The organism is Serratia sp. AS12 (genome assembly GCF_000214195.1).
Classification (GTDB): domain Bacteria; phylum Pseudomonadota; class Gammaproteobacteria; order Enterobacterales; family Enterobacteriaceae; genus Serratia; species Serratia plymuthica.
Genome location: NC_015566.1, coordinates 2,918,368 through 2,975,495, shown reverse-complemented (window position 1 = coordinate 2,975,495; position 57,128 = coordinate 2,918,368). Strand labels below are relative to the sequence as shown.

General features: G+C 53.1%; 52 protein-coding genes, 2 tRNA genes, 2 other RNA genes and 1 pseudogene (1 of these 57 running past the window's edge). 28 read left to right on the top strand and 29 right to left on the bottom strand.

Translation table 11 applies throughout. The features are described from left to right. The 3 genes in view from SERAS12_RS13860 to SERAS12_RS13850 are tightly spaced (at most 24 nt apart) and all read right to left on the bottom strand, a layout consistent with a single transcriptional unit that may run on beyond the window. On the bottom strand, nt 1-1,175 hold the 5' portion of the coding sequence (locus tag SERAS12_RS13860) for an ABC transporter substrate-binding protein (protein ID WP_013813242.1). 334 nt of this gene lie to the left of the window's left edge; 1,175 of the gene's 1,509 nt are visible here — the first part of the coding sequence; its start codon is at nt 1,173-1,175; its stop codon lies beyond the left edge, outside the window. Between the two features lie 24 nt (nt 1,176-1,199). Further along, nucleotides 1,200-1,982 (bottom strand): ABC transporter ATP-binding protein, encoded by a 783-nt coding sequence (locus tag SERAS12_RS13855; protein ID WP_013813241.1) that lies wholly within the window; start codon nt 1,980-1,982, stop codon nt 1,200-1,202. 3 nt (nt 1,983-1,985) lie between these two features. Next, a complete protein-coding gene (locus SERAS12_RS13850) occupies nt 1,986-2,795 on the bottom strand; it encodes an ABC transporter ATP-binding protein (protein WP_013813240.1) in 810 nt (269 codons plus the stop codon). 152 nt (nt 2,796-2,947) lie between these two features. Here SERAS12_RS13850 and SERAS12_RS26465 point away from each other — a divergent pair, with 152 nt between their 5' ends. Beyond that, nucleotides 2,948-3,103, top strand: a complete 156-nt coding sequence (locus SERAS12_RS26465; protein ID WP_013813239.1) for a hypothetical protein — start codon at nt 2,948-2,950, stop codon at nt 3,101-3,103. Between the two features lie 10 nt (nt 3,104-3,113). Here SERAS12_RS26465 and SERAS12_RS13845 read toward each other — a convergent pair whose 3' ends face one another. Further along, nucleotides 3,114-3,446 (bottom strand): hypothetical protein, encoded by a 333-nt coding sequence (locus tag SERAS12_RS13845; RefSeq protein WP_239440933.1) that lies wholly within the window; start codon nt 3,444-3,446, stop codon nt 3,114-3,116. Between the two features lie 1,052 nt (nt 3,447-4,498). On the opposite strand from SERAS12_RS13845, the gene SERAS12_RS13840 reads away from it, so the two are divergent. Continuing rightward, nucleotides 4,499-6,616, top strand: a complete 2,118-nt coding sequence (locus SERAS12_RS13840; protein ID WP_013813237.1) for a TonB-dependent siderophore receptor — start codon at nt 4,499-4,501, stop codon at nt 6,614-6,616. 52 nt (nt 6,617-6,668) lie between these two features. Here the strand turns inward: SERAS12_RS13840 and SERAS12_RS25650 are convergent, their stop codons facing one another. Next, on the bottom strand, nt 6,669-6,845 hold the full coding sequence (locus tag SERAS12_RS25650) for a GhoT/OrtT family toxin (protein ID WP_004945419.1): 177 nt from the start codon (nt 6,843-6,845) through the stop codon (nt 6,669-6,671). Between the two features lie 355 nt (nt 6,846-7,200). Here SERAS12_RS25650 and SERAS12_RS25645 point away from each other — a divergent pair, with 355 nt between their 5' ends. Both SERAS12_RS25645 and SERAS12_RS13825 read left to right on the top strand, forming a co-directional pair. Next, a complete protein-coding gene (locus SERAS12_RS25645) occupies nt 7,201-7,359 on the top strand; it encodes a YqaE/Pmp3 family membrane protein (RefSeq protein ID WP_004945416.1) in 159 nt (52 codons plus the stop codon). 571 nt (nt 7,360-7,930) lie between these two features. Further along, nucleotides 7,931-8,149 (top strand): annotated as a pseudogene (locus tag SERAS12_RS13825) (alpha/beta fold hydrolase); the annotation flags it as partial. 48 nt (nt 8,150-8,197) lie between these two features. On the opposite strand, the gene SERAS12_RS13820 reads toward SERAS12_RS13825, so the two are convergent. Continuing rightward, nucleotides 8,198-8,770, bottom strand: a complete 573-nt coding sequence (locus SERAS12_RS13820) for a type 1 glutamine amidotransferase family protein (protein WP_013813236.1) — start codon at nt 8,768-8,770, stop codon at nt 8,198-8,200. Between the two features lie 612 nt (nt 8,771-9,382). Here SERAS12_RS13820 and SERAS12_RS13815 point away from each other — a divergent pair. Beyond that, nucleotides 9,383-9,814 carry a GNAT family N-acetyltransferase gene (locus tag SERAS12_RS13815; RefSeq protein WP_013813235.1) on the top strand — a complete coding sequence of 144 codons (432 nt, stop codon included), beginning with the start codon at nt 9,383-9,385 and terminating at the stop codon, nt 9,812-9,814. A 28-nt stretch (nt 9,815-9,842) separates the two neighbouring features. Here SERAS12_RS13815 and SERAS12_RS13810 read toward each other — a convergent pair whose 3' ends face one another. Together SERAS12_RS13810 and yeaG are read right to left on the bottom strand one after the other, a co-directional pair. Then, on the bottom strand, nt 9,843-11,114 hold the full coding sequence (locus SERAS12_RS13810) for a YeaH/YhbH family protein (RefSeq protein ID WP_013813234.1): 1,272 nt from the start codon (nt 11,112-11,114) through the stop codon (nt 9,843-9,845). A gap of 64 nt (nt 11,115-11,178) precedes the next feature. Beyond that, nucleotides 11,179-13,113 (bottom strand): protein kinase YeaG, encoded by a 1,935-nt coding sequence (yeaG, locus tag SERAS12_RS13805; RefSeq protein WP_006325823.1) that lies wholly within the window; start codon nt 13,111-13,113, stop codon nt 11,179-11,181. A 428-nt stretch (nt 13,114-13,541) separates the two neighbouring features. On the opposite strand from yeaG, the gene SERAS12_RS13795 reads away from it, so the two are divergent. Beyond that, complete coding sequence (locus SERAS12_RS13795) at nt 13,542-14,306, top strand: MipA/OmpV family protein (protein ID WP_013813232.1); 765 nt, start codon at nt 13,542-13,544, stop codon at nt 14,304-14,306. Nucleotides 14,307-14,491: 185 nt separating this feature from the next. Here SERAS12_RS13795 and SERAS12_RS13790 read toward each other — a convergent pair whose 3' ends face one another. Together SERAS12_RS13790 and gapA are read right to left on the bottom strand one after the other, a co-directional pair. Next, nucleotides 14,492-15,367: a D-hexose-6-phosphate mutarotase gene (locus SERAS12_RS13790; RefSeq protein ID WP_013813231.1), complete on the bottom strand. Its 876-nt coding sequence runs from the start codon at nt 15,365-15,367 to the stop codon at nt 14,492-14,494. A 79-nt stretch (nt 15,368-15,446) separates the two neighbouring features. Next, nucleotides 15,447-16,442 (bottom strand): glyceraldehyde-3-phosphate dehydrogenase, encoded by a 996-nt coding sequence (gapA, locus tag SERAS12_RS13785; protein ID WP_013813230.1) that lies wholly within the window; start codon nt 16,440-16,442, stop codon nt 15,447-15,449. Nucleotides 16,443-16,790: 348 nt separating this feature from the next. Between gapA and msrB the strand changes: the two genes are divergently transcribed. Then, nucleotides 16,791-17,204: a peptide-methionine (R)-S-oxide reductase MsrB gene (gene msrB, locus SERAS12_RS13780; protein ID WP_013813229.1), complete on the top strand. Its 414-nt coding sequence runs from the start codon at nt 16,791-16,793 to the stop codon at nt 17,202-17,204. 63 nt (nt 17,205-17,267) lie between these two features. Then, nucleotides 17,268-17,540 (top strand): YeaC family protein, encoded by a 273-nt coding sequence (locus SERAS12_RS13775; RefSeq protein WP_013813228.1) that lies wholly within the window; start codon nt 17,268-17,270, stop codon nt 17,538-17,540. A gap of 37 nt (nt 17,541-17,577) precedes the next feature. Here SERAS12_RS13775 and SERAS12_RS13770 read toward each other — a convergent pair whose 3' ends face one another. The 4 genes from SERAS12_RS13770 to sppA all read right to left on the bottom strand — a co-directional run bounded on the left by SERAS12_RS13770 (nt 17,578) and on the right by sppA (nt 22,713). Beyond that, a complete protein-coding gene (locus SERAS12_RS13770) occupies nt 17,578-18,858 on the bottom strand; it encodes a glycoside hydrolase family 18 protein (protein ID WP_013813227.1) in 1,281 nt (426 codons plus the stop codon). 230 nt (nt 18,859-19,088) lie between these two features. Next, on the bottom strand, nt 19,089-19,721 hold the full coding sequence (gene pncA, locus SERAS12_RS13765) for a bifunctional nicotinamidase/pyrazinamidase (protein ID WP_013813226.1): 633 nt from the start codon (nt 19,719-19,721) through the stop codon (nt 19,089-19,091). Between the two features lie 24 nt (nt 19,722-19,745). Beyond that, nucleotides 19,746-20,762, bottom strand: coding sequence for an asparaginase (gene ansA / locus SERAS12_RS13760; protein ID WP_013813225.1), 1,017 nt, complete (start codon nt 20,760-20,762; stop codon nt 19,746-19,748). Between the two features lie 94 nt (nt 20,763-20,856). Then, the gene (gene sppA, locus SERAS12_RS13755; protein WP_013813224.1) at nt 20,857-22,713 is read right to left on the bottom strand and encodes a signal peptide peptidase SppA; all 1,857 of its coding nucleotides are present in this window, start codon (nt 22,711-22,713) and stop codon (nt 20,857-20,859) included. Nucleotides 22,714-22,873: 160 nt separating this feature from the next. Here sppA and SERAS12_RS13750 point away from each other — a divergent pair, with 160 nt between their 5' ends. The 5 genes from SERAS12_RS13750 (at nt 22,874) to SERAS12_RS13730 (ending at nt 27,956) form a co-directional block, all read left to right on the top strand. Further along, a complete protein-coding gene (locus tag SERAS12_RS13750; protein ID WP_013813223.1) occupies nt 22,874-23,425 on the top strand; it encodes an NAD(P)H nitroreductase in 552 nt (183 codons plus the stop codon). A gap of 154 nt (nt 23,426-23,579) precedes the next feature. Then, the gene (selD, locus tag SERAS12_RS13745; RefSeq protein WP_013813222.1) at nt 23,580-24,623 is read left to right on the top strand and encodes a selenide, water dikinase SelD; all 1,044 of its coding nucleotides are present in this window, start codon (nt 23,580-23,582) and stop codon (nt 24,621-24,623) included. Nucleotides 24,624-24,631: 8 nt separating this feature from the next. Next, nucleotides 24,632-25,741 (top strand): tRNA 2-selenouridine(34) synthase MnmH, encoded by a 1,110-nt coding sequence (gene mnmH / locus SERAS12_RS13740; protein ID WP_041416151.1) that lies wholly within the window; start codon nt 24,632-24,634, stop codon nt 25,739-25,741. Next, nucleotides 25,741-27,666 (top strand): DNA topoisomerase III, encoded by a 1,926-nt coding sequence (locus SERAS12_RS13735; RefSeq protein WP_013813220.1) that lies wholly within the window; start codon nt 25,741-25,743, stop codon nt 27,664-27,666. The genes mnmH and SERAS12_RS13735 overlap by 1 nt, the downstream gene beginning before the upstream one ends. Beyond that, nucleotides 27,663-27,956: a DUF1496 domain-containing protein gene (locus SERAS12_RS13730; RefSeq protein WP_013813219.1), complete on the top strand. Its 294-nt coding sequence runs from the start codon at nt 27,663-27,665 to the stop codon at nt 27,954-27,956. The genes SERAS12_RS13735 and SERAS12_RS13730 overlap by 4 nt, the downstream gene beginning before the upstream one ends. 17 nt (nt 27,957-27,973) lie before the next feature. On the opposite strand, the gene SERAS12_RS13725 is transcribed toward SERAS12_RS13730, so the two are convergent. From SERAS12_RS13725 to SERAS12_RS13695, 9 genes are all read right to left on the bottom strand, one after another. Continuing rightward, nucleotides 27,974-28,375, bottom strand: coding sequence for a pyrimidine (deoxy)nucleoside triphosphate diphosphatase (locus SERAS12_RS13725; protein ID WP_013813218.1), 402 nt, complete (start codon nt 28,373-28,375; stop codon nt 27,974-27,976). A 45-nt stretch (nt 28,376-28,420) separates the two neighbouring features. Further along, nucleotides 28,421-29,227, bottom strand: a complete 807-nt coding sequence (xthA, locus tag SERAS12_RS13720) for an exodeoxyribonuclease III (RefSeq protein WP_013813217.1) — start codon at nt 29,225-29,227, stop codon at nt 28,421-28,423. Between the two features lie 100 nt (nt 29,228-29,327). After that, nucleotides 29,328-29,900, bottom strand: coding sequence for a TIGR00730 family Rossman fold protein (locus tag SERAS12_RS13715; RefSeq protein WP_013813216.1), 573 nt, complete (start codon nt 29,898-29,900; stop codon nt 29,328-29,330). A 180-nt stretch (nt 29,901-30,080) separates the two neighbouring features. Next, a non-coding RNA gene (locus tag SERAS12_RS25635) (RtT sRNA) lies at nt 30,081-30,207 on the bottom strand. A 47-nt stretch (nt 30,208-30,254) separates the two neighbouring features. Beyond that, nucleotides 30,255-30,339, bottom strand: a tRNA-Tyr gene (locus SERAS12_RS13710). Between the two features lie 96 nt (nt 30,340-30,435). Further along, a non-coding RNA gene (locus SERAS12_RS25630) (RtT sRNA) lies at nt 30,436-30,562 on the bottom strand. Nucleotides 30,563-30,603: 41 nt separating this feature from the next. Beyond that, nucleotides 30,604-30,688 (bottom strand) — tRNA-Tyr (locus tag SERAS12_RS13705). A 279-nt stretch (nt 30,689-30,967) separates the two neighbouring features. After that, nucleotides 30,968-31,816, bottom strand: coding sequence for a formyltetrahydrofolate deformylase (gene purU, locus SERAS12_RS13700; RefSeq protein ID WP_004945352.1), 849 nt, complete (start codon nt 31,814-31,816; stop codon nt 30,968-30,970). Between the two features lie 126 nt (nt 31,817-31,942). Then, the gene (locus SERAS12_RS13695; RefSeq protein ID WP_013813215.1) at nt 31,943-32,407 is read right to left on the bottom strand and encodes a YchJ family protein; all 465 of its coding nucleotides are present in this window, start codon (nt 32,405-32,407) and stop codon (nt 31,943-31,945) included. A 146-nt stretch (nt 32,408-32,553) separates the two neighbouring features. Here SERAS12_RS13695 and rssA point away from each other — a divergent pair, with 146 nt between their 5' ends. From rssA to SERAS12_RS13670, 5 genes are all read left to right on the top strand, one after another. After that, on the top strand, nt 32,554-33,456 hold the full coding sequence (gene rssA / locus SERAS12_RS13690) for a patatin-like phospholipase RssA (RefSeq protein WP_013813214.1): 903 nt from the start codon (nt 32,554-32,556) through the stop codon (nt 33,454-33,456). 106 nt (nt 33,457-33,562) lie between these two features. Then, a complete protein-coding gene (rssB, locus tag SERAS12_RS13685; protein WP_013813213.1) occupies nt 33,563-34,576 on the top strand; it encodes a two-component system response regulator RssB in 1,014 nt (337 codons plus the stop codon). Between the two features lie 208 nt (nt 34,577-34,784). Then, on the top strand, nt 34,785-35,702 hold the full coding sequence (gene galU, locus SERAS12_RS13680; protein WP_013813212.1) for a UTP--glucose-1-phosphate uridylyltransferase GalU: 918 nt from the start codon (nt 34,785-34,787) through the stop codon (nt 35,700-35,702). A gap of 39 nt (nt 35,703-35,741) precedes the next feature. Then, the gene (locus SERAS12_RS13675; RefSeq protein WP_013813211.1) at nt 35,742-37,085 is read left to right on the top strand and encodes a UDP-glucose/GDP-mannose dehydrogenase family protein; all 1,344 of its coding nucleotides are present in this window, start codon (nt 35,742-35,744) and stop codon (nt 37,083-37,085) included. Between the two features lie 9 nt (nt 37,086-37,094). After that, on the top strand, nt 37,095-38,105 hold the full coding sequence (locus tag SERAS12_RS13670) for an NAD-dependent epimerase (protein ID WP_013813210.1): 1,011 nt from the start codon (nt 37,095-37,097) through the stop codon (nt 38,103-38,105). A gap of 207 nt (nt 38,106-38,312) precedes the next feature. On the opposite strand, the gene hns is transcribed toward SERAS12_RS13670, so the two are convergent. Next, complete coding sequence (gene hns, locus SERAS12_RS13665) at nt 38,313-38,720, bottom strand: histone-like nucleoid-structuring protein H-NS (RefSeq protein WP_004945327.1); 408 nt, start codon at nt 38,718-38,720, stop codon at nt 38,313-38,315. 700 nt (nt 38,721-39,420) lie between these two features. On the opposite strand from hns, the gene SERAS12_RS13660 reads away from it, so the two are divergent. Further along, nucleotides 39,421-40,005, top strand: a complete 585-nt coding sequence (locus SERAS12_RS13660; RefSeq protein ID WP_013813208.1) for a thymidine kinase — start codon at nt 39,421-39,423, stop codon at nt 40,003-40,005. A 125-nt stretch (nt 40,006-40,130) separates the two neighbouring features. On the opposite strand, the gene adhE is transcribed toward SERAS12_RS13660, so the two are convergent. Continuing rightward, nucleotides 40,131-42,803 (bottom strand): bifunctional acetaldehyde-CoA/alcohol dehydrogenase, encoded by a 2,673-nt coding sequence (gene adhE / locus SERAS12_RS13655; RefSeq protein WP_013813207.1) that lies wholly within the window; start codon nt 42,801-42,803, stop codon nt 40,131-40,133. Nucleotides 42,804-43,323: 520 nt separating this feature from the next. Here adhE and SERAS12_RS13650 point away from each other — a divergent pair. The 7 genes from SERAS12_RS13650 (at nt 43,324) to oppF (ending at nt 52,083) form a co-directional block, all read left to right on the top strand. Next, on the top strand, nt 43,324-43,968 hold the full coding sequence (locus SERAS12_RS13650; protein ID WP_004945318.1) for a YchE family NAAT transporter: 645 nt from the start codon (nt 43,324-43,326) through the stop codon (nt 43,966-43,968). A gap of 690 nt (nt 43,969-44,658) precedes the next feature. Further along, nucleotides 44,659-46,296, top strand: a complete 1,638-nt coding sequence (locus SERAS12_RS13645) for an ABC transporter substrate-binding protein (protein WP_013813206.1) — start codon at nt 44,659-44,661, stop codon at nt 46,294-46,296. Between the two features lie 150 nt (nt 46,297-46,446). Further along, nucleotides 46,447-48,084: an oligopeptide ABC transporter substrate-binding protein OppA gene (gene oppA / locus SERAS12_RS13640; protein WP_013813205.1), complete on the top strand. Its 1,638-nt coding sequence runs from the start codon at nt 46,447-46,449 to the stop codon at nt 48,082-48,084. A gap of 129 nt (nt 48,085-48,213) precedes the next feature. Further along, the gene (gene oppB / locus SERAS12_RS13635) at nt 48,214-49,134 is read left to right on the top strand and encodes an oligopeptide ABC transporter permease OppB (protein ID WP_013813204.1); all 921 of its coding nucleotides are present in this window, start codon (nt 48,214-48,216) and stop codon (nt 49,132-49,134) included. 14 nt (nt 49,135-49,148) lie between these two features. Continuing rightward, complete coding sequence (gene oppC, locus SERAS12_RS13630) at nt 49,149-50,057, top strand: oligopeptide ABC transporter permease OppC (RefSeq protein WP_006321181.1); 909 nt, start codon at nt 49,149-49,151, stop codon at nt 50,055-50,057. An 11-nt stretch (nt 50,058-50,068) separates the two neighbouring features. Next, entirely contained in the window at nt 50,069-51,085 is a 1,017-nt protein-coding gene (locus tag SERAS12_RS13625) for an ABC transporter ATP-binding protein (protein ID WP_013813203.1), read from the top strand. Beyond that, the gene (gene oppF, locus SERAS12_RS13620; RefSeq protein ID WP_004945302.1) at nt 51,082-52,083 is read left to right on the top strand and encodes a murein tripeptide/oligopeptide ABC transporter ATP binding protein OppF; all 1,002 of its coding nucleotides are present in this window, start codon (nt 51,082-51,084) and stop codon (nt 52,081-52,083) included. The genes SERAS12_RS13625 and oppF overlap by 4 nt, the downstream gene beginning before the upstream one ends. A 93-nt stretch (nt 52,084-52,176) precedes the next feature. Here the strand turns inward: oppF and SERAS12_RS13615 are convergent, their stop codons facing one another. Continuing rightward, nucleotides 52,177-52,500 (bottom strand): HI1450 family dsDNA-mimic protein, encoded by a 324-nt coding sequence (locus tag SERAS12_RS13615; protein ID WP_004945300.1) that lies wholly within the window; start codon nt 52,498-52,500, stop codon nt 52,177-52,179. A gap of 56 nt (nt 52,501-52,556) precedes the next feature. Beyond that, nucleotides 52,557-54,017 carry a cardiolipin synthase gene (cls, locus tag SERAS12_RS13610; protein WP_013813202.1) on the bottom strand — a complete coding sequence of 487 codons (1,461 nt, stop codon included), beginning with the start codon at nt 54,015-54,017 and terminating at the stop codon, nt 52,557-52,559. Between the two features lie 253 nt (nt 54,018-54,270). On the opposite strand from cls, the gene SERAS12_RS13605 reads away from it, so the two are divergent. Next, nucleotides 54,271-54,447 (top strand): YciY family protein, encoded by a 177-nt coding sequence (locus tag SERAS12_RS13605; RefSeq protein WP_004945296.1) that lies wholly within the window; start codon nt 54,271-54,273, stop codon nt 54,445-54,447. Between the two features lie 123 nt (nt 54,448-54,570). On the opposite strand, the gene SERAS12_RS13600 is transcribed toward SERAS12_RS13605, so the two are convergent. Next, complete coding sequence (locus tag SERAS12_RS13600; protein ID WP_013813201.1) at nt 54,571-56,046, bottom strand: MFS transporter; 1,476 nt, start codon at nt 56,044-56,046, stop codon at nt 54,571-54,573. A 124-nt stretch (nt 56,047-56,170) separates the two neighbouring features. On the opposite strand from SERAS12_RS13600, the gene SERAS12_RS13595 reads away from it, so the two are divergent. Beyond that, nucleotides 56,171-56,746: a TetR/AcrR family transcriptional regulator gene (locus tag SERAS12_RS13595; protein ID WP_013813200.1), complete on the top strand. Its 576-nt coding sequence runs from the start codon at nt 56,171-56,173 to the stop codon at nt 56,744-56,746. A 65-nt stretch (nt 56,747-56,811) separates the two neighbouring features. On the opposite strand, the gene SERAS12_RS25625 is transcribed toward SERAS12_RS13595, so the two are convergent. Beyond that, on the bottom strand, nt 56,812-57,024 hold the full coding sequence (locus tag SERAS12_RS25625) for a KTSC domain-containing protein (RefSeq protein WP_013813199.1): 213 nt from the start codon (nt 57,022-57,024) through the stop codon (nt 56,812-56,814). Between the last annotated feature and the right edge of the window lie 104 nt (nt 57,025-57,128).

The window sequence follows — 57,128 nt, the reverse complement described above, 5'->3', positions numbered from 1 at the left end:
AACGCATCGAATTTGCCCGCCAACGCATCGGCTTCAATATGGGCGTATTCCCGAACCTCCTGCTTCACTGTAAAACCGGCTGCGCTGAGCTGTTGCGCCAGATAAACCGCGACTTCGGGCAGCTCTGCCCGATCGCTGAAGGTCGCCAGGGTAATGGTTTGGCCTTTTACATCCGCTGGCGGGATAGTCGGTTGCGGTTGCCGTAATGAGGCGGCCCAGGGCAATGCAGGGCCAAGCAACCCGGTGGCAATATCGGCACGACCTTCGTAGACGTTGTCCACTAACTGTTGGCGTTGAACCGCCGCCGCCGCCGCTGCGCGCACCGCCGGATCGCGGAAAGCGCCGAGGCGAGTATTCAGATACAGCGTATTGGTGCGCGGCATCGGGACTTCGTGGATCAGCCCCGCTTCAATAAGCGGCAACTGCGATACCGGCAAAGCTTCAACCAGATCGGCGCTGCCGGTACGCAGGGCGGCGGCACGCGCATTGCTGTCCGGCACAAAACTGACGTCGATCCCCGGTGCGGCGGCTTTCTCGCCCCAGTAACCGTCAAAGCGATTTAGCCGTGCGCTGCTGGTGCCGTTGATTTCTGTTAATACAAAAGCGCCGGTTCCGGCCTGCAGCGGATTGACCACGCCGTTGGCGGTGTAGGCCCGTTCAGCGAGGATCGCCAGTTGCGGGCTGGACAGCCGTTGCGGAATTAAAGGATCGGGGCGGGCTGTAGCGATCAGCACGGCATTATCGCCTTCGGCGGTGACCGACAGCTCAACGCCGTCCAGAATGCGTGGTTTTGGCGCGGCATTTATCGCTGCTGAAAGTGAGCGCACTACGCTTTGCGCCGTCATTAGGCTGCCGTCGTGGAAACTGACCCCCTGACGCAGCACAAAGCGCCAGCGGCGTTGATCTATTTGCTGCCATTCAGTCGCCAGTGCCGGCTCGGCATCGCCATTGGCGTTCAGCACCACCAGGGTTTCGGCATTGCTCCAGCGCGAGAGTTTAAAAGCATCGTCGCTCAACGGCGTTAACCCGGAGCGGGGCGGCTGTAACATGGCCAGCCGGATACGTTTTTCTTCGGTGACACTTTCTTTTGGTTTTGCAGGTTCAAAGCAGCCAGCAAGCAGCAAGCTGCCGGCTAGCAGGCAACCGGTCGGGCCAATAAAACGCGGATTCAACATGCAAAATTCCTCAGGATCTCAGGGCTAAAAGGGGGGCAATGATGGGATTGCGGCGATCAACGCACGGGTAGCGACATGCCGGGGCGATTGCAGCAGATCGTGAGTTGGGCGATCTTCCACGATGGCGCCATGGTCCATCACCAGCGTGCGGTGGCACAAGGCGGCCACCAACGAAATATCATGAGAGACCAGCAACATGCCCATCCGTTGCTGACGGGCAATACGATCGAGCAGGTTGATGATCTGCCCGCGCAAGGGCAGATCCAGACCGCTGACCGGTTCATCGGCCAGTAAAAAACGGGGTTGCAGCGCGATGGCGCGTGCCAGCGCCACCCTCTGTGCCTGCCCGCCGGAAAGCTGGTCTGGCCTGACGTACAGCAGGTGGTCATCCAGTTCGACCTGACGCAGAGCACGCTCTGCAGTGATACCCAGATCCTGCGGCAGACCGAGTTGGCGCAGCGGGGCGATAATCAGTTCGGCGACCGTATGACGTGGATTGAGCGAGGCGTGGGCGTCTTGCGGGACATACTGCACCAAACGTCGGTACCAACGCAGCTGATGAACGGGCGCTGGGCGAATCGCGGTACCCTGGCAGAAGATATGGCCGAAATCCGGCGCCTCTAGCGCTAACAACAGTTTAAGCAAGGTGGATTTGCCTGCGCCGGAACAGCCAACCAGCCCGATGCGTTCTTCGGCATGCAAATTCAGATCGGTAGGGCTAAGGCCACCAGATGCCGACGTATATTGCCGACAGACATTCTGCAGGCTGATAAAAGGCAGTGTGGCGCTGACCGGTAGGTGACTCAAGGGTTATCCCGCCATACTCATAGAGGGGGCATGACCGAATGTCGGGCGCAGTGCCGTGGCAACCAGCCGCTGAGTGTAAGGATGTACAGGCTGGCGCAACAGCTGCGCGACAGACCCGTGTTCGGCTATCGTGCCGTTCGCCAGCACGATGGCCCGTTGGCACAGGCTGGCGGCGACGGCAAGGTCGTGGGTGATAAACAGCAACGCCGGCGCTGCGGGGCGCTCGGTGTAGCGCTTCAGGATATCGATTAACTGATGCTGGCTGACCATGTCCAGCGCGGTGGTGGGTTCATCCGCTATCAGCAGGCTTTTCTCGCCGCTCAGCGCCAGCGCCGCGCAGACTCGTTGGCATTGGCCGCCGGACAATTGCCCGGGGTAGCGCATCATGATGATCTCCGGCGGCAGGCCCAGCGCAGTCAAGAGTTCTGTAGCGCAGCGTTGGGCGTGTTCTTTGCTCATGCCGCTCCGGCCACGCAGAGCCATGATCAGTTGCTTACCCACGGTGGTCAGAGGGTTGAGGCTGGTAAAAGGATCTTGAAAAATGGCCGCCAGCGAGAGGGACTTGCGCTGTTGCAAACGTTGGCCGCTGATTTCTTGCCCGAGTAGCCGTATCGATCCGCTGAGTTCGGCACCGTTCGGCAGCGTGCCCAAAATGGCGGCGGCGGTAAGTGACTTGCCTGAGCCGGATGCGCCAAGCAGGCACAGCCGCTCGCCGGCATGTAGGGTGAAGTTCAGATCGCTGATTTTGACTTCCCCGTTAATCGACAGTGTCAATTGTTCTACAGTGAGTAACGGCGGGTTTTGGTTTTCCATTAGCGTGTCTGTATGAGGTGGTTATGATATGTAATAACATAACATTCGTTGGCGAGAAATGACCAGCAGATTTCTGAAATACTTTGAAATAGTCTAAAGCAGGAAAATCAAGGTATGATGCTCAAGGTATTGTTGTCAGGTTGGTTCTATCGGTGAGAACGTTTATTTTTATTCTGTGCATGGCCGGCTATGTGCTGGTGCTGGGTTATCTTGGTGTTTACGTCACCGATAAGTTGTGCGAACAATCCAGTAACTACACCAAGCTGTGCCGTATGGTGGATATCTCCGAGCCGCATATCCCAAAATAAACGACTGCCGTCAACCCAGATAATCGGTAGTGATCATCGGCGTCAGTACCCCGGACAAGCCGGCCAACGTAGCCCATTGCCGCCAGCCCAAGCGCGCCAGCCAATCCTGACGCAACCGCGGTGTCGCGAGTTGCCCCAGTGCAACCGTGCCGGTGAGCAAGACCGTCAGAATCACGAAAACCAACCCGCGGCTCCAGGAATTAAATTCGATATGCAACACGTTAGCGTAATACAGCCGCATCAGAATAAAATAGGCCAGCATCAGCCAGGCAAAATGCGTTCGTTTTTTCAGCAAATGGTAGAGCATAAAAGCGATGAACAGGCTGTGAAACCATGAGATCATTGGCGATTCAATAGGATGCCTGACGCAGACGTTATACACTGCCAGGTAGATATTAAAGATCAACAGCGTATAGACGGCATATATATACCAACCATAGATGACTTTGAGTTTTTGGGTGTTCGGTGAGATAGGGCAATAGTCCGGTATCATTGGGGCCTCCTGAGCTGAATAGCGTTATAACACCGAATAGCTAAATGAAAATTAAACGCCAAACGGGCTTTATTTTACCCCAAAATGGGAACTAACTGGCCCTTGCCGGGTCTGTTCAAACAATAACGGCCAGGGCGTTTTCAGCGAAAGAGTAATGGCAGATAGTGAGATGAAGAACTATAAAAACAGTCGTTCGACAGTATGTTTACTGGTTGCCACGTTGGGACTTTATTTTTTCCTGCCACCGACGCTCATGGCCTTGTTCTGCCAATGGTTTAATTTGAATCCCTTCTTTCTTATCAGGTCCTGGCATCTTAATCCCTTCTCTGCTGCCAGGGGTATTCCGCTCTATCAAACCGTTGTGCCCATATTAGTAGTATGGTTTTCAATCAATGCCCTGGTGGCGGCCACTTTTTTTGCGATATTGGGTTTATATCGTTGGCTTGGCAGAACAAAGCATTGATGCCCCACCGTTGTGCGCTGACAAAAAGGGGTAGATAAAAAGCACTTTACAACAGATAATGATATTCGTTATCATTTGATGGTCGGTAAGGGGTAGAAGGATTGTCTCCTTATGTGCCACCCAAGCCGGCACGACATTGCTCACATTGCTTCCAATATTTGTTGCCAGCCTCGCGCTGGCATTTTTTTACTTCTTTTATTTCAGATTGCTGACTCAGGTCACTCCCTTGGCTTTTCAGCGACGATGAAACATTTTCCCGGCTCATAGAAAGCGACATCATGCTTGAAATTTTTTATCGATAAAGATAATAATTATCATTAATATTATCTTTTTGTTGCATTCAGTGCGCCGATAGATCCGCTGCGGACGTTGTCAGCCAGCGCTGCTGACAGAGAAGCTTATTCGGCGTGATTTTGGGTATTTACCAGGGGTTACAGAGATGTCGATGCATTTTCCGGTCAAACGATCGCGTATGTTCTGCGCGCTAGCCATGTTCCTGCCGCTAACATCGTTAGCTGAGGATACTTTGGTTGTCACTGCCAAATCTGCCGATACGGCGGAGGCGGCGACGCAGGGCTATCAGGCTACGACCAGCCAGGGCGCGACGAAAACCGACAGACCGTTAGTCCTGACGGCCCAGTCGATCTCGGTAGTGACTCGGCAGCAGATGACCGACCAGAATGCCCAGACGGTTAACGATACGCTGAAATATGCTCCGGGCGTCTTCACCAATTTTTCCGGTGGGGCCACTCGCTATGACACCATTGCATTGCGCGGCTTTCATGGCGGTGACGTCAATAACACTTTCCTCGATGGCCTGCGTCTGTTGAGTGACGGTGGTACCTATAACGCCTTGCAGGTTGATCCCTGGTTCCTGGAACGTGTCGACGTCATCAAAGGCCCTTCTTCGGTGATGTACGGGCAAAGCATTCCGGGTGGATTGGTCGCGCTGACGTCCAAGCGGCCTCAGTTCGCCACGGAAGGGCACGTTAACCTGATGGCTGGCAACAATAGTACTCAGGGCGGCGCCTTCGATGTGACCGGGCCACTGTCTGAACAGTGGGCTTACAGGCTGACCGGCATGACGCGCAGCAGCGAAACCATGTACGACCATCAGCGTGAAGAGCGCTATGCCGTCGCCCCCTCATTGCTGTGGCAGCCGGATGAAAATACCTCGCTGTTGCTCAAAGCCTACCTGCAGAAGGATCCTTCCGGCGGTTACCACAGCGCCGTGCCGGCCGATGGCAGCCTCTATTCCAGTTCGGGCGATAAACTGGGGCGCGGATTCTTTGACGGTGAGAGCAGCCGGAATGTGTTCAAGCGCTGGGAGCAGATCTACAGCTATGCTTTCTCCCACAGTTTTAACGACGTCTGGTCTTTCCGTCAGAATGCCAGTTACACCCATTCCAATGTTGAGTTGCAACAGGTGTATCAGATTGGCTGGAATGACGATCACCGTCTGCTGAACCGTTATTACAGCGGTTCTGCCACGTCGCTGGACGCCTTTGCCGTCGATAACCAACTGGAAGCCGATTTTACCACCGGGGCGCTGGATCATAAGGTCATGCTGGGGCTGGATTACCAGCGCTTTCGCAATAATTTGTGGGAAGAGTCTGCCGCGGCATCGCAATTGAATCCTTATACCGGTGTGTCCGGCGGGGCGGCGTTAACCGGCCTGACGCATACCGACTCCAGGCGCCACTACGAGCAGAGCGGCGTTTATCTACAGGATGAAATCAGCTTACAGAACTGGTATCTGAACCTGTCCGGCCGCTTCGATCGCATCGAGTCTAAAAATACGACGCTCAACACCGGCACCAGCGATGCACGCAGCGATGATAACTTCAGCGGCCGTGCTTCCCTGTTGTATCACTTTGATAACGGTCTTTCACCTTACGCCAGCTACAGTACGGCGGTAACGCCTGAGGCGCTGCCCGATCAAAACGGACACATGCTGAAACCGAGCACTAGTGAACAGTATGAGGTGGGGTTGAAATATCAGCCGCCAGGCAGTTCATCGATTTACAGCGTGGCATTGTACGATTTGACGCAAAAAGATGTCGCCAACCGGGTGGTACAGCAAAGTTATTATCTGCCGGCTGGTAAAGTGCATTCGCAGGGGATTGAACTGGAAGCGCGCAGCAAGATCACCGAACGTTTCGATCTGATTGCCGGCTACAGCTACAACAAAGTGAAGTTTAAAGACGCGATCGATGGCAACAACGGCAATACGCCGTATCTGGCCCCCGACCAAATGGCTTCTCTATGGGGCAAATACGCGGCTGGATTAGGCGTGGATCTTGGCGCTGGTGTGCGTTATATCGGCAAGCAGTGGGCAGACAATGAAAATACGCTGCGCATTCCTTCGGTGACGCTGGTGGATGCTTCGGTGAGGATGAATCTGGGCAGCGTGAACCCATCAATGAAAGGCGCCTACGTTCAGTTGAACGTCAATAATCTGACCGACAGGAAATACGTCGCGGCCTGTTATGGCACCGGTTATTGCTATTGGGGGGCGGAACGTTCTGTGGTGGCGACTCTGGGGTACGATTTCTGAGGAAAGGGGCAGTATCGCCCCGTCGCTTTGCCGACGGGGTGGTCTTACATCGCTAGAACAGGGAGAAAAGCAACACCACCGGCAGGCTTAGCGGCCAGGTCAAACCAATCGTCAACGCGCTGATAAAACGAATTTTGATGGTATCCCGGCTGACTAAATAGGTAAAAACCATAGAAACTAAAAGGCCTATTAAATAGAAATATTGCGTTGCAACCCACAGCGGTGACATGAAACCTATCCCAGTTGTATTTTTAAGCCGCGAATTTTAGGGGCTTAATTCCACATAATCAATGCTTATTAGTTGTTTATTTAGTTTATTATTCATAACCACATTATTAATGTTGTTATGAGGCTTCGCTGCGCACGGGGCGGCTCCTGTTGGCGATAAGGGGAGATATCAGGACATAGGTTTACCCACAAGGGATACTCAGGAATCTTTGGTAGAGGAAATTGTTCGGCTGCCGTATTGGCGAAGCGGAAGAACATAATTACCCACCGCTCGCGGTTACCCAATTAATCGGATATTTGAAAGTGTTTAGCAGATATAATATGTTGGTAGACCTTGGAGAAAATGAGGAGAGAGTATGAGCTTTTGGAGAATCGTATTTACCATTATTCTACCGCCGCTGGGTGTGTTGCTTGATAAAGGTATCGGCGGGGCTTTTATCCTCAACATTATCCTGACTGTGTTAGGCTATTTCCCTGGTTTGATTCATGCCTTCTGGATCCAGACTAAACAGTAGTGGTGCCATCATCTGGCCCAGCCGTTTTGCACTGGGGGACATGTTCATGTAGTCCGAGACTCTCAACCCTGGTATGCGTTCGCATGCCGGGGTTTTTTACGTCGCTCAGCCGTCTAATAAATGTTGAGGCCGTAGACAAACAACCATGAAAAAAGCATCGCCAACAGGCTTACGATGAAAAGGATGGAGATCATTTCCTTCACGTGAAAATTCCCTTTTGATATTTTGTTGTTTTGCTTGCTATTGTTTTTTCATGGGATTTTATATCTTAATGGGTAAAAATCCTAGTTTTAAAGTGGTTTTTATGCTGATTTGCAACTGCGTTTAGACTTGGTTATGGGAAGTGTCTGCGCGGGCATGTCATCAGAAATCCGGGAAATGACTCGGGGCGAATGGAACGTCATGAGGAGGGGGCCAGCCGCGTTAACTATTCGGAATCTGCTGTGGTGAACTATATATCATAGGTCTAAACGGCGTTTGACCTTGCACAGGTGGGCAGGCGTAACGCCGTCTTCCTAAAAAAGGAATCAGGCATGAGTCCAAAACCTACAGGAGTCCTGGTGCATGGATTACTGTAGGTAACGTTATCAATGAGCCTGCGTGGAAGCACAAACCTTCCTGGTACCAAATGTCCAGCGATGACCGGATGATTTCGCCTGAGAATCAGCAGCGCATGTCGGCCCGGCTGAACGCTAAAAAAGTGATTACGTTGAATGCCAGCCATGCGTCGCTTGCCTCACACCCACAAGAAGTGGTCGCTTTGATTGATGAGGCGGCGGGCACCTCATGAAATATCCTTGCCAAAGCCTTGCGACAGCGTTTTTTTGCCGCAGGCCGGTTAAACCGGCTTGCTGTGTTCGGCCGCGTGCATCGCCAAATAGGCTTTAAGATTCTCGTCGTTGAAACCAAAGACTCCAAGGATCTCGGCCATAAAGCTGACAGGGGCGGTGCCGGGCGCGGTGACGACGCGTTGATCGGCAACGGCATAAGGCACATCCTGATAGTACGCGGCTCCCGCATAGTTCAGTTGCGACAGATTTTCCGCTGAATTGGAAGTATGGCGAAGATTATCGAGCACGCCCGACTGTGCCAATACGCGAGTTCCATCGCAAATACCGGCGACGACGATGCTTTTTTGGTGAGCCTCGGCGACCAACGCTGTGATGTCTGGCGCCTGTCCACTTTGCCATGCCGTGCCGCCGCAGACGATCAACAGGTCTACCTCGTCGAGGTTGATGGCTTCAATTGATAACTGTGGGGTAATTAGCATCCCCCCAGAGGAAACGATGGGGGTGGCTTTAGGCGAAGCAAAACGGGTATCGAAACCGTAATAGCCTCGACAAGTGGAGTTGATCAGAGCGGTTTCCCAATCGGAGAAATTATCGGTAAGAAGAGTTATGGTACGTGTCATTGGCGTGTATTTCCCTATGATGCTGAAAATGGCCCGCGGAATTGTTTGCCGCAGGATCCCAAGCTTAATGGGCGCTACTGTCAATTTCTGGCAGGGGTGATTTTTCCTGGCGTTAAAAAGATCCCGCACGACGGCGGGATTAAGGGATGATAGCTAGCTATTGGATTTTATTCTGGTTATGAGGTGATGTGAGCCTTCAGAAGGTGACAGTAACCCACGGAAATTTTATGGACAAGTGAAAGGTTCAACGCGCTGTATGTATCAGAATATCCTCAAAGAGGGGGGTTACGCGGTGGTGGGGCAGCTTGTAAGCGTTACTGTGAGACCACTTCCTTGTGGATAGTCGTCCTAACGTCGTTTCCGCTTGGTGTTGAAAGTACTTGTTCTTCTTTGCCGCCAATAGAGGACAAAGGAAAATACGACAACTGCCATCAAAACGACGATGATTGCGATTGGAAGTAGTTCCATAGCACTCACCTGAGATTGCAATTTGGCAACCCATTAAATAGGAATATTCCCAATCCAAGCAATGAACAACGCGTAAAGATAACGTAATTAGGAATTACCTCAGCGGTGACTGCGCTAATGGAAAGAAAGAAGAGGATTGGAAAAATGATTTTTCGCCTTGCAACAATGCAGGATATTAATGTGTTGATCGGTTTTGATACCCTCGCATCGCATGATCTGCACCGTCACACCGAGATCCGTGAGTGGTGCGAGGCCGGTGTCTGCCATGTTGCAGAACTTGCTGGCGAAATAGTGGCTTATGGTGTGCTGCACTATCACTTTTACGGTTATGGGTTTATCGAAATTCTTATGGTCGATGAGCGGTTCCGGCGCAGAGGCGTGGGGCGAAAGTTACTCGAACAATTAAAATCGCTTTGTGAACGCCCCAAGCTTTTTACCTCAACTAACGGTTCGAACTTACCCATGAAGACGCTGTTACTGGAAGCCGGCTTTACCGAGAGCGGTTGTATTGAAAACCTGGATGAAAACGATCCTGAGAGGGTGTTCTTTTTTCCTGTAAAAGGAACAGCCAGCTAACAAGATTAGCTGGCTGTTTTAATAAATATTATGCCGTTTGCTTATGGAAAAGCTCGCGGAATACCGGATAAATATCGTCCGGCTCACGGATATGCTGCATGGCAAAGTTATCGAATTTGGCCTGCAGGTCTTCATATTCACGCCACAGCGTTTGGTGAGCGCGACGGGTGATTTCAATGTAGCTGTAATAGCGCACCATCGGCAGCAGTTTTTTCGCCAACAGTTCGTGGCACAGCGGTGAATCATCGGCCCAGTTATCGCCATCCGAGGCTTGTGCGGCATAAATGTTCCATTGAGCCGGGTCGTAACGCTCTTCAACCACTTCATTCATCAGTTTTAGCGCGCTGGAAACGATAGTGCCGCCGGTTTCCTGCGAGTAGAAGAACTCCTGTTCATCCACTTCCTTCGCCTGGGTGTGGTGGCGGATATACACCACGTCGACGTTTTTATAGGTTCTGCTCAGGAACAGATAGAGCAGGATATAGAAACGTTTGGCCATGTCCTTGGTTGCCTGATCCATCGAGCCGGAAACGTCCATCAGGCAGAACATTACCGCCTGGCTGGAAGGTTCAGGACGACGTTCATAGTTCTTGTAACGTAAATCAAAAGTATCGATAAAGGGCACGCTTTCGATTTTTTTGCGCAGTTCGGCAATTTCTTTGCGCAGCCGCTCCTCTTCCAGCAATTGTACCGGTTCGGTGTTTTCCAACTGGGTGAGCTCGTCTTCCAGCTCATGCAAGGCACGCCGCTTTCCGGCGGTCATGGCGGTACGTCGCGCCAGTGAGTTTTGCAGCGAACGCACCACGCTGATATTGGCCGGCACGCCGTTGGCGGTGTAACCGGCCCGATGAGTTTTGTACTCGGTAAGCTGCTTATACTGATTTTTTTTCAGGTTCGGCAGCGCCAAATCTTCAAACAGCAGATCAAGGTATTCGTCTTTGGATATCTGAAAAACGAATTCATCCTCGCCTTCGCCATCCTGGCTGGCGTTCCCCTGACCGCCGCCACCGCCACTGCCGCCGCCCTGAGGGCGCTCGACACGGTCATTCTGCACAAAATGGTCGTTACCTGGATGAACGCGGTGGCGAGTGCCACCGCGGCCTTGATGAAACATAGGCTCGTTGATATCGCCATTGGGGATTGAAACCGACTCCCCGCTGTCCACGTCGGTGACCGAACGCTTGTTGATGGCTTCGGCAATCGACTGTTTGATTTGCGACTTGTAGCGGCGCAAGAAGCGCTGGCGGTTCACCATGCTCTTGTTTTTGCCGTTAAGCCGTCGGTCAATAAAATACGCCATACTTCCCCCAAACGACGTTGCCAACTTTCTACGCCATCTCCATGACGCTAATTCTCATTAGCCGTTATGAAGACTTTCTGACCCGCAGATACCATTCACACAGCAGGCGAACCTGTTTGCGGGTGTAGCCTTTTTCCATCATACGGTCGACGAAGTCGTCATGTTTCTTCTGCTCATCCGTTGAGGTTTTAGCGTTAAACGAAATCACCGGCAGCAACTCTTCGGTGTTCGAGAACATTTTCTTCTCGATCACGGTACGCAGCTTCTCATAGCTGGTCCAGTTAGGGTTACGGCCACTATGATTAGCACGGGCACGCAGCACGAAGTTGACTATTTCGTTGCGGAAATCTTTCGGATTGCTGATGCCGGCCGGTTTTTCGATTTTCTCCAGTTCAGCGTTCAGGGATTCGCGATCGAACAGCTGGCCGGTATCCGGATCACGGTACTCTTGATCCTGGATCCAGAAGTCTGCATAGGTCACGTAGCGGTCAAAAATGTTTTGACCGTATTCCGAATAGGATTCCAGATAGGCGGTCTGGATCTCTTTACCGATAAATTCGGCGTATTTCGGGATCAGATAGCCTTTCAGGTGTTCCAGATATTTTTCTGACTGATCCTGCGGGAACTGTTCACGCTCGATCTGCTGTTCCAGTACGTAGAACAGGTGCACCGGGTTAGCGGCTACCTCGGCGTGATCGAAGTTGAATACCCGCGACAGGATTTTGAACGCGAAACGGGTGGACAGGCCATTCATGCCCTCATCGACCCCGGCGTAGTCGCGGTATTCCTGGTACGACTTGGCTTTTGGATCGGTGTCCTTCAGGCTTTCACCGTCATAGACGCGCATCTTCGAGTAAATGCTCGAGTTTTCTGGCTCTTTCAGGCGAGAGAGCACGGTAAAGCGTGCCAGCGTCTCCAGCGTACCGGGGGCGCAAGGCGCATGGGTCAGTTCGCTGTGATCCAGAAGTTTGTCGTAGATTTTCATCTCTTCCGACACCCGTAGGCAGTATGGCACCTTGACGATATAAACACGGTCAAGGAAGGCCTCGTTGTTTTTGTTGTTGCGGAAAGTCACCCACTCGGATTCGTTGGAGTGAGCCAGAATAATTCCGCTGAACGGCAGGGCAGAGATACCTTCGGTACCGTTATAGTTACCTTCCTGGGTAGCCGTAAGGAGAGGATGCAGCACCTTGATCGGCGCTTTGAACATCTCTACGAACTCCATAATCCCCTGGTTGGCGCGGCACAGGGCGCCGGAATAGCCGTAGGCATCCGGATCGTTCTGGGCGTGGTTCTCCAGTTTACGGATGTCCACTTTACCGACCAACGCAGAGATGTCCTGGTTATTCTCATCACCCGGTTCCGTTTTGGCGATGGCTATCTGTTCCAGAATGGAAGGGCGCACTTTCACTACTTTGAATTTGGTGATGTCGCCACCAAATTCATGCAGGCGTTTTGCGGCCCACGGCGACATGATAGTGCCGAGGTAGCGGTTCGGGATGTTGTATTCTTTTTCGAGAATATTGGCGTCTTCCTGCGGGTTAAACAGGCACAGCGGATGGTCGTTGACCGGGCTGCGTTCGCCGTTGGCGCTCAGAGTGTAAATCGGCACGCGTTGCATCAGCGCTTTCAGGCGTTCTGCCAGCGATGATTTCCCGCCGCCCACCGGGCCCAACAGGTAAAGAATTTGTTTCTTCTCTTCGAGCCCCTGCGCGGCGTGTTTCAGGTAAGAAACTATTTGTTCGATAGCTTCTTCCATACCGTAGAACTCTTCGAAAGCCGGATAGCGTGCGATCACGCGGTTGGAGAACAGGCGTGACATGCGTGACTCAAGTGCGGTGTCGACCATAACAGGTTCACCGATAGCCATTAGCAGACGTTCGGCCGCATTGGCATACGCACTGCGATCTTGCCGGCAAATGGTAAGAAATTCCTGCAGTGTGAACTCTTCGTCCTTGGCAGCTTCATAGCGCTGGCGATAGTGGTCAAATATGTTCATGATGCCCGTCCTTTTCGTTATTAGCACAGGTTAAAGGGAGCTGGTGATAGTCTTTTGGCTCCCGAAAGAAGAAGTTATTACCTGAGTACAGCAACCCGTATGCCAACTTGATACGCTTATTATCGCGAGTTGCGTTGTATTGCCACTGGGCCCAGGATAAATTCGCCTTCTGATTAAGCTTAGTTGGCATACCGGAAAATTTCCTGCGCCATAAAAAGCTTTTTTTAAGTCATATCAATGACTCAGTTGTGACAGGGATGAGCAAACGCCTTGTCTGGCGCGGCTTGCGGCAAAAAACGTCATTGTTCCGCCATGATTAATTCATATTTCTGATCTAACTTATTCGATCTTGGTTGTTTTCTATTGTAAAGATTAGGCGCGTAACGGCATTTTCACATAAACTAAGTCGGCAATTAACTCTGTTATTTATGGAAAAAGAACCAGTGAAAAATTTTCAACTCAAAACGTTAGCAATTGTCGCTTCCGCAATGGTTTTTGCGCAAAGTGCTCAGGCAGGAACCTGGTCGCTCGGTGCTGCAGCGCTGGTTAGCCCTGACGCGTACCGTGGTTATAAGACTCGCGTCTATCCGATGCCTGTTATTAACTATGAAGGCGATGACTTCTACTTCCGTACGCTGACAGCCGGTTATTACCTGTGGAAAGATCAGGAAAACCAACTGAGCGTAATGGGTTATTACTCGCCGTTTGGTTTTCGTCCCGGCGACAGCGATGACGACCGCATGAAGCGTCTGGATAAACGACGCGGCACGCTGATGGCTGGCCTGGCTTATACCCATAATGCCGATTGGGGCTCGATCCGCTCCACCTTTACCGGTGATACTCTGGACAACAGCAACGGTCTGGAAGCGGATGTCGCTTATCTCTACAAATTCGATTTAGACGCCTTGACCCTGATTCCTGGTGTGGGCGTGATGTGGAACAGCAAAAACCAGAACAAATACTACTACGGTGTCAGCGATAACGAATCTCGCCGCAGTGGTCTGGACAGCTACAAACCGGGCGACAGCTGGGCACCTTACGTTGAACTGAGCGCCAATTATCAGATCAACAAGGAGTGGGATGCTTTCTTCACCGGGCGTTACATCCAACTGTCTAATGAAGTAAAAGACAGCCCAATGGTGGATAAATCTTACACCGGGTTGCTGATGGCGGGTGTGAGCTACAGCTTCTAAAAGAAAATTGCACGAATATCGTGCAATGACTGCATCATAAAGGGGCGCTTGCGCTCCTTTTGCATATCTATAGTGCGTGTGCAGTGTGTGTTTAGTGCGGGCATAACGCGGGTATCGTGCGATATATCGTTCGAGGGGCAGTAAAGGGGGATTAAAAAGGGCGACAGACTCGCCGCCCTATAGCGTCAAACCTTTTTACGGCTGCGGAAGGTTACCGCCAGCCGGGCTGGTTGTTCGCCTGCGGCCACCAGCGGTTTACTGACACGGCCGGTTTCCACGCAAACCATGGTTTTATAACCGTCATTCGCCATGTCTGCCATGCTGCAGGACAGCTCCACGCCCGGGTTCCAGGCAATCACATCGCTCATATGATGGTGATGAACCTCAATGGTGCGTTGCAGTGAAGGATCTTTGATCAGGCTGAAAGTGTCCGGTTGGGTATAAACCCGATCGGTTTGACCAACAAATGCCAGGTCCCCGGTCTGGCGAGCTTCTGCTCCACCGGCCACTTTGTCGATATAAGGTTCGCCGAGGCCCGCCACTTTTACTTGTTCAATATCCCCAATCTGGAAATAAGTATGCAGCGCTGCGGTAGCCTGATAGTCGCCGTGTGACTCCAGCTCAATCTCGCATTCTTCACCCAGTTTGAAACGGGCAATCAGCGTAAAGGCATGCGGCCACAGCTTGCGGGTTTGCTCATTGTCTTTCAGGGTAAAGGTCAGAATGACACCGTTGTCGTCTTCATCGTGCGCGGTCAGGCTCCAGGGCTGATTGCGGGCGAAACCGTGCGAGGGTTGTGCTACCGGGCCAAACCAGGGCCAGCAAATAGGCACGCCGCCGCGAATGGCGCTGCCTTTTTTAAAGGGGGTGTTGTTGCTCAGCCAGATAACCGGCTTATCACCGGCAGGTTGCCAGGCCAGCAGGTGTGCGCCTTGCAGCGCAACAGCGGCGCGAACTTTCGGGTGGGAAACGACCACGACCGGCAGTTCTTCGAGTTGACGTTGACTGATGTAAGGTGAAATTTGTTCGGTAACGGGCAGGGTGAAAATTTTTTCGTTCATTAGGTTGCCTTTGGTTCGCCGCAGAAACAAAAAAGGGCGACAAAAATGTCGCCCTCATTATCAGCTTTCCATCATTCCATTATTTGGAGATGTGAGCGATCAGATCCAGAACCTTGTGGGAGTAGCCAGTTTCGTTGTCGTACCAGGAAACCAGTTTCACAAAGTTGTCGTTCAGTGCGATACCCGCTTTGGCATCAAACACGGAAGTCAGGATTTCGCCGTTGAAGTCAGTGGAAACCACTTCGTCTTCAACATAGCCCAGAACGCCTTTCATAGAGCCTTCAGAAGCTGCTTTGATGACTTTCTTGATTTCTTCGTAGGTCGCTGCTTTTTCCAGACGAACGGTCAGGTCAACTACAGACACGTTTGGAGTTGGAACGCGGAACGCCATACCGGTCAGTTTGCCTTTCAGTTCTGGCAGAACGATGCCAACTGCTTTAGCTGCGCCGGTAGAAGAAGGGATGATGTTCTGGGATGCGCCGCGGCCGCCGCGCCAGTCTTTATGAGACGGGCCATCAACGGTTTTTTGAGTAGCGGTAGTCGCGTGAACGGTAGTCATCAGACCTTCGACGATGCCGAAGTTGTCGTTGATAACTTTAGCCAGCGGAGCCAGGCAGTTGGTGGTGCAAGATGCGTTGGAAACGATATCCTGGCCAGCATATTTTTCAAAGTTTGCGCCACGTACGAACATTGGGGTCGCATCTTTTGAAGGGCCGGTCAGAACAACTTTCTTAGCGCCTGCAGTGATGTGTTTACGTGCAGTTTCGTCGGTCAGGAAGATACCGGTCGCTTCTGCAACAACGTCAACACCCACTTCGTTCCACTTCAGGTTAGCCGGGTCTTTCTCTGCGGTAACACGGATGGTTTTGCCGTTAACAACCAGATGGCCGTCTTTGACTTCTACCGTGCCGTTGAAACGGCCGTGAGTAGAGTCATATTTCAGCATGTAAGCCATGTACTCTGCGTCCAACAGGTCGTTGATTGCAACGATCTCGATGTCAGAACGTTCTTGAGCAGCACGGAAAACAATGCGACCGATACGGCCAAAACCGTTGATACCTACTTTGATAGTCATATATTCCACCAGCTATTTGTTAGTGAATAAAAGGTTGGTTGTAAAATTACAAAAACCTTACCAAGCGTCAAGCGGAATCGTGTCAATTCTTGCTGCAAATCAAATCTCGGGGCTTGATCTGCATGCTTATTGCACATTCCGTTTGCGTTCGGCCTCATCCGTTATATGGGGTCAAACCGCCAAGTATAAAGTCACCCTGCTTAATATATGTGATCGGTATCACATAATGTCGCGGCGTGACCTTTATGCGCTACAGTTTAGGCCAAAAAGCACTGCAATGTTGTTAATTTTTTGTTATTATTACTCATTGTTTTCGTTGACATTATCCACATTCAGAGAATCACGCAAATGGCTAAAGACACAACCCCTGACCATCCGGCCACGGAACTGAATGAAATCCAACGTTATGTGACCCAGGAACGGGGCACTGAAGCGCCGTACTCCGGTAAATTGCTGCACAATAAGCGCGAGGGTGTATACCATTGCCTGTGTTGCAACCATCCGCTGTTCTATTCCGACAGCAAGTATGACTCCGGCTGCGGCTGGCCAAGCTTCTATGAGCCGGTATCCGACGATGCGATTCGTTATATTGATGATAATTCGCACAATATGCATCGAATCGAGATTCGATGCGGCCACTGTGACGCTCATCTGGGGCACGTATTTCCCGACGGCCCGCAGCCTACCGGTGAACGCTTCTGCGTTAACTCGGCTTCGCTGAGTTTTACCGACGCTGAGAACGGCGAAAAAACCGCCGGCTGAGGATTATTCAGCCAGAAAAATCGATTCAGCTAATTATTCTTCCACGAGTGAGGAAATGCTCTGATGGACGTGAAAGACCTGATTGCCGCAATGACCCCGGAAATCTATCAGCGCCTGGCGCAGGCGGTAGAACTGGGTAAATGGCCAGACGGCGTTGCGCTGACGCCGGAACAGAAAGAAAACAGTCTGCAGGCGGTGATGTTGTGGCAATCGTTGAACAATGCCGATCCGCAGCATATGACTATTGGCACCGACGGTCAGATAGTGATGAAGAGCAAGCAGGAACTGAAACAGCAGTTCGTTGCCGAACCGCTGGTTAAGTTGAAGCCGCAATAAATCTGACAGCAGGGCGATGGAAGCATCGCCCTGTGGTTTAGCGTTTCCCGTCGTTTATCCCCAATGATTCCGCCAACTGGTGTGCCAGTCGGTTGTTGTCGTCTGCGCCATACTCCCAGAACATGGCGCCGCCCAGCCCCTTGCTTTTAATGTAGTCAGCCTTGAGCGCGACCGAACGCGGGTTCTCATACGAAATAGCAAACAACGGTTTGCCCTCGGCGGATTGCAGGGTCAGGTAGGGGACCTTGGCGTCGCTGTCCCAATGGGCGCTGAAGCGCCGTTGCGGGTCGTTCAGCAGTTTGCTGACGATATCGTTGTACTTGAAATAACTGTCTTTGGTCAGATCCAGCCCCAGCGATTTGAACACGGCGGTTTCACGTGCGGTGAAATAGGGTTGGGTAACCGGATTTTTAGCCGCATCCGGTTTATCCCAATCGATGCCCGGCTCCGTAGCCCGTTTAGGTACCCGGCCATAAAAGCCGATGCCCAGATTCAACTGTGCGGGTTTCAGACCGGCTGCCAGGTAGTTATCCACCACGAAATTGGCGCTGTAACGATCGGCGGCGGCGACGGTTGGCCACTGTTTAGAATCATACAGGTTGGAATTGAAATACTGGGTGCCATACGCCATGTCGTAGGTCATCAGGTTGATGTAATCGAGATAGGGCGCAATGCCTTTCACGTCTACCCATTCCTGCGGACTTTTTGCGTTGGCGCCGACGGCGATGGTCAGCAATTTGCCTTGATCCAGTGCTTTATGCAGTTCCCCCAGCAGCAGGGTGAAGTTGGCGCGGTCCGTCGGTTGGCTTTCGACCAGGCCCCAGGCGCCGTTGACCGGATATTCCCAGTCGAGATCGATGCCGTCGAGGTGAAATTGTTTAATCACCTGTTGTACCGAACGGATAAAGATCGCCCGGCTTGCCGGTGTGGCGGCGGCGCCGGAAAAACCGCGTGCTCCCCAACCGCCAACGGAAAGCAGAACCTTCAGCTCTGGGTTTTGCTTACGCAATACTGGCAACAGTTTCAGATCGGCCTCAACCTTCGGCGATAAATAGATTTGATGCAGACGTGCCGGGTCTTTCAGCGCCGGATTGTTTTCCTCTTTCTCGTTGTTGTAAATCAGGCCGAAAGAGTAGTTGAGGTGGGTGATTTGGGTGACATCCAGCTTGTTGATATCGCCACCGGGGCCGGCAGTGACGTCACCGCCACCGTTAAAATAACCGACGGACAGGTAAGAGGCCGCGTGAGCCATGCCGGCTCCGGCCATACCTAACTGCACCGCTACCAGCAAAGGCAGCAGTTTACGGGGTAATGCCATGTTATCTCCTTTGGTCGACAAGGCCGACCGAAACCGCCTCAGGCGGTAACATAAAGCCGGGCTCAAAGGGGCCCCGGATGCGTATAACCGATTGATGCGAAGGCATCAGCGGCCATAACAGCAAAAGCGACGTCCAGGAACAAGATGTAATCACGGGAGAATGGTTGGAATGTGAGCGATGTCGAGATTTGCGCGGGGAGAGGAAGCGGGCGCGTGGGCGCCCAATGGAATCAATGTGCGATGAATTGTGACAGGGTAACGAGTTGTGCTCCGGCCAATTCCATTGCCTGGAACGCTTTTGGGCTGTCACCTGGCTGTAAATTGACGCCGCGGCAGCCGTCGGTAATCACTGAGGTCACATATCCCAGCTCCAGTGCATCCAGAACGCTGAACTTCACGCAGTAATCGGTCGCCAACCCCATGATAGCCAGATGAGTGATGCCCTGCGCCCTTAGCCAACTGTCCAGCGCGGTTTGCGCTCGGTGGCCGTTGTCAAAAAAGGCGCTGTAGCTGTCGATATCCGGGTTTTGGCCTTTACGGAATACCTCGGCAATGGCCTGTCGGTGCAACTGCGGATGCAATTGCGCCCCTGGGCTTTCCTGCACGCAGTGCACCGGCCACCACACCTGCGGCAATCCTTCCAGCTCACCTTGCGTGTTGACCTCAGTCCCTGAATTCACCGCAAAGCTGCGGTGATTGGCGGGGTGCCAGTCCTGGCAAGCGACCACCGGTTCACCGCGCGCCACGCAGGCGGCAATCGCCTGATTGGCGGCGATAACGGTGGCATCGCCGTCCGTCACCGCCAACGCGCCACCGTGGCAAAAATCATTTTGCAAGTCGATTAACAACAGGGCTGTTTTCATCTCGGCTCCGTAATCTGGGCAGGGTTAGCCCGTAATGCTCAGCTCGCCGCGCAGATTTTGCTGCATCTGACTGCGGATTTGTTCCGGCGTCAGCGGTTGGCTCAGCAAATAATGCAGTTTAGTCAACGCCGCTTCGACGGTCATGTCAAAGCCGCTGATAACCCCTGCATGGGCCAAGGCATTACCGGTAGCATAACCTTCCATGTTCACCCGGCCTGAGATGCATTGGGTCAGGTTCACCACCACGATACCGCGTTCGGACGCATCGCGTAATTCATCGACAAGCTCCGCTTTTTGCGGCGCATTGCCCACGCCATAAGAACGCAGAATCAGTGCTTTCACCGGTTGCAGCAGGAAGTTGCGCACCACAGCGCCGGAAATCCCCGGATAAATCGTCACCACGCCGATAGGTTGCGGCGTGATGTTGTGAACCTGCAGTTCGCCGTTGCAAACCGGGCTGTCGATGCCGTTCTGGCGGCGGATGTGAATCCCGGCTTCCAGCAGCGGCGGCAGATTGGGTGAAGCAAAGGCGTCGAAACCGTCTGCATGCGCTTTGGTGGTGCGATTACCGCGAAACAGTTTGTTGTTGAAGAACAGGCTGACTTCATTTACCGGATGATTGGCGGCCAGATAGAGCGAGTTCAGCAGGTTGGTTTGGCCATCTGAGCGCAGTTCTGCCAGCGGGATTTGCGAGCCGGTCACGATCACCGGTTTGTCCAGATTTTCCAGCATGAACGACAATGCTGAAGCGGTGAAGGCCATGGTGTCGGTGCCGTGCAGAATGACGAAGCCGTCATAGCTATCGTAATTCCGTTTGATGTCGTCGGCGATGTGCTGCCAATCTTCCGGCGTCATGTCCGAAGAGTCGATCAGCGGTGCGTATTCATGAATGGTGAAGTCCGGCATTTCCGGCCGGTGAAACTCGGGCATCAGCGCCAGTTGGCGTTGCAGGTGGCCGGAAACCGGAATGTAGCCCTGTTCAGAGCGTTGCATGCCGATGGTCCCGCCGGTGTAGGCGACGTAAATGGATTTTTTTTGCATAGTAATTGTTTTAACAGAAAATAAGATGGGCTGAATTATAGGGGGATAACGGCAGAAAAAAAGCCCGGCGTGTGCCGGGCTCAGGATTATTTTGTTAGCGGACTTCTCCGCAGGTCAAACAGATGGCATAGCGGTTTTGCGGATCGTTCAGATTATTGAACAATCCAGGTTGTTCTTTCACCGCCATGGCGACGGATGCCAGTGGAGCCGGCAGCATCGACTGAATGGCCGCCGGCAACATGGCGTGAATAGACACGCCAAACTGGCTGAGCACCATGTCGGTCAGGCTTGGGGTATCGACAAACCAGTTAAGCTGCCACTGTTTCAGCTTCGCCAACTCGGCGGCTTTCTTCACCGCATCGTCGAAATCGCCCAACTGATCGACCAGGCCATTGGCTTTGGCGTCACTGCCAAGCCACACGTGGCCTTGAGCTATCTGATCGACCTGTTGCGGCGTCATTTTGCGCGATTTGGCAACCAGATCGATAAAGTTCTTATACCCGTTCTCGATATTCAACTGCATCATTTGCGAGAACTCCGGCGGCAGCGCCTTGGTCACGGCGAGATCCGCCAGCGGCGAAGTTGCGACACCGTCGGTATGCACGCCGATGCTGTCCAGCGTTTGCTCGTAGGTATTGATTACCCCGAAGATGCCGATAGAACCGGTAAGGGTGCTCGGGCTGGCGATGATGTAGTCCGCGGGCGTAGAGGCCCAATAGCCGCCAGAGGCCGCCATGCCGCCCATCGACACCACCACAGGTTTGCCTGCGGCACGCACTGCAGCCAGTTCAGAACGGATCACTTCGGAGGCACTGACGCTGCCCCCTGGGCTGTTCACGCGGAACACCACCGCTTTGATTGCCGGGTCAAGACGAGCCTGGCGCAGCTCCGCAGCGGTAGTATCACCCCCAACGGCGCCCGGCGTTTGCGGGCCATCCATGATGGCGCCATTGGCAAACACCACGGCGATTTTGCCGCCCTGATCCGGCGTTGGTTTTGGCTGATAATCGTAGATGCTGGTGGCGTTGAAATCATTCGCCTGTTTATCCCAACCGAAGGTTTTGATCAGTTGATTCTCGATGACAGTGCGTGACGCCAGTTCATCCACCAATTTGCTGTCCAGCGCAAATTTGGCAGTATCCCCTCCGGCCGCCTGCAAGCCGGTCAGTACACCTGCTGCGCCCGGGAACAGCTGCTGCGGAGTGATCTGACGGTTGGCCGCCACGGTATCCAGATAGTTTTGCCACAGCCCGCCGATCCAACGGCTGTCGGCTTCGCGCGCCGCCGGTGACATATCGTCGCGGATCAGGGGCTCCACGGCTGACTTGTAGGTGCCGACGCGGAAGATATTGGTAGTGACCTTGAGTTTTTCCAACAGCGATTTGTAGTAAAGGTTGTTGGTGGCAAAACCGTGCAGGTCGACCGCGCCCTGCGGCGACAGGTAAACCTTGTTGGCGTAGCTGGCCAGATAATATTGCGTCTGGTTATAGCTGTCGCCGATGGCGAAGATCGGTTTACCGCTATCGCGGAATTCGCGCAGTGCTTTGCCGATGTACTGCAGCGAAGGCTGATCGGCGCCGGCAAAGTCATTCAACTGCAATACCATGCCGGTAATGTTTTTATCGTCTTTGGCCTTGCGGATGCTGTCGACCACGTCGAACAGCGAGTTTTCCTGCAAACGGTTGCTGGAAGCGCCTAACAGTTCGCGGCCCCACTGGCGTACTTTGTTGTTCATTGACGGTTGGTCAACGACCACGCCGCTCAAATCAACCAGCAGCGCACCGCTCGTCGGGACGGCAGGGGTAGTGGAACTCTGGAATGAAAGATAAATACCGACCCCAACCAGGATCAGCAACACCAAGAACAGATTAAGGATCAGTTCCCTGATAAAGTTCAGCAGACGCCATGTCCACCTGAAAACACCGGCAATGATTTGCCACAATGTGCGCATGTGCTCTCCAACAAGAGTCGAGAATGTTCCGCTATCCTAATGAGCGGCCGAAGAAAAGTCAGCTTTAAATCGTGAGTCACGGGGGCTATTGCCGAGGCTGTAACTCACCGTTGAGCTATGTTAACGTGATCGTAATGAAAATTGTTATTGGGAGTTTACGATGGATGCACTGGATCTTTTACTGAATCGCCGTTCTGCATCACGCCTCGCGGCCCCAGCGCCAACGGGGGATATTCGCCAGAATATCATCAATGCGGGCCTTCGTGCGCCCGATCACGGTGCGCTGCAGCCGTGGCGCTTTGTGATGATCGAGAATCAGGGTCTGGAGCGTTTCAGCCAATTGTTACAAACTGCTGCGAAACAGGACCAACTGGACGACGCTGCGGTAGAAAAGGCCACAAAGGCGCCGTTCCGCGCCCCGCTTATCATCACGGTGGTGGCGCATTGCAACGAAGACACCAAGGTGCCGCGTTGGGAGCAGGTGGTTTCTGCCGGTTGTGCGGTACAGGCGATGCAGATGGCCGCTCTGGCGCAGGGCTTCAACGGGATCTGGCGCACGGGTGCCTGGACCGAACACCCGCTGGTTCGCGAAGCCTTTGGTTGCCGTGAGCAAGACGAAATCGTCGGTTTCCTCTATCTGGGCACGCCACAGTTGAAAGCCGCTACTAACGTTGTCGCCCCCGACAGCACACCGTTCGTCAGTTACTTCTGATCCCCTGCGGGGTTGCGCGAAAATGCGCCGAATCCCGCAATTCTGCGTTGTTTCTGAGCAGGCTGTACGGTTATCGGCAGCCCGCTCTTATCAATCCCGTCGGCAAGCGCTACCCTATGATATCTTGAATGCCGTTAACCGAAGGGAGTGGTATATGACATCGCCAGCGATCCGTTTGACCCAGTACAGCCATGGTGCCGGCTGCGGCTGCAAAATCTCACCGAAAGTTCTCGAAACCATTCTGCACAGCGAGCGGGAAAAGTTTGTCGATCCGCGCTTGCTGGTTGGCAATGAGACCCGTGACGATGCAGCGGTGTATGACATCGGCAACGGCGTTGGCATCATCAGTACCACTGACTTCTTTATGCCGATCGTCGACAACCCGTTCGATTTTGGCCGTATCGCCGCCACCAACGCCATCAGCGACGTCTATGCCATGGGCGGCAAACCGATCATGGCGATAGCCATTCTCGGCTGGCCGATCGCCACACTGCCGCCGGAAGTGGCGCAGCAGGTCATTGACGGCGGACGCTACGCCTGCCAGCAGGCGGGTATTGCACTGGCTGGTGGTCACTCGATTGATGCCCCCGAACCCATTTTTGGCCTGGCGGTAACCGGCATAGTCAATACCGACCGGGTAAAGAAAAACAGCGCTGCGCAAGCCGGCACCCAATTATTCCTTACCAAGCCGCTGGGTATTGGCGTGCTGACCACCGCCGAGAAGAAAAGCAAACTGCGCCCAGAACATGCAGGCTTGGCGACGGAGGTGATGTGTCAACTGAACAAACTGGGGGCGGATTTTGCCGAGGTCGCCGGCGTGACGGCGATGACCGACGTCACCGGTTTCGGGTTGCTGGGCCACCTGAGCGAAGTTTGTCAGGGTTCAGGTTTGCAGGCGACGTTATGGTTTGATCAGGTGCCGAAACTGCCGGATGTCGAACGCTACATTGCCGAAGGCTGTGTGCCGGGCGGCACTGGGCGTAACTTTGACAGCTACGGCCACCTGATTGGTGACATGACCGATCTGCAGCGCCAATTATTGTGCGATCCGCAAACTTCCGGTGGCCTGCTGCTGGCGGTGCTTCCTGAAGCAGAACAACAGGTGCTGGCGATTGCCGAACGCCACGGTATTCAGCTCACCGCCATCGGTGAACTGCATACTGCAACGTCTGGCAAGCCACTGATTGAGGTTGCGTAGTGTCACCTATGCCGCCACTGGCCGACACCCACGACTATCGTCGTATTTTTTTGCAGGATATTCCGCTGATTGATGTGCGAGCACCGGTTGAGTTCCAACAGGGCGCCTTCGCCAATGCGCTGAATCTGCCGCTAATGAATGACAGCGAGCGGCAGGCGGTGGGCACCTGCTACAAACAGCAGGGGCAGCATGCGGCGTTAGCGCTGGGCCACAGTTTGGTAAACGGCAGGTTGCGTGAGCAGCGCACGGCGGCCTGGCTGGCACAGTGTGCCCAATGGCCGGAAGGGTATATCTATTGTTTCCGTGGTGGGTTGCGTTCACAACTGGTCCAGCAGTGGCTGCGTGAGGCTGGGGTGGCGTACCCGCGTATCAGCGGCGGCTACAAGGCGCTGCGTCATTTCCTGCTCGGCACGCTGGAACAGAGCGCCAAATTGCCCATGGTGCTGGTCGGCGGCAACACCGGCAGCGGTAAAACACTGTTGGTCAATGAGTTGGCAGAGGGCATCGATCTGGAAGGCGCAGCGCGCCACCGCGGTTCATCTTTTGGCCGAACGCTGGTGGCGCAGAGCTCACAGATTGATTTTGAGAATCGTCTGGCTGTGTTATTACTGAAAAAACAGCATGGTGGCTGCCGCCGTTGGATACTGGAGGATGAAGGGCGCATTATCGGCAGCAATAATCTGCCGCTACCGATCTTCAACCGCATGCAGCAAGCGTCGGTGGCCGTTATTGACGATCCCTTTGAGGTGCGTCTGGCGAGGTTGCAGGATGAATATATCGTTCGCATGCGCATGGGGTTTGAACAGACCTACGGCGCGGAGCTGGGCTGGCAGAAATACGCTGAGTATCTGCATCACGGCCTGTTCGCCATTCGCCGTCGCCTGGGAATGGAACGATTCCAACTGCTGACGCAGCGGCTGGAATGGGCGTTACAATTCCAGCATGTCAGCGGTAATAGTGACGCGCATCAGGAGTGGCTGGTGCCGTTGTTGCAGCACTACTATGATCCGATGTATCACTATCAATTGGAAAAGAAATCCCGGCGGATTGTCTTCCGCGGGAATTATGCTGAAGTAAGAGAATTCCTGATGACGTACAGCCAGAATAACGGTGAATAATGCGACTGTTTATTGCCGAGAAACCGAGTTTGGCGCGCGCCATTGCCGACGTTCTTCCCAAACCGCATCGCCGCGGTGACGGGTTTATTGCCTGTGGCAACAATGATGTGGTCACCTGGTGTGTGGGCCATTTACTAGAGCAGGCGCAGCCGGATGCCTACGATAGCCGCTATGCGCGCTGGTCGCTGGCGGATCTGCCCATTATCCCCGAAAAGTGGCAACTGCAGCCGCGTCCCTCGGTCAGTAAACAGCTTAATGCGATTAAAAAGCTATTACATGACGCTGACGAGGTAGTGCATGCGGGTGACCCGGATCGCGAAGGACAATTGCTGGTGGACGAAGTGCTGGACTATCTGGCGCTGACACCGGAAAAACGTCACAGCGTACGCCGTTGCCTGATTAACGATCTCAACCCGCAGGCGGTGGAGCGCGCTATCGATCGGCTGCGTGACAACCGCGACTTTATCCCGCTGTGCGTCTCTGCGCTGGCGCGTTCCCGCGCTGACTGGCTGTATGGCATCAACATGACCCGCGCCTATACCATTTTAGGGCGAAATGCCGGCTACGACGGCGTGTTGTCCGTTGGGCGGGTGCAAACGCCGGTGTTGGGGTTAGTCGTGCGGCGTGATGAAGAAATTGAAAACTTTGTGCCAAAAGACTTCTTTGAAGTTAAAGCGCACATAGTGACGCCAAAGGAAGAGCGCTTTGTCGCGCTTTGGCAGCCGAGTGACTCTTGTGAACCTTATCAGGATGAAGAAGGGCGTTTGCTGCACCGGCCGCTGGCGGAGCACGTGCTTAAACGCATCGAGGGCCAGCCGGCGCTGGTCACGTCTTATAATGATAAACGGGAATCAGATACCGCGCCGCTGCCGTTTTCGCTCTCGACGCTGCAAATTGAGGCTTCCAAACGTTTCAACCTGAGTGCGCAGCAGGTGCTGGATATCTGCCAGCGGTTGTATGAAACGCATAAATTGATCACCTATCCGCGTTCCGACTGCCGCTACCTGCCGGAAGAACATTTCGCCGGGCGTCACGCGGTGCTTAACGCGATCAGCGCACATCAGCCGGATCTTTACCCGCAGCCGGTGATCGACAGCGATCGTCGCAACCGTTGCTGGGACGATAAAAAAGTTGATGCTCACCATGCCATTATTCCCACTGCCCGCGCCAGCAAAGTGAGCCTCAGCCAGGACGAGCTGAACGTCTACGGGTTGGTGGCGCGCCAGTACCTGATGCAGTTTTGCCCGGATGCCATGTTCCGCAAATGCGTGATTGAACTGGATATCGCCGGGGGAAAATTCGTTGCCAAGGCGCGTTTCCTGGCCGAAGCGGGCTGGCGGACGCTGCTGGGCAGCAAAGAGCGCGATGAAGAAAATGAAGGTTCTCCGCTGCCGGTGGTGGCGAAAGATGATGAGCTATTGTGCGAACGTGGTGAGGTGGTGGAACGCCAGACTCAGCCTCCGCGGCCTTTCACCGATGCCAGTCTGCTTTCTGCTATGACCGGCATAGCGCGTTTCGTACAAGATAAAGCGCTAAAGAAAATCCTGCGAGCGACCGATGGTTTAGGTACCGAGGCGACGCGTGCGGGCATCATTGAGTTGCTGTTCAAGCGGGCGTTTTTGTACAAGAAAGGACGCTATATTCATTCCAGCGAAACCGGCCGGGCGTTGATCCATTCGCTGCCGGATATTGCCGCTCGCCCTGATATGACGGCCAACTGGGAGGCTACGTTGACGCAAATCAGTGAAAAATCCTGCCGCTATCAGGACTTTATGCAACCCTTGGTAGGCACTTTGCAGGAGCTGATTTATCAGGCCAAGCAAAGCCGGGCGAGTATGGCGTTTCGCGGGTTGCCGCCGTCGCCTTCCGCCGGGGCAAAAAAACGCAAGAAAAGCGCCGGCAAGGCGCGGGAGAAAAGCGAGTGAATCATGGGTTACTGATGCTGGCCGCAGGTGGGCTGTTGTTTTCCACTGCGGCGGCGGCCAATCGTGGTGATGTGGATGTGGTGTTGCCGGTGGCGCCGGAAATCTGGGGCACGGCGAAAGACGCCGCCGCCCAGCCGGCAGCACAGCTTTGCAGCCGGTGCTGCATTTATCAGGATCAACACTATTCTGAAGGGGCAGTGCTCAAGGTCGAAGGGGAAGTGCTGCAATGTACTCGCGATCCCAACGTGGTTGGCACCAATCCGTTGGTCTGGATCCGCTTGAAAAAGTGACAAGGTAACGTTGCCGCTTAGCTCGTGGGCGGCAAAGAAGCCATATAGGCCGCTAACAGCGGCACATCCGCCGGGGCCAGGGCATAGTCGGACGCCCGCTCCGGTTCTAGCCAGACAAAATCGGAATGGCAGCGATTCTGTAATTCGCCGCTGAATGCTTCAATACGCCAGGCATGCAGCCGGATAATGCGTTCGTTGTGTTGCCACTGGTTGCTGGCGACGTAATTCCCTACGCTCGCCATAATCCCCAACTCTTCATCCAGTTCACGTGCCAGCGCCTGCGGCTGGCTTTCGCCTTCCTCGACCTTACCGCCGGGAAACTCCCACAATCCGGCCTGATCGCTGTTTGCATCGCGTTGAGCCAGTAAAATTTTGCCATTCTTTTCAATGATGGCGGCGACGACGTCGATAATTTTCATGCGTACCACAGAGTGAAACCCCGGCAATTGCCGGGGTTGGAGGAATTACAGCGAGAATTCTGCCCAGACCGGGGCGTGATCCGACGGTTTTTCCATCCCGCGGATCTGGTAATCGATGCCGGTTGCGGTGCAACGCGCCGCCAGCGGCGTGCTGGCCAGCAGCAGATCGATACGCAGACCCCGATTTTCATCGAACCCTCGTGAGCGGTAGTCAAACCACGAGAATTCATCGTTGCGCTCGGGGTTGGCATGGCGGTAGGTATCTACCAGGCCCCAGCTCAGCAAGCGGTCCATCCATTCACGCTCTTCCGGCAAGAAGGAACACTTGCCGGTGCGCAACCAGCGTTTACGACTTTCTTCACCGATCCCGATATCGTAATCGCTTGGGCTGATATTTACGTCGCCCATCACCAGCACCGGCGATTCCACGGACAGTTGCTGCTCCAGGTAGTTCTGCAGATCCTGATAGAAGCGTGATTTGGCCGGGAACTTGGTCGGATGGTCACGGCTTTCTCCCTGCGGAAAATAGCCATTAATTACGGTCAATGTGCCTTGAGGTGTGGCCAGATCGGCCATGATGATGCGGCGCTGTGCGTCGTCATCGTCGGTAGGGAATCCGCGGCGTACGGCAATCGGCTTATCTTTAGTCAGCAATGCGACGCCGTAGTGGCCTTTTTGGCCGTGATAGAACACGTGATAACCATGCTGGCTGACTTCTTCCAGTGGGAACATGTCATCGTGAACTTTGGTTTCCTGCAGGCCAATCACGTCGGGTTGGTGCTGTTCGATAATTGCGGACAGTTGATGCGGACGCGCGCGCAGTCCATTGATATTGAAAGAGACAAACTTCATGAGCGGTGCCGTTTTCGCGAGAAAAATGTGTTGAGATAGTAGCAGAGTTTGGCCGGAAATGTAACGCAGGCCGGCGGCACTTGCCGCCAGCGGAGTGGGATTATTTTGCCCAGCGATCGTAATTCTTCGGTTGGTAATCGTCGAATTGTTGCAGCAGGGTATGCGGTGATTCGCTGAGGTGCAGGGTGCCGAGGTAGTCATGGCGCATAAAACCCTGATCGGCTACATGCTGCAGGAAATTGTTTAACGGACGGTAGAACCCGTTCACATCCAGCAGGCCAACCGGCTTACTGTGATAACCGATCTGGCCCCAAGTCCAGATCTCGAACAGCTCTTCCAAAGTACCAATACCGCCAGGCAGGGCGATAAAACCGTCCGCCAGTGCCGCCATCCGCGCTTTGCGGGTGTGCATGTCAGGCACGACTTCCAATTCGGTCAGGCCACGATGTGCGGTTTCTGCTGCTACCAGCCGTTCAGGAATGATGCCCACGGCTTCACCACCGGCCTCAAGCACTGCGTCCGCCACAATGCCCATTAACCCTTTTTTACCGCCACCATAGATCAGGCGTCTGCCCTGGGTGGCAAGCGTCCGGCCCAATTGCCGGGCATTATCGGCATAAGCAGGGTTAGCGCCTTCGCTGGCACCACAAAAAACGCAGATATTGTTACGCATGCACTTTTTCCTTACTGCATTAAAGAAGTCAGTGGTATAGCGAATTGTTGACTGGAGTTCAAGCTGAGCGTGAGGTGAATGGTTAAGGTAACTGATAAATGTGACGTGCAACTATTTTGATTAGTGATATGACAGGCTACGGCTGAGTTTGATTTAAATTAAGGAGAATATTTACAAGGATGGTGGTGGGGGAAGGATTATTCGCCGCTGCGCGACTCACCCTGCGGGCCGCGCTGAAGCGCGTTGTCTCACGATGTGAGACTCGAACCTTGTCGAAGCTTCTCATCCTTCCCCGAAAGGGAGCGGTTGGCTACGGCTGAGTTTGATTTAAATTAAGGAGAATATTTACAAGGATGGTGGTGGGGGAAGGATTCGAACCTTCGAAGTCTGTGACGGCAGATTTACAGTCTGCTCCCTTTGGCCGCTCGGGAACCCCACCATGATATTCATGGATTTACAAATTGTCGTTCCGGTTTTGCCCGGAAGAAACCTGGCCGGTTTCTTTACTGCGACTTCACTCTTTGCAGAGAGAAGATGGTGGTGGGGGAAGGATTATTCGTCTCTTCGTTCCTCACCCTTCGGGCCGTGCTAAAGCGCGTTGTCTCACTGTGTGAGACTCGAACCTTGTCGAAGCTTCTCATCCTCCCCCTCAGTGTTTAATTCGGCTTCAGCTTTTGCTGCGGCTTCATCAACAGAGAGAAGATGGTGGTGGGGGAAGGATTCGAACCTTCGAAGTCTGTGACGGCAGATTTACAGTCTGCTCCCTTTGGCCGCTCGGGAACCCCACCACTGGCCTTGCTTGCGAAACGTCTGTCTCGGTAAGCGGGGCGCATCATATCAAATGAAGCGCGTGTGTAAAGTATTGAAATGCAGAAAATGAATCGTTTGCCGATTTTTTGCCCGTGACGGTGCATTCCTGAACGAAAGGCCCCGTTTTATACCCCTAACCTTTCAAGTAGCCGCGTTTTTGACTGCGCTTGCTCACCCCTGGGGGAAATATTCGCCCCTCTGGGGTGAGCGAGTTGGCACCTGGCGGCAACTTGAAATTTATCGGGTATATTGAGCCGTTACAGAATAACCGTGCGGTTACCGTAAACAAATACCCTCTGTGCCAACACATGATACAGCGCGCGGCTGAGTGCGTTTTTCTCTACGTCACGCCCGGCACGCATCATATCTTCAGCAGAGTAGGTGTGATCAACATGAATCACCTCCTGCATGATGATTGGGCCTTCGTCCAGATTATCGTTAACGTAGTGTGCGGTAGCGCCGATGATTTTTACCCCGCGTTCGTAAGCCTGATGGTAAGGCCGCGCGCCAATAAAGGCCGGCAGGAACGAATGGTGGATATTGATCACCTGGTTCGGGTAGTGCTGAACAAATGCCGGGGTCAGCACGCGCATATATTTGGCCAGTACCACGTAATCCGGCTGATATTGATCGATCTGAGCCACCATTTTTTGATCGTGCTGGTCGCGCGTCAACCCTTCATGGCTGACCAGATGGAACGGAATATCGAAGCGTTCGACCAGCGTTTGCAGCGTATCGTGGTTACCGATAACCGCGGCGATCTCTACATCCAGACCGCCGTAGGCGCTTTTCATCAGCAAGTCGCCCAGACAATGCGCTTCTTTGGTCACCAGTACCACAATGCGGCGACGGCCGGAGTTGTGCAGCTCGCGAACAGAGCCTGTCGGCAGCGCGCTGTCGAGATCTGCCAGCAGCGTGGTGTCGTTGAAGATACCTTCCAGCTCGGTACGCATAAAGAAACGCCCGGTGCGGTGATCAACAAACTCATTGTTTTGAACAATGTTGAGTTCATGTTTGTAGCAAATGTTGGTGATCTTGGCGATCAGGCCTTTGGCATCCGGACAAATGGTGCGCAAAACTTTTCTTTGTACATTTTGGTGCGGCATGGGAATGATGATCCTGTCTGATACTGAACGTCCTGTCTGTGCAGGCGAGAGTTTTTATAGTCTTCATCTTCAAGCGGCAACCTGGTCGGCTGCGGCTTGAACGCTATGGGACACAATGACAGCCGGCTAACGCCCGCAGCATTTTTTATATTTTTTACCTGAACCACAGGGGCAAATTGCGTTTCTGCCAGGCTGGGGTTTGGTTCCGTCAATATAGTACCAGCGTTGGTCAAGCTGAAGGAAGCGCGAACGCTCATGCATCGCCTTGTGTTCGTCGCTGCCGGCGTCAACGAAGCGCGCAACGAATTCGACAAAACCTTCGCCGGTATCATGACCTTCTTTTTCTTCTACCACCGTCAGACCAAGCCACTCGGTGCTTTTGAAGCTGTCGACGATAGACTTACGCCATTCATTGGCATGGCAATCGGGATGCCAGGTGGCGATCAGATAATCAACATTGTGTTTCACGTAGGCGGTAAAGCGCGAGCGCATTAACGTGCCTGGAGTGGGTGCGAATCTGACCCCGTTAATGTAGGGTTCGCAGCATGCGCTATACTCCAGACCGCCGCCACAGGGGCATAATTCAGGCAAGGTAACTCCTAAAATGGCCGGCACGAAAAAGAACGGCCAATGATGATGAAATGAATTTAGCGCATATGTTACCTAACATTATTCGGTCGTGACAATCTACGCTGACAGCAGGTTTGATACAATTCACCGGGTAAAGGGCAGGCGTTATGCGACAGATTAAAGTGGGACTGGCATTGGGGGCGGGGGCGGCCAAAGGCTGGGCGCATATTGGTGTCATCAACGCGCTAAAGAAATTGGGCGTTGAGGTCGATATAGTAGCCGGTTGCTCGGTTGGTGCGCTGGTGGGTGCCGCATTTGCGAGCCATCGTCTGCCGGCCATGGAGACGTGGGTGCGTTCGTTCAGCTATTGGGATGTGATTCGGCTGATGGATTTGTCCTGGCAGCGGGGCGGTCTGTTGCGGGGCGAGCGGGTGTTCAATGCGGTGGGGCAGTTGTTGAAGATCGATGATATTGCCGAGTGCTCTCTGAAATTCGGTGCCGTGGCGACTAATCTGAGTACCGGGCGGGAGTTGTGGTTGACGAAAGGGGATATTCATCAGGCGGTACGAGCTTCATGCAGCATGCCCGGTTTGTTGGCGCCGGTGTGGTTTGACGGTTATTGGCTGGTGGATGGTGCGGTGGTTAACCCGGTTCCCATCTCATTAACCCGCGCGATGGGCGCAGATATCGTCATCGCCGTTGACCTGCAACATGATGCGCATCTGATGCAGCAGGATTTGTTCTCGGTCCGCAATGATGCGGAAGAGCCGAACGATCTCCCTGCCCGCAACTGGCGGGGGCGCTTGCGCGAACGAATCAGCAAGATGACGTTGAGAAAGCCTAACTTCACGCCAACGGCGATGGAAATCATGGGGACGTCGATACAGGTGTTGGAGAATCGCCTGAAACGCAACCGCATGGCCGGCGATCCGCCCGATGTGTTGATTCAACCCTACTGCCCGCAAATTTCAACGCTGGACTTTCACCGCGCCAATGAGGCGATTGAAGCCGGCGAGCTGGCGGTGCAAAAACAGCTCGATATGCTGTTGCCATTGATAAAAAATAAATAGCTGCCGGTTTCAGGGGGGGGCAACGTGCGGTTGGGACATTTTCCGGCAAGCGTAAATACCCTTTTTGAGCCACTATTACACTATGAAAAGGGAAGAGGCTCGGCTGATGGCATTACCACTCACTAACAAGCGGATTTTGATCGTTGAGGACGAACTGGTGTTTCGTTCCGTGCTTGTTGGCTATTTGAAATCGCTGGGAGCGGAGACCAGTGAGGCGACCAATGGTTTGCAGGCACTGAGTGCCGTAGACGATGTCCATCCCGATTTAATCTTGTGCGATCTCGCCATGCCGGAAATGGGCGGGATCGAGTTTGTCGAACATCTGCGGCTGCAAGGCCTGCAAATCCCGATACTGGTGATTTCGGCCACGGATAAAATGGCGGATATCGCCAAGGTGCTGCGTTTGGGCGTGCAGGATGTCTTGCTGAAACCGGTGGCCGATCTCAACCGCCTGCGTGAAGCGGTCTTGGGGTGTTTGTATCCCAATATGTTTACCTCCCCGGCTCTGGAAGAAGCTGAGCTGTTCAAGGATTGGAATGCGCTGAGTAAAAATCCTTCTGAAGCGGTAAAATTGCTCAAACAGCTTCAGCCGCCGGTGCAACAGACCGTAGCCCATTGTCGGATTAATTACCGGCAATTAACCACCAGCGAGAATCCGGGGTTGGTGCTAGATATAGCCGCACTGTCGGATAAGGATCTGGCTTTCTATTGCCTGGATGTTACCCGCGCAGGTGATAATGGCGTATTGGCCGCGTTGTTGCTGCGTGCTTTATTTAATGGATTATTGCAGGATCATTTAGTTAATCAGCGTCATCGGTTGCCGCAAATGACGACACTGTTAAAGCAAGTTAATCAATTATTGCGCCAAGGCAAGCTGGAAGGGCAATTCCCTCTGTTAGTTGGTTATTATCACGCCGAATATAAAAACCTGATTCTGGTTTCTGCTGGCCTGCATGCCAATGTGAATACCGGTGACAATCAAATCCAACTGAGCAACGGCGTACCTCTGGGTATGCTGGGCGCAACCTACATGAACCAAATCAGCCAGCACTGTTCCGCCTGGCAGTGTCAGGTTTGGGGGGCTGGGGGCAGGCTGCGACTGATGCTTAGCGCCGAATAGCAAGCAGTTGTAAAAATATTATTTGAAATTAAGATATTCAACATACTTATTTTTATCTCAGAAAATCTGTTTAGGTAATTGTCCTAAATTTTTTCTATTTGTGCTCAGACTAATGCCAGACAGTCATAAACTGGTATACTCCGAAGGTTTTTTGTATGGCAGATGAAGCTCACAAAATGAGCGCCAATTCTATTAGAGAGAGGAAATAATGCCTGCTGTAAATCGTAAAATCAGAAAGGCAGTGATCCCGGTTGCAGGCTTGGGAACACGAATGTTGCCGGCGACAAAAGCCATCCCAAAAGAAATGTTGCCGCTGGTTGACAAGCCATTGATCCAGTACGTGGTCAATGAATGCATTGCGGCAGGGATTAACGAGATTGTGCTGGTCACCCATTCCTCCAAGAATTCGATTGAAAACCATTTCGATACCAGTTTTGAGCTGGAAGCGATGCTGGAAAAACGCGTTAAGCGCCAATTATTGGATGAAGTTCAGTCTATTTGCCCGAAAGGCGTCACCGTGATGCAAGTGCGTCAAGGGGTGGCGAAAGGCCTTGGGCATGCCATTATGTGCGCTTATCCATTGGTGGGCGATGAGCCGGTTGCCGTAATTTTGCCGGACGTGATCCTCGATGAGTACAGCGCCGATCTGAAAAAAGACAATTTGCACGAAATGCTGCAGCGGTTCGAACAAACCGGCATCAGCCAGATTATGGTCGAACCTGTGCCACAGAAAGATGTCGGCAATTATGGCGTGGCTGATTGCAAAGGTTATGAACTGCAGGCGGGTGAAAGCGCTCCGATGGTCAGTGTGGTCGAAAAACCTTCGCCAGACAAAGCGCCGTCAAACCTGGCTATTGTTGGCCGCTATGTGCTTTCTGCCGATATTTGGCCGCTGCTGGCGAAAACGCCTCCAGGCGCCGGCGGTGAGATCCAACTTACCGACAGTATTGAAATGCTGATGCAGCAGGAAACCGTAGAAGCCTATCACCTCAAAGGGGTGAGCCATGACTGCGGCAACAAGCTGGGCTACATGCAGGCTTTCGTCGAGTATGGCCTGCGCCATGCCAGCCTTGGCAAAGAATTTTCTCAGTGGTTGCAACAACTGTTGGTCACTGATAAGAAATAATTTATCTTTCGTCTTCATTTGAAAAACTAGGATTTTCCCATGAAAGTAACAGTTTTTGGTATTGGCTATGTTGGCCTGGTACAGGCTGCGGTATTGGCTGAAGTCGGCCATGACGTTATGTGTATTGATGTAGACGAGCGTAAAGTCGAAAACCTGAAGAACGGGAATATCCCCATTTTTGAACCCGGTCTGACGCCACTGGTGCAACGGAACTATGAAGCGGGTCGTCTGCACTTCACCACCGACGCTAAAGCCGGTGTTGCACACGGCACCATTCAGTTCATCGCCGTGGGGACGCCACCGGATGAAGACGGCTCTGCCGATCTGAAATACGTGACTGCCGTAGCGCGCACCATCGCGGAACATATGACCGATCGCAAGGTGGTGATCGACAAATCTACAGTGCCGGTAGGTACTGCGGATAAAGTACGCCAGGTGATGGAAGAAACCCTGAAAAAACACGGCAGCACAGTGCCTTTCGACGTGGTTTCCAATCCGGAGTTCCTGAAAGAAGGCGCGGCGGTAGCGGACTGCATGCGTCCGGAGCGTATTGTTATCGGTACCGATAATATAGAGGTTATCGACCCCATCCGTGAGCTTTACGAGCCGTTCAACCGCAATCACGATCGTATGATCATGATGGATATCCGTAGCGCCGAGCTGACCAAATATGCCGCCAACTGTATGCTGGCGACCAAGATCAGCTTTATGAACGAAATGTCCAATCTGGCCGAAATGCTGGGTGCGGATATTGAGAAAGTGCGCCAGGGGATCGGTTCTGACTCGCGTATCGGTTACCACTTCATCTATCCGGGCTGCGGCTACGGCGGTTCATGCTTCCCGAAAGACGTTCAAGCGCTGATCCGCACTGCGGAGCATATTGGTTACCAGCCAAAACTGTTGCAGGCGGTAGAGCAGGTTAACTATCAGCAAAAATATAAGCTGACTAAATTTATCAAACGTCACTTCGGTGAAGATTTGAAAGGTAAAACCTTCGCGTTGTGGGGGCTGGCATTCAAACCCAATACTGACGACATGCGCGAGGCCTCCAGCCGTGTGCTGATGGAACAACTGTGGGAAGCGGGTGCTATTGTTCAAGCCTTCGACCCAGAAGCCATGAACGAAGTACAGCGTATCTATGGTCAGCGTGATGACCTGAAGTTGGTAGGCACCAAAGAGGCGGCGCTGCAGGGGGCTGACGCACTGGTTATCTGTACCGAATGGCAGAATTTCCGTGCGCCAGATTTCGATGTGGTTAAAGGTTCTCTTAAACAGCCTGTCATTTTTGATGGACGCAACCTGTTTGATCCAGAACGTCTGGAAAACCGTGGTTTCACGTATTATGCAATCGGCCGTGGCGCGTCCATTCAGCCGGTTATCTAAGGGGTGAGCATGAAATTCCTGGTTACAGGCGCTGCAGGATTTATTGGTTATCACGTTGCTGAGCGTCTGTTGGCTGCCGGGCATCAGGTTGTCGGTATCGACAACCTGAATGATTATTACGATGTGACCCTGAAAATGGCCCGCCTTGAGTTGCTTTCGGATAAATCTGAATTTCAGTTTATTAAGCTGGATCTGGCCGATCGCGAGGGTATGGCGGGGCTGTTTGCAGAGCAAAAGTTTCAACGGGTGATTCATCTGGGTGCGCAGGCGGGCGTACGTTATTCGCTGGAAAATCCTCTGGCCTATGCGGATGCCAATCTCATTGGGCATTTAAACGTGCTGGAAGGGTGTCGCCACAATAAAGTTGAGCATCTGTTATATGCCTCCTCCAGTTCGGTATACGGTCTGAACCGTAAACTGCCCTTTGCGACGGAAGACTCTGTTGATCATCCGGTGTCATTGTATGCGGCAACCAAAAAAGCCAATGAGCTGATGTCGCACAGCTATTCCCACTTATATGGTATTCCGACCACCGGCCTGCGGTTCTTTACCGTATATGGCCCGTGGGGTCGCCCGGATATGGCGTTGTTTAAATTTACCAAGGCCATATTGGCGGGCGAAAACATTGACGTATATAACCACGGCGAGATGCACCGTGACTTTACCTACATTGACGATATAGCTGAGGCTATTGTGCGGTTGCAGGCGGTTATTCCTCAAGCTGATGCGGCATGGACGGTCGAGCAGGGTTCACCGGCAAGCAGTTCTGCGCCTTACCGTGTCTATAATATCGGCAACAGTAGCCCGGTGAAGTTGATGGAATATATTCGCGCACTGGAGCAGGCGTTAGGGATTGAGGCGCGCAAGAATATGCTGCCGATGCAACCTGGCGACGTTTTAGATACCAGCGCGGATACCGCCGAGCTTTATCGCGTTATCGGCTTCAAGCCGGAAACCGGTGTTGAAGAAGGCGTGAAACGCTTTGTTGAGTGGTATAAGTCATTTTATAAAGTTCAGTAATTGAACAACTGAACAATGTTATAAAGGGGCTGCGGCCCCTTTCTTATGTCTTGAAAACGCCTGGGGTAGCTCAGGAGATATGAGGAATGGGGAGCTTGACGTGGGCGGATATTTGCGTCAAAGCTGAGCTGTGGGCCCAGAACGCAGAAAATACGCATAACAAAAAGGCTCCCGAAGGGAGCCTTTTTAACATGCAGCGAAATGCTATTACAGCAGGAAATCGTCCAGAGATTTACCTTGCTCTTCGATAGCTTTCTTAATCACTGCCGGGGTACGGCCCTGGCCGGTCCAGGTTTTCAGTTCGCCGTTTTCGTCTTTATATTGATATTTAGCCGGACGTACTGGACGTTTAGCTTTACCAGCGGCTTTAGTCGCAGCCATAGTTTGCAGCAGTTCATTTGGGTCAATACCGTCAGCAATCAACATTTCACGATATTGCTGCAGTTTACGGGTGCGTTCTTCCACTTCTGCTTGAGCCTGGCTGTCTTCTTCGCGACGTTCGTTCACAACAACTTCCAGTTTTTCAAGCATCTCTTCCAGCGTTTCCAGGCTGCATTCTCTTGCCTGTGCGCGTAGAGTACGGATGTTGTTCAAAATCTTTAATGCTTCGCTCATTATCCTAGTCTCAAATTATATTGGTGGGGGGCGTCTGGATAATAATAGAGTGCTCTTTTCTTTTCTGCAATAGCCAAATTGAAAGGAGTACTCAAATTTATCTTTAAAAAAACGGTTAATCAGATCCGTTCGGCTAATATAGGTAGGGATGTTAAGTATTACAACCTCCATTTTTAAGTCAAATTTTCAACAGCTGCACTATGTTTGATGGGGCTGTAAGGCATTTATGGCTAAGTTATAATTGTGTTTTATATCGATATTACGACGAATTCTGTGGGCTTAATCACGCGTTTTAGTATGCAGACATTGTAAACAATGGGGGTATGCGGGTAAAGATAACGTCAAGAACTGTGCCTTTGTCTGTTTTATGTCATTAAATTTCTCGGCGCTTTCCTTAGGGGCTAATAGATTTGAGTCTGTCACCGGGTGGCGGTCGTGCAACGGCGTCTCTCCACTAGCTTAACCATTAATGCTGAGGGCAAATCATTAGCAGTAATTAATAGTGATGGCAGGCAAAGATTATCCTGTAAATAGATGTAAAAGAGGGGCGGGAGCAGAACGAAATGTTTCATTTGAAAGCCTGCTATTACCTTTGCCAGGATATTGAGAACCCAGAGCATGAGCAGGCTGGCGGGTTATGGTACACTTAGCGCTTGAATCAACGTCTGAATATTTCTTATACCATTGGAGTTGCCGGCCCATGGCTCAACTTTATTTTTATTATTCTGCTATGAATGCAGGAAAATCCACCGCACTGTTACAATCTTCATATAATTATCAAGAACGTGGTATGCGCACGTTGGTGTTTACTGCCGAAATCGATCATCGTTTTGGCGTAGGGAAGGTGAGTTCGCGCATAGGCTTGTCGTCCCAGGCGCAGCTCTATAATAATGACTCCATACTCTATGCCATGATTGCTCAGGAACATCAGCAGCAGCCGGTACACTGCGTGTTATTGGATGAAAGCCAATTTTTGACGAAAGCACAGGTTGAGCAATTGTGCGACGTAGTCGATCAACTGGATATTCCGGTATTGTGCTATGGGTTGCGTACCGACTTTCTGGGTGAGCTGTTTATCGGCAGCCAATATTTGCTGGCTTGGGCGGATAAACTGGTGGAGTTGAAAACTATCTGCCACTGCGGCCGCAAGGCGAATATGGTGCTGAGGTTGGATGAAAGCGGCCAGGCAATGCATGCAGGTGAACAGGTCGTGATAGGCGGCAACGAGAGCTATGTGTCCGTTTGCCGCAAACATTACAAGGAAGCCATACACGCACTGGAGTGAGTCTCTGGGCGGCGTAGCGCGTCTTGTGGGGCGTTTTAGCGCTACTGTGCCGTGAGGCCGAGTGAATTATTCCGCAGCATAAAAAAACCGCCTTTCGGCGGTTTTTTTGTCGGCTCAATGAACCGTTATTTTTTGGACTTTTTTTCCGCTTTGGCCGCAACCGGTGCAACCAAAACTTCTTCATCATCCGCTTCGCTGAACTTACGGCCGTAGAAGGTATCCAGCATGATTTGCTTCAGCTCGGCAATCAGCGGATAACGCGGGTTGGCGCCGGTACACTGGTCGTCAAAAGCGTCTTCGGACAGTTTGTCGACCTTCGCCAGGAAGTCAGCCTCCTGCACGCCGGCTTCACGGATGGAAGCAGGGATGCCCAGCTCGGTTTTGATCTCATCCAGCCATACCAGCAGTTTCTCGATTTTTTGCGCGGTACGGTCGCCCGGTGCGCTCAGACCGAGGTGGTCGGCGATCTCAGCGTAGCGACGACGTGCCTGCGGGCGGTCGTACTGGCTGAAGGCCGTCTGCTTGGTCGGATTGTCGTTCGCGTTATAGCGAATGACGTTGGAGATCAACATGGCGTTGGCCAGGCCGTGCGGGATATGGAACTCAGAGCCCAGTTTGTGGGCCATGGAGTGGCAAACCCCCAGGAAGGCGTTGGCAAACGCGATACCGGCAATGGTCGCGGCGTTGTGCACGCGCTCACGGGCCACCGGGTTCTTGGCGCCTTCCTTGTAGCTGGCGGGCAGATACTCTTTCAGCAATTTCAGCGCTTGCAGCGCCTGGCCGTCAGAGTATTCGTTCGCCAGTACCGAAACATAAGCTTCCAGCGCATGGGTAACCGCATCCAGGCCGCCGAAGGCACAGAGGGATTTCGGCATGTTCATCACCAGATTGGCGTCAACGATCGCCATATCCGGCGTCAATGCGTAGTCAGCCAGCGGGTATTTCTGGCCGGTCGCATCGTCGGTCACTACCGCAAACGGCGTGACTTCAGAACCGGTACCTGAGGTGGTGGTGACGGCAATCATTTTTGCTTTGACGCCCATTTTCGGGAACTTGTAGATGCGTTTACGGATATCCATAAAGCGCAGCGCCAGGTCTTCGAAATGGGTTTCCGGATGCTCGTACAACACCCACATGATCTTCGCAGCATCCATCGGTGAACCGCCGCCCAGCGCGATGATCACGTCTGGTTTGAAGGAGTTCATCTGCTCGGCGCCTTTACGCACGATGGACAGCGTTGGGTCAGCTTCTACTTCGAAGAACACTTCTGTTTCAATGCCGTGCGATTTCAGAACCGTGGTGATCTGGTCTGCATAGCCGTTGTTGAACAGGTAGCGGTCGGTCACAATGAAGGCGCGTTTTGCCCCGTCGGTCGCTACTTCTTCCAGCGCGATAGGCAATGAGCCACGGCGGAAGTAGATTGATTTCGGAAGTTTATGCCACAACATGTTTTCTGCTCGCTTCGCTACAGTTTTCTTGTTGATCAAGTGTTTTGGACCGACGTTTTCAGAGATGGAGTTACCACCCCAGGAACCGCAGCCCAGCGTCAGTGACGGAGCGAGTTTAAAGTTGTACAGGTCACCGATACCACCCTGAGACGCCGGGGTGTTGATCAGGATACGTGCGGTTTTCATCTTGTCGCCGAAGAAGGCAACGCGTTCCGGCTGGTTATCCTGGTCGGTGTACAGGCAGGACGTATGGCCGATACCGCCCATGGCGACCAGTTTTTCAGCTTTGCTGACGGCGTCTTCAAAATCTTTGGCGCGATACATTGCCAGCGTCGGAGACAGCTTTTCGTGAGCGAAAGGTTCGGATTCATCGACCAATTTCACTTCACCGATCAGTACCTTGGTGCTGGAAGGCACTTTGATACCGGCCATTTCAGCGATTTTAGGCGCGGATTGGCCGACGATGGCCGCATTCAGGCCGCCGTTTTTCAGAATGATGTCCTGGACCGCCTTCAGCTCTTTGCCCTGCAGCAGGTAGCCGCCGTGGGAAGAGAAGCGCTCACGCACTGCATCATAGATGGAGTCAACGACGATGACAGACTGCTCGGAGGCGCAAATCACACCGCTGTCGAAGGTTTTAGACATCAAAATAGAGGCCACAACGCGTTTGATGTCCGCTGTCTCGTCAACCACCACTGGGGTGTTACCGGCGCCAACACCGATTGCAGGCTTGCCGGAGCTGTAGGCGGCTTTCACCATACCTGGACCGCCGGTAGCGAGGATCAGGTTGATGTCCGGGTGGTGCATTAGCTGGTTGGACAGCTCAACGGTAGGCTGGTCAATCCAGCCGACGATGTCTTTTGGTGCCCCGGCAGCGATTGCCGCCTGCAACACGATATCCGCCGCTTTGTTGGTGGCGTTTTTCGCACGCGGATGTGGTGAGAAGATAATGCCGTTACGGGTTTTCAGGCTGATCAGCGCTTTAAAAATAGCCGTAGAGGTTGGGTTGGTGGTCGGTACGATACCGCAAATCAAGCCAATAGGCTCGGCGATGGTGATCGTGCCAAAGGTATCGTCTTCAGACAGGATACCGCAGGTTTTTTCATCTTTATACGCGTTGTAGATATACTCTGAAGCGAAGTGGTTTTTGATCACTTTATCTTCAACGATACCCATACCGGATTCTTCAACGGCCATTTTGGCCAAGGGAATACGGGCATCGGCAGCGGCGAGGGCAGCAGCGCGGAAGATTTTATCAACTTGCTCTTGAGTGAAGTTGGCATATTCGCGCTGGGCTTTTTTGACACGTGCGACTAGCTCGTTCAGTTCAGCGACATTCGTTACAGCCATAATGCTCTCCTGATAATGTTAAACTCTTTCAGTAAATAAGCCGTGCGAGCAACTAGTATAGACACCTAAGCGGAAAATGCTGCTTAAAAACAAGGGCTTTCCATACTGTACAACGCATGCTGCTGATTTGCTTAAAGAGCTTTCCCACGGCTTCTGGGGAGAAGCGGCGGGTTGAACAGAGATACCTCTTTTTCATTAATCTGTTCTACTCCCTGACTACGACTAAGAGCTTAACTACTCTTGATTAGCGATTTTGTGATTTAAATCATGAAAAGTGCAGGCTGACACCATTCAGCTCAAGTTGTTGAGAATTGTTCTTGATAACTGTGTGGCAGACGTGTTTTTTAAACATAAAAAATCATAAACCGTACATTTGCTTAACAATAGCGAATTGTTTCATATTATTTGTTCTTAAAGGATAAAAATGCTGCATTCGGCCAATGGATTACCCGTGGCAATTCAATTACATTAGCGCGCGTAGGCAGTATCACTTTTCAAAGCTATTTAAGCGGAGTCATTTGTGGGCCAATCTCTGTTGGATTTTTCCGGCTACATTAAATTTTTTGTCGGCTTGTTTGCGTTGGTGAACCCGGTGGGCATTCTGCCGGTGTTTATCAGCATGACCAGCTACCAGGCCGCGGCCGGGCGCAATAAAACGAACATGACCGCCAACCTGTCGGTCGCCATTATCCTGTGGACCTCGTTGTTTCTGGGGGAAGGGATTTTGCGCATGTTTGGCATTTCCATTGATTCGTTCCGCATTGCCGGCGGCATCCTGGTGGTGAGCATCGCCATGTCGATGATCAGCGGCAAGTTGGGTGAAGACAAACAGAACAAACAGGAAAAATCAGAGAGCGCGATCCGCGAAAGTATCGGCGTGGTGCCACTGGCATTGCCCCTGATGGCGGGGCCGGGCGCTATCAGTTCCACTATTGTCTGGAGTTCCCGTTATCACAATTGGCAAAACCTGCTGGGTTTTAGCCTGGCGATTGCGTTGTTTGCCTTCTGCTGTTGGCTGCTGTTCCGTGCCGCTCCTTTGCTGGTGCGTTTATTGGGGCAAACTGGTATCAACGTTATTACCCGAATCATGGGGTTGTTGCTGATGGCATTGGGTATCGAGTTTATTGTTACCGGTATTAAAGCCATATTCCCGGGGCTGTTGTAATCAGGTCAGTGAGTCGCGAATAGGATAATTCGCGACTCAAATTAATTTTAAAAATTAAAATTAATTATTGGCTCGCATTAATATAGTGCGTAATGTGAATAAATTTTCTTCACTTGCACCACTATGTGGCATAAATCTCACTTTGCTGCTCAATAAAAGCTCTAATCGTTATTTTTAACCCTTATCTTGCCTCTTTTCTGCCCGTTACAGCCTGCCTAATGTCAAATCTGCTGTTAATTTAGTCACATCATTCTGTAGGGCTTGTCTCGCTTTCATCCAGGTGTTATTAGTGATTAACCGCGTATAAGCAGGCGTTTGTTCTTTGAATGGACTCTTTGTTAACTGAATGTTTCTTTGCGGTAAACCCTGACCTGTAGTGCATAACCTGCGCAATGATTTTGTGAATTTTATTAAATAAAATCATTGTGTTAGTGGAGTGGTGGGTTGTCGGGTTAGCGGTGGGGCAAATCGCGCACTGGGCAATAAAAGAGAATTGCTTAACATTTTTGTAAAAATTATTGGCTATGGAATTTGGCTTCTGCTAATTTCCGAGCAACTTTATTCGCTTAAATAATTGCAGAGCGTCGTCAAAGTGGGAACGATTTTTGCTGGTATCCGTTATTTAGAATTCTTATAAATACTTCACAAATATCGATAAGCAATGCTTGTCGGTGAAAAGGAGCCTCGACTATGCAGCAAACAATGAAGCGCACGCCGTTGACCATGTTCATTGCCGGCATGCTGAGTATCAGCGCCGTTTATTCTGTACAGGCGGCCGATGTTCCGGCCGGGGTGCAATTGGCCCAACAGCAAAGCATTGTGATCAACAACGGCAGCGAAGTCGCTTCATTGGATCCGCACAAGGTCGAAGGAACACCTGAAAGCAATATCATTCTTAACCTGCTGGAAGGATTGGTCAGCACCGACGCCAATGGGCATGTGGTGCCGGCCGCCGCGGCAACCTGGGAAAACCAGGATTTTAAAACCTGGACTTTCCACCTGCGCCCGGATGCGGTGTGGAGCGACGGTTCCCCGGTTACCGCACAGGACTTTGTCTACAGTTGGCAGCGTCTGGCCGATCCCAAAATCGCTTCCCCTTACGCCAGCTATTTGCAATACGCCAAAATTGAAAACGTCGACGATATCCTGACCGGCAAGAAAAGCCCGCAAACCCTTGGCGTCAAGGCTATCGATGACAAAACGCTGCAGGTTCAACTCAGCGAGCCGGTGCCGTACTTTGTCAGCATGTTGAGCCATACCTCGTTGAAACCGGTAAAACGAGCGGTAGTTGAAAAGTTTGGCGACAAATGGACGTTGCCCGCCAACTATGTCGGCAACGGCGCTTACCGCCTGAAAGAGTGGGTGGTGAATGAGCGCATTGTGCTTGAGCGCAGCCCAAGCTACTGGAACAACAAAAAAACGGTCATCGACCAGGCGACGTTCTTGCCGATCGCTTCAGAGGTCAGCGACGTCAACCGCTTCCGCAGCGGTGAGATTGATATCACCAACAATGCTATCCCGCCGAACCTGTTCGTGAAGATGAAAAAAGAAATCCCGGAGCAACTGCACGTTAACCCGTTCCTGTGCACGTTCTATTACGAGATCAATAATCAGCGCGCACCTTTTACCGATGCACGGGTGCGCACTGCGGTGAAGCTAACGCTCGATCGCGACATCATCGCCAACAAAATCATGGGCCAGGGCCAGATCCCGGCGTACAACTTCACCCCAACCTTTACCGATGGCGCCAGGTTCACCACGCCGGAATGGGCGGGCTGGAGCCAGGAGCAGCGTAATGCCGAAGCGAAGAAACTGTTGGCGCAAGCCGGTTTCACTGCGGCAAATCCCTTGAAGTTCACGCTGTTGTACAACACCTCGGATCAAAACAAACAGCAGGCGATCGCTGCTGCTTCGATGTGGAAGAAAAACCTCGGGGCGGATGTCACATTGCGCAATCAAGAGTGGAAAACCTCGTTGGAAAGCCGTCATCAAGGGGATTATGACGTGGCGCGTGCGACCTGGTGCGGTGATTATAACGAGCCAAGCGCCTTCCTGAATCTGGTGGTTTCCAATAGCAGCATGAACACTATCTTTTACAAGAGCCCGGCATTCGACGCCCTGATGGCCAGTACGCTGAAGGCACCGGACGAGGCTGCGCGTGCCGCTATTTACCAACAGGCGGAAGCGCAGTTGGATAAGGATTCTGCGTTGGTTCCGGTGTATTACCGCGTCAGCGCGCGCCTGATCAGGCCGTCGGTGGCGGGCTTTACCGGTAAAGATCCGCTGGATTATACCGATGTGAAAAATCTGTACATTATCAAGCAGTAAAAGGGGTATTACGCCACGCCAACAACGAGGAGTAATACAGGGAAGGCCGCCTGCCGCATTCGTTCATCGGCAGCCGGTATAACAAGGTCCGCTCACGGGCAACGCAGGCTCCACGATGAGTCTGTGATAATAAAAAACTGGAGTATATCAATGACCAACATCACGAAGAAAACCCTCCTTGCCGCCGGCATTATTGCCGCGCTGGGCATCACAGCAACCGGCAGCGCAATTGCTGCCGTCGTGCCCGCGGGTGTGCAACTGGCAGAGAAACAAGTGCTGGTACGTAACAACGGCGCAGAAGTGCAGTCGTTGGATCCGCATAAAATTGAAGGGGTACCCGAGTCCAACGTTTCCCGCGATTTGCTGGAAGGCTTGACCATCAACGATCAAAATGGCGCCATCGTTCCCGGCGTAGCGGAAAGCTGGGATAACAAAGACTTTAAAGTCTGGACCTTCCACCTGCGCAAAGACGCAAAATGGTCGAACGGTGAGCCGGTTACAGCACAAGATTTCGTCTACAGTTGGCAGCGCCTGGCCGATCCTAAAACCGCCTCTCCGTATGCCAGCTATGTGCAGTATGCGCACATTGCCAATATCGACGACATCATCGTCGGCAAGCAAAAACCGGAAACGCTCGGTGTGAAAGCGATTGACGATCATACCTTCGAAGTGACGCTGACCGAGCCGGTCCCTTACCTGCCTAAACTGCTGGCGCACCCCTCCATGTCGCCAGTCAATAAAACCGCAGTAGAAAAATTTGGCGAGAAGTGGACCCAGCCGCAGAACTTCGTGGCCAACGGCGCATACAAATTGAAAGGATGGACGGTGAACGAACGTATCGTCCTGGAGCGCAACCCGGAATACTGGGATAACGCCAAAACCGTGATCAACCAGGTTACCTACCTGCCAATCTCTTCAGAAGTAACGGACGTTAACCGTTACCGTACCGGCGAGATCGACATGACCTATAACAACATGCCGATTGAACTGTTCCAGAAGCTGAAAAAAGAGATCCCGACAGAAGTTCACGTCGATCCGTACCTGTGTACCTATTACTACGAAATCAACAACCAGAAGTCGCCGTTGACCGACGTGCGTGTGCGTACCGCTCTGAAGTTGGGCATGGATCGCGATATCATCGTCAACAAGGTGAAAAACCAGGGCGATCTGCCGGCTTACGGTTACACCCCGCCATACATCGACGGTGCCAAGCTGACACCACCAGAGTGGTTCGGTTGGACCCAGGACAAGCGTAACGAAGAAGCGAAGAAACTGCTGGCTGAAGCCGGTTACGGCCCAGGCAAACCGTTAACGCTGAGCCTACTGTACAACACGTCGGATCTGCACAAGAAGCTGGCGATCGCTGCCGCCTCTCTCTGGAAGAAAAACCTGGGCGTGGATGTGAAACTGGTTAACCAAGAGTGGAAAACCTTCCTGGACACCCGCCATCAGGGCAACTTCGATATTGCACGCGCCGGCTGGTGTGCGGACTATAACGAACCTTCCTCCTTCCTGAATACCATGTTGTCCGACAGCAGCAACAATACTGCGCATTATAAGAGCGCGGAATTCGACAAGCTGATTGGCGATACCCTGAAAGCGAAAACTGACGACGAACGTGCAGCCCTGTACCAAAAGGCCGAAGTCCAGTTGGATAAAGATTCAGCCATTGTGCCGGTTTATTACTACGTGAACGCCCGTCTGGTGAAACCTTACGTTGGCGGTTATACCGGTAAAGACCCGCTGGATAATATCCACGTAAAAGATCTTTATATTATCAAACATTGATTTTAATGTCGGGGCGCTCCGGCGCCTCGCCACTGATCGGCTGATAATGATAGAGCTGAAGTAAAGGCTAGAAATCCGCCGCCGATACGTACGTCGACGGCCGGCGGATTCATGGAACAGGTACGGGCAATGTTAAAATTTATTCTACGCCGCTGTCTGGAAGCAATTCCGACGCTGTTTATTTTGATCACCATTTCGTTTTTTATGATGCGCCTCGCGCCGGGAAGTCCTTTTACTGGCGAACGCGCGTTACCGCCTGAAGTGATGGCCAACATTGAGGCGAAATATCACCTCAACGATCCTATCTACAAGCAGTACTTCAACTATTTAGGCCAGCTCGCGCAAGGCGACTTCGGCCCGTCATTCAAATACAAGGATTATTCGGTCAACGATCTGGTCGCCGCTTCTTTCCCGGTTTCAGCCAAATTGGGCCTGGCCGCATTTTTGCTGGCGGTGGTTTTGGGGGTTAGCGCCGGTGTCATTGCCGCATTGAATCAAAATACCAAATGGGATTATACGGTAATGGGGTTTGCCATGACCGGGGTGGTTATCCCCAGTTTCGTGGTGGCGCCGTTGCTGGTATTGATTTTCGCCATCACGCTGAAATGGCTGCCCGGCGGGGGGTGGAACGGTGGGGCACCGAAATTTATCATCTTGCCGATGGTGGCGTTGTCGCTGGCCTATATTGCCAGTATCGCCCGTATCACGCGCGGATCGATGATTGAAGTGCTGCACTCAAACTTTATCCGCACCGCCCGCGCCAAGGGCTTACCAATGCGCCGTATCATTCTGCGTCATGCATTGAAACCTGCGTTATTGCCGGTGCTTTCTTATATGGGGCCTGCCTTTGTCGGCATCATCACCGGTTCGATGGTGATTGAAACCATTTATGGTTTGCCGGGTATCGGCCAGCTGTTCGTCAACGGTGCGCTGAACCGTGACTATTCTTTGGTATTGAGCCTGACCATTCTGGTGGGCGGCCTGACTATTCTGTTTAACGCGATCGTGGACGTGCTGTACGCCGTTATCGATCCCAAAATTCGTTATTAAGCTGGAGCACGCAAATGATGTTGACGAAAAAGAACAGCGAAGCTCTGGAACACTTCAGCGAAAAGCTGGAAGTGGAAGGGCGCAGCCTGTGGCAGGATGCTCGCCGCCGCTTTGTGCATAACCGTGCGGCGGTCAGCAGCCTGTTTGTGCTGGCGCTGATTACCCTGTTTGTGATTGTAGCGCCGTGGTTGTCGCAGTTCGCTTATGACGATACCGACTGGGCGATGATGTCGGCTGCGCCGAGTCTTGAATCTGCGCACTACTTCGGCACGGACTCCTCCGGACGCGATTTGCTGGTGCGCGTGGCGATTGGCGGGCGCATCTCGCTGATGGTCGGCGTGGCTGCGGCGCTGGTGGCGGTGATTGTCGGTACCCTGTACGGCGCGATGTCAGGTTACCTGGGCGGCAAGACCGACTCGGTGATGATGCGCTTGCTGGAGATCCTCAACTCCTTCCCGTTCATGTTCTTCGTGATCCTGCTGGTGACCTTCTTCGGTCAAAATATCCTGCTGATCTTTGTGGCGATCGGCATGGTGTCGTGGCTGGATATGGCACGTATTGTGCGCGGGCAAACCCTGAGCTTAAAACGTAAAGAATTTATCGAAGCGGCATTGGTGTGCGGGGTTTCAACCCGAAATATCGTACTGCGCCATATTGTGCCTAACGTGCTTGGTGTGGTGGTGGTGTACGCCTCATTGCTGGTGCCGAGCATGATCCTGTTCGAATCTTTCCTCAGCTTCCTGGGGCTGGGCACGCAGGAGCCGTTAAGCAGCTGGGGCGCATTGCTCAGCGATGGCGCCAACTCGATGGAGGTTTCACCGTGGTTGCTGCTGTTCCCGGCGGGTTTCCTGGTTGTCACTTTGTTTTGTTTCAACTTTATCGGCGATGGTCTGCGTGACGCCCTCGACCCGAAAGATCGTTAAGGAGTGCCATCATGAGCACCATTGAAAACCCGCAGTTGCAAGCCGGCTCCGCTGCCAAATCGCCGCTGTTGCTGGATGTAAAAGACCTGCGCGTGACCTTCGGCACCCCGGACGGTGACGTGACGGCAGTGAACGATCTGAACTTCGACCTGCGAGCCGGTGAAACGCTGGGCATCGTCGGTGAGTCCGGTTCGGGCAAATCCCAGACCGCTTTCGCGCTAATGGGGCTGCTGGCCAGCAACGGCCGCATTGGCGGTTCGGCCAAGTTTAACGGCCGCGAAATCCTCAACCTGCCGGAAAAACAACTCAACAAGCTGCGGGCGGAAGAGATTTCGATGATCTTCCAGGATCCGATGACGTCGCTTAACCCTTATATGCGCGTTGGCGAGCAGCTGATGGAAGTGCTGATGCTGCATAAAAAAATGAGCAAAAGCGAAGCCTTCGAAGAGTCGGTGCGTATGCTCGATGCGGTAAAAATGCCGGAAGCGCGCAAGCGCATGCGCATGTATCCGCATGAGTTCTCCGGCGGTATGCGCCAGCGCGTGATGATCGCCATGGCGTTGCTGTGTCGGCCCAAGTTATTGATTGCCGATGAGCCGACCACCGCACTGGATGTGACGGTTCAGGCGCAAATTATGACGTTGTTGAATGAACTGAAACGCGAGTTCAACACGGCCATTATCATGATCACCCACGATTTGGGCGTGGTGGCCGGTATCTGTAATAAGGTGTTGGTAATGTACGCCGGGCGCACGATGGAATACGGCAGTGCGCGTGATGTGTTCTATCACCCGAGCCACCCATATTCCATCGGCCTGCTGAATGCGGTACCGCGTCTGGACGCTGAAGGTGAAGCCTTGATGACCATTCCCGGCAACCCGCCGAACCTGTTGCGCCTGCCGAAAGGCTGCCCGTTCCAGCCGCGTTGTCAGTTCGCGATGGAACAATGCGCGAGCGCTCCGCCGTTGGAGCAGTTTGGTGAAGGGCGCCTGCGCGCCTGCTTTAAACCGGTGGAGGCGTTGGTATGACAGCGGTAACCGACAAGAAAGTGCTGCTCGAAGTGGCCGATTTGAAAGTGCACTTCGACATTCATGATGACAAACAGTGGTTCTGGCAGCCGGCGAAAACCCTGAAGGCGGTCGACGGCGTGACGCTGCGGTTGTTCGAAGGGGAAACGCTGGGCGTGGTTGGCGAGTCCGGTTGCGGAAAATCGACCTTCGCCCGCGCCATTATCGGCCTGGTGAAAGCTACCAGCGGGCGCGTTGCCTGGTTAGGCAAGGATCTGCTCGGCATGAGCGATACCGACTGGCGCAAAACGCGCAGCGATATCCAGATGATCTTCCAGGATCCGCTGGCCTCGCTGAACCCACGCATGACCATCGGCGAAATCATCGCCGAACCGTTGCGCACCTATTACCCGAAAATGCCGCGTCAGGAAGTGAAGGACAAGGTGAAAGCGATGATGCTGAAGGTGGGCTTGTTGCCAAACCTGATCAACCGCTATCCGCATGAGTTCTCCGGCGGCCAGTGTCAGCGTATCGGCATTGCGCGTGCGCTGATCCTGGAACCGAAGTTGGTGATCTGTGACGAGCCGGTCTCCGCATTGGATGTGTCGATTCAGGCGCAGGTGGTCAACCTGCTACAGCAGTTGCAACGTGAAATGGGGCTGTCGTTGATCTTCATCGCCCATGACCTGGCGGTCGTCAAGCACATCTCTGACCGCGTGCTGGTGATGTATCTGGGCCATGCGGTGGAACTGGGGACCTACGATGAGGTGTACCACAACCCGCAACACCCTTACACCAAAGCGCTGATGTCGGCGGTGCCGATCCCGGATCCGGACAAGGAGAGGGAAAAGCAGATCCAACTGCTGGAAGGGGAATTGCCTTCGCCGATCAATCCGCCATCAGGCTGCGTGTTCCGCACTCGCTGCCCGATTGCCGGGCCGGAATGCGCCAAGACCCGACCGCTGCTGGAGGGGAGTTTCCGCCATGCGGTGTCGTGCCTGAAAGTCGATCCTTTATAATTAACCCGTCGTCTTCAAGCCGCAGCGTTGTTCGCTGCGGCACCAACAAAAAACCCGCCAACGTTGGCGGGTTTTTTCATGCAAGCAGGGCGCTTATTCTTTCCACAAAATGTGGCACAGCTTGTGGTCTTTCTCACGGCAGAGCAATACGCGGGCAAACACGTCGTTGATCGGTTCGCCATCGCTGTCCGCGAGGCCAATGACCACTTCGGCAAAAAAGTCCGGGTTCAGGTCAAAATCCACATGTTCCGACCAGTCTTCCGCCGGATCATACAGCTCGGCGCCGCCGCGTTCCTCAAATTGCAGGTTGAACAGCAGGATATCCGCCGGATCCAGATTGTCGCCGGCCAATTCCAGAAAGATGTCATAAGCCTGTTCCAGCGTTTCGTCTTCGGTAAGGCGGTTATTCAAATCCATAAAAAAATCCTGATCAAAAATGATTTGGCGTTATTAAACCATGCCCGACGCGGCTTTTATAGCAGCGGGCTGAAAAAGTAGAACAGGCGTTCGACAATACGGTGCCAGAACGGCCGTTTCTGCCACTCTTGGGCGTTCAGCAACTGTGAGCGGGCGATATAGTCATCCTGCACGCAGGCCAGATCGCTGCCGAAGCCGTCATCGTCGATAACCAGGGTGATTTCAAAGTTCAACCACAGGCTGCGCATGTCCAGATTCACCGTGCCTACCAGGCTGAGTTGACCATCGACCAGTACGCTCTTGGTATGCAGCAGGCCGCCTTCAAACTGATGGATGTGCACGCCGGCTTCGAGTAATTCGGAAAAGAAGGAACGGCTGGCCCAGCGTACCATCGTTGAATCGTTGTCGCGTGGCACGATGATGCTGACTTCAACGCCACGCAGTGCGGCGGTGCAAATGGCATGCAGCAGATCGTCGCTCGGCACGAAATAGGGCGTTGTCATGATCAATTGCTCACGCGCAGAGTACACGGCGGTCAGCAACGCCTGATGGATCATCTCGTCCGGGAAGCCGGGGCCGGAGGCGATGACCTGAATGGTGTGGCCACTTTCCTGTTCGAACGGCATGATATTGACATCGGGCGGCGGCGGCAGAATGCGTTTGCCGGTTTCAATCTCCCAGTCACAGGCATAAACGATACCCATGGTGCTGGCGACCGGACCTTCCATACGCGCCATCAGATCGATCCATTGGCCGACGCCGGCGCCCTGTTTGAAATAACGCGGATCGACCATATTCATACTGCCGGTATAGGCGATGTAATTGTCGATCAGGATGACTTTGCGGTGCTGGCGTAAATCCATCCGACGCAGGAACACGCGGAACAGGTTAACCTTGAGCGCTTCTACTACCTCGATGCCGGCATTGCGCATCATGCCCGGATAAGGGCTGCGGAAAAACTGCAGGCTGCCGGCAGAGTCCAGCATCACCCGGCAGTGCACGCCGCGTCGCGCGGCAGCCATCAGCGATTCGGCGACCTGATCCACCAGCCCACCGGGTTGCCAGATATAGAACACCATCTCAATATTATGGCGTGCCAGTTCGATATCGCGGATCAGCGCCTTCATTGTCGAGTCGGTGGTGGTGAGCAATTGCAGTTGATTGCCCTTAACGCCATCAATGCCCTGGCGGCGATCGCACAGTTGGAACAGCGGCCTGGCAACCTCGCTGTATTCCGTGGCGAAGATCCGTTGGCTCTCTTTTAATTCGCTGAGCCAGCGGGCGGTCGAAGGCCACATCGCCTTGGCGCGTTCGGCGCGACGTTTGCCTAAATGCAATTCGCCAAAAGATAAATAAGCCACGATACCGAATAACGGCAGAATATAGATAACCAACAGCCAGGCCATGGCGGAAGGTACAGCGCGACGTTTCATCAGAATACGTAGTGTGACCCCGGCGATAAGCAGCCAGTAACCGAACACCATGAGCCAACTGATTACGGTATAAAATGTTGTCATAAAGGCGAAAAATCCTGTTCGCAAACCACCAACAATGAGTGTACGCACAGAATGGTAAAGGGGGAACCTTTTCTCGGCGCTTATGTTGCATAAATATGATTGTCTTAAGGCACTTGCTGAAAACGAAAAAAACATTTTTATCCGGGCGGCGTGTCGCTTGGCGACGTGGTTGTGGGTCGAACTGCGGCTTGGATCGCACGGCGAAAGCGCTATAATGCCCGCCGTTGGCATTTGACGGACGAGTGACGAAACGATGAGACGCAGTAGAAACGAGGTGGGCCGTTGGCGGATGCTGCGGCAGAGTCAACGCCGCAGGCATCGCTGGCTGGAGCGCCAGTCATGCAGCAACCGGCACATTATCCGGGTGCGACGTCGCCTGGATGACCAGCACCGGCGCGCATTGCTGTTTGTGGTCGCCTACGAGTGGTAAAACGAAAAACAGTCCCGGAAGGGACTGTGAATTCGATGAAAAAGTTGCCTTTAAGCCTGAGGGGTAATATGGGGTACGTCCTTGTAGTCTCCATCGATTAACTCTCTCTGATTCAGGACTTTATCACTTCTTGCCTAAAGTCCATTTCGCCATGCCTGCCCCCAGCAGCATTAACAGCGCCGCAGCAATCAGTACCGCGATAAATGCCCGGTCGAAAGCCATGCGTGCCAGCCGTTTTAGCTGTTCGGCCTGATCGGCGGCCAGAGTGGCGGCCAGCCGTAGAGCTTCATCAATGCTGTCATAGGCGATGTCGCTTACCGGCAAACTGCCCGGCAACGTCAAACTGTGACTATAGACGGCAGTCATCAACCCGCCGAGCAGGGTGATACCCAAAACTCCGCCCAGTTCATAGGAAACGTCTTCAATCGACGCCGCCATGCCGGATTTCTCTTCAGGCGCATTCAGCATGATAGCGGTTGATGCGGCGGTAATGGCACCGCCGACGCCAAAACCCGTGAGACACAGGCAGACCAATTGCAATAAAACGCTGCTTTGATAACACAGGGCGAGACCGGCGATCCCAAGACCGGTCAGAATAAAACTGCCGAACATCATACGACGTTCGCCGTAGCGGGGCAGGAATAAGCCAGTCAGCGGCCCGGCCAGCACGGAGGCCAGCGGGATCGGCAGAATAAAGAGCGCGGCTTGCAATGGGCTCAGATCGAGAACCAGCTGCAGGCGTTGACTCAGAACCAGTTCCACGCCAATCAGCGCTATCATCGAGAGCAAGGCAACGCCGACGCCACCGGCAAACAGCCGGTTTTGGAACAGCGTGAAGTCGATCATCGGGTATTGCGCCAGCCTTTGGCGGCGCACAAAAAAGGCAAGAGAGATAATGCCGAGCGCCGCGGCTATCGCTAACGCAATAAACGAAGGCGCCGTTTTGCTCAATTCTTTCAGCGCATAGATGCTGCCCACCAGGCCGATCATGATTTGTACCGAACCGATGATGTCGTAAGGGCGCGTATTCTCTCCGCCGCAGTGCGGTATCAGTCGCCATGCCAGCGGCAGCACCAACATCACCACCGGCACGTTAATCAGAAACACCGAACCCCACCAGAAATATTCGAGCAACACCCCACCGACCACGGGCCCCAGCGCGGCGGCACTGGAAGCTACCGCCGCCCAGATACCAATAGCCAGCGCACGTTCGCGCTCGTCGGTAAAGATATGACGGACGATGGACAGGGTTGCCGGCATCATCATTGCGGCACCTACGGCAAGGAATGCGCGCGCAGCGATCAACCACTCGGCGGAGGGTGAAAAGGCGGCGCAAAGCGAGGCGGCGGCAAAAACCGGCAATCCGGCCATAAACAGGCGCTTATGACCGACGCGATCGCTCAGCATGCCTGCGCCAGGCAACAGACCTGCAACCACCAACGGGTAAGCGTTTACGATCCATAATTTTTGTGACGCATTGGCATCCAGCGCCTGCGTCAGCCGTGGCAAAGCGGTGTATAACACCGTCATGTCGATAACGATCAAAAATAGTGCGCTGGAGATTAAGGCCAGGATCAACCAGCGGTTGTTTACGAACATAATATTATTCCAAAAAATGCGGCCGGCGCGGATGCGCGGCCAGAAGGTAAACCCCAGTCTCCACTGGTGGTATACTGGTCATAATATATATCCATACGTACGTATTGAAAAGAGGGGTCTATCAATGGGACGTCAACGCAGCATCGATCGTGACAAGGTTCTGGATGCGGCCGAAGAGATTGTCGCCAACCAGGGCGCCGCCGGACTGACCATTGATTCCGTCGCAAAAGCGATGGGGATCTCCAAAGGCGGAGTGCAATACTGCTTCGGCAGTAAAGATGCGTTGATTGATGCGATGTTTGAACGCTGGGGCAAGGCGTATGACACCCTGTTCGATGCGATTGCCGGGGAAAACCCCTCAGCTACCACCGCCGTGCGGGCGCATATGCAGGCGACCAGAAGCTCCGATCAGGCGTCCAGCGCCAAGGCTGCGGGGTTGATGGCGACGCTGATTCAAACGCCGGAGCATCTGGACAGCACGCGCGAATGGTACCGCAGCCGGATTGCCGGTCTGGATTTGACCACTGAGGAGGGAAGGCGTGCGCGGTTGGTTTTTCTGGCCACTGAAGGGGCATTCATGCTGCGGTTTTTTGGCCTGATGGATATTGGCCAGCAAGAGTGGGACGCTATGTTTGCGGATATGCAGGCATTGGTTCTGGCGCCGAGCCAAACGGCTGTAGCGGGTCAGGCATCGAAGTAAAAAATCTTAACTCCGACACCGTTCGGCGGCGGCGCGCAGGCCGGGTTGATAGTTAACCTGGCCGGTTACCCCGTTTTACGGCACAAATATTTGCCCTTTATGACGCCGTCATAAAATCGGCCTTTTGAAACCACCGCTACAAAATCCTGGTAGATTCGATTGGGAACCCCGATATATTGATAAATCCCCGCATCACGAAACTGGATTTCCAGAACCTGAGCATTTTCATCATAGCCTATTGATATAATTCTTGAAGATGAAACCGGTTGTCGCTGCAAGTAGACTCCCCCTGTTAATTCATTATTATTTATATGGTTATAGGTAGCCCGTTAACCATACCAGAAGCAGGAATGCGCCGCCAGACGCTTTGCTTTAAGAGGAA

Bases quoted from the DNA above. Each gene is read 5' to 3' on its own strand.
- SERAS12_RS13645 (WP_013813206.1), top strand. From the start codon at position 44,659: ATGCAGCAAACAATGAAGCGCACGCCGTTGACCATGTTCATTGCCGGC.
- cls (WP_013813202.1), bottom strand. From the start codon at position 54,017: ATGACAACATTTTATACCGTAATCAGTTGGCTCATGGTGTTCGGTTAC.
- oppA (WP_013813205.1), top strand. From the start codon at position 46,447: ATGACCAACATCACGAAGAAAACCCTCCTTGCCGCCGGCATTATTGCC.
- mnmH (WP_041416151.1), top strand. From the start codon at position 24,632: ATGCCGCCACTGGCCGACACCCACGACTATCGTCGTATTTTTTTGCAG.
- SERAS12_RS13815 (WP_013813235.1), top strand. From the start codon at position 9,383: ATGATTTTTCGCCTTGCAACAATGCAGGATATTAATGTGTTGATCGGT.
- rssB (WP_013813213.1), top strand. From the start codon at position 33,563: ATGGCATTACCACTCACTAACAAGCGGATTTTGATCGTTGAGGACGAA.
- sppA (WP_013813224.1), bottom strand. From the start codon at position 22,713: ATGCGCACATTGTGGCAAATCATTGCCGGTGTTTTCAGGTGGACATGG.
- SERAS12_RS25645 (WP_004945416.1), top strand. From the start codon at position 7,201: ATGAGCTTTTGGAGAATCGTATTTACCATTATTCTACCGCCGCTGGGT.
- yeaG (WP_006325823.1), bottom strand. From the start codon at position 13,113: ATGAACATATTTGACCACTATCGCCAGCGCTATGAAGCTGCCAAGGAC.
- ansA (WP_013813225.1), bottom strand. From the start codon at position 20,762: ATGCAAAAAAAATCCATTTACGTCGCCTACACCGGCGGGACCATCGGC.
- oppC (WP_006321181.1), top strand. From the start codon at position 49,149: ATGATGTTGACGAAAAAGAACAGCGAAGCTCTGGAACACTTCAGCGAA.
- SERAS12_RS13715 (WP_013813216.1), bottom strand. From the start codon at position 29,900: ATGCGTAACAATATCTGCGTTTTTTGTGGTGCCAGCGAAGGCGCTAAC.
- SERAS12_RS13810 (WP_013813234.1), bottom strand. From the start codon at position 11,114: ATGGCGTATTTTATTGACCGACGGCTTAACGGCAAAAACAAGAGCATG.
- galU (WP_013813212.1), top strand. From the start codon at position 34,785: ATGCCTGCTGTAAATCGTAAAATCAGAAAGGCAGTGATCCCGGTTGCA.
- SERAS12_RS13840 (WP_013813237.1), top strand. From the start codon at position 4,499: ATGTCGATGCATTTTCCGGTCAAACGATCGCGTATGTTCTGCGCGCTA.
- SERAS12_RS13725 (WP_013813218.1), bottom strand. From the start codon at position 28,375: ATGAAAATTATCGACGTCGTCGCCGCCATCATTGAAAAGAATGGCAAA.
- SERAS12_RS13820 (WP_013813236.1), bottom strand. From the start codon at position 8,770: ATGACACGTACCATAACTCTTCTTACCGATAATTTCTCCGATTGGGAA.
- hns (WP_004945327.1), bottom strand. From the start codon at position 38,720: ATGAGCGAAGCATTAAAGATTTTGAACAACATCCGTACTCTACGCGCA.
- SERAS12_RS13850 (WP_013813240.1), bottom strand. From the start codon at position 2,795: ATGGAAAACCAAAACCCGCCGTTACTCACTGTAGAACAATTGACACTG.
- SERAS12_RS13845 (WP_239440933.1), bottom strand. From the start codon at position 3,446: ATGATCTCATGGTTTCACAGCCTGTTCATCGCTTTTATGCTCTACCAT.
- gapA (WP_013813230.1), bottom strand. From the start codon at position 16,442: ATGACTATCAAAGTAGGTATCAACGGTTTTGGCCGTATCGGTCGCATT.
- SERAS12_RS13775 (WP_013813228.1), top strand. From the start codon at position 17,268: ATGGACGTGAAAGACCTGATTGCCGCAATGACCCCGGAAATCTATCAG.
- oppF (WP_004945302.1), top strand. From the start codon at position 51,082: ATGACAGCGGTAACCGACAAGAAAGTGCTGCTCGAAGTGGCCGATTTG.
- SERAS12_RS13615 (WP_004945300.1), bottom strand. From the start codon at position 52,500: ATGGATTTGAATAACCGCCTTACCGAAGACGAAACGCTGGAACAGGCT.
- SERAS12_RS13660 (WP_013813208.1), top strand. From the start codon at position 39,421: ATGGCTCAACTTTATTTTTATTATTCTGCTATGAATGCAGGAAAATCC.
- SERAS12_RS13595 (WP_013813200.1), top strand. From the start codon at position 56,171: ATGGGACGTCAACGCAGCATCGATCGTGACAAGGTTCTGGATGCGGCC.
- SERAS12_RS13605 (WP_004945296.1), top strand. From the start codon at position 54,271: ATGAGACGCAGTAGAAACGAGGTGGGCCGTTGGCGGATGCTGCGGCAG.
- rssA (WP_013813214.1), top strand. From the start codon at position 32,554: ATGCGACAGATTAAAGTGGGACTGGCATTGGGGGCGGGGGCGGCCAAA.
- SERAS12_RS13625 (WP_013813203.1), top strand. From the start codon at position 50,069: ATGAGCACCATTGAAAACCCGCAGTTGCAAGCCGGCTCCGCTGCCAAA.
- oppB (WP_013813204.1), top strand. From the start codon at position 48,214: ATGTTAAAATTTATTCTACGCCGCTGTCTGGAAGCAATTCCGACGCTG.
- SERAS12_RS13735 (WP_013813220.1), top strand. From the start codon at position 25,741: ATGCGACTGTTTATTGCCGAGAAACCGAGTTTGGCGCGCGCCATTGCC.
- msrB (WP_013813229.1), top strand. From the start codon at position 16,791: ATGGCTAAAGACACAACCCCTGACCATCCGGCCACGGAACTGAATGAA.
- selD (WP_013813222.1), top strand. From the start codon at position 23,580: ATGACATCGCCAGCGATCCGTTTGACCCAGTACAGCCATGGTGCCGGC.
- SERAS12_RS13770 (WP_013813227.1), bottom strand. From the start codon at position 18,858: ATGGCATTACCCCGTAAACTGCTGCCTTTGCTGGTAGCGGTGCAGTTA.
- purU (WP_004945352.1), bottom strand. From the start codon at position 31,816: ATGCCGCACCAAAATGTACAAAGAAAAGTTTTGCGCACCATTTGTCCG.
- SERAS12_RS25650 (WP_004945419.1), bottom strand. From the start codon at position 6,845: ATGTCACCGCTGTGGGTTGCAACGCAATATTTCTATTTAATAGGCCTT.
- SERAS12_RS13790 (WP_013813231.1), bottom strand. From the start codon at position 15,367: ATGAACGAAAAAATTTTCACCCTGCCCGTTACCGAACAAATTTCACCT.
- SERAS12_RS13795 (WP_013813232.1), top strand. From the start codon at position 13,542: ATGGAAAAAGAACCAGTGAAAAATTTTCAACTCAAAACGTTAGCAATT.
- pncA (WP_013813226.1), bottom strand. From the start codon at position 19,721: ATGAAAACAGCCCTGTTGTTAATCGACTTGCAAAATGATTTTTGCCAC.
- SERAS12_RS13750 (WP_013813223.1), top strand. From the start codon at position 22,874: ATGGATGCACTGGATCTTTTACTGAATCGCCGTTCTGCATCACGCCTC.
- adhE (WP_013813207.1), bottom strand. From the start codon at position 42,803: ATGGCTGTAACGAATGTCGCTGAACTGAACGAGCTAGTCGCACGTGTC.
- SERAS12_RS13675 (WP_013813211.1), top strand. From the start codon at position 35,742: ATGAAAGTAACAGTTTTTGGTATTGGCTATGTTGGCCTGGTACAGGCT.
- SERAS12_RS13670 (WP_013813210.1), top strand. From the start codon at position 37,095: ATGAAATTCCTGGTTACAGGCGCTGCAGGATTTATTGGTTATCACGTT.
- xthA (WP_013813217.1), bottom strand. From the start codon at position 29,227: ATGAAGTTTGTCTCTTTCAATATCAATGGACTGCGCGCGCGTCCGCAT.
- SERAS12_RS13600 (WP_013813201.1), bottom strand. From the start codon at position 56,046: ATGTTCGTAAACAACCGCTGGTTGATCCTGGCCTTAATCTCCAGCGCA.